We start from the raw sequence: 57671 nt of genomic DNA on the forward strand, positions 1-57671 counted from the left end.
TCCTGAGCCAGGATCAAACTCTTCTTTGTCATTTTGTTTCTATTTATTCCTATGCTCAGTATCCTTACTCTATTTCCCAGGTAATAGTTGACGGGTAAACACTAGAAAGTTGTAAGATGCCAAAACATCTATCTACTTCTGTTTCCCTTGTACTACTTTGTTGATTTTTGTCTCAATATGTCTATGACCTCTTTTGTTGTCCAAAGAGCATTACTCTTCCTGCAAAAGTGGCACAAAGTTAAGTAGAATATTCTATACCACCAAACTTCTGCAATCTTTTTCTAAACTTATGAGTATTCTCGTCGGAAGTAAAATCATAAAATAGAGATGACCACTCCTAAAAGCAGCCATCTCGAAAATGGATCTAAATCTTCCATGAAAATCATATATCCAATATGTCTTTCTCTACTTGTATTTTTCTTAGAAAAGACTTAACTCCTGGTATATGAAACACTTCCTTTTGCAAAATACTCTGCAGACACCTCAACAGTCTCCACATCTGATACAGAGTTGGTCTTGAAATGTACCTCCTTTGTACCCGGAGAAGTTACCCTAAAGATATGGTACATATTACTTCCTCTCGTAACAACTTGCACACCTTGTTGTACGGGGTAGAGTGTATTGGCTTTTATCTCTATATAGAGAGGAAAAAGGTCTGCAGGAAAATCTGATGGGATATTGAAATAGACCTTAGCTACTTTTTCCTGACCAGATGGTACGGTATTGGAAGTATTGATCTTAACAGTTCCAAAACTATACGGCATTCTCAGTACAACCCGAATAACTCTTGCAAGAAAATCCCCTTTGGAAACTATAATACGAGCTTCCCTTGGTGAAGGAGGCAACTGATTTATGGCAACTCCCCTAATCTCGCCATTATTCGTGTTAAACTGAAGAGATCCGGCAGCTAAAACTTCCTTACCGGTCTCCTGTTCTATCCGGCATGTTACTCCCTCATTATTGAAAGTAGGGTTGTTAAGATCGGGATAGTACTTCGCCCAAGTGATCAGATCTTCAGATGCTTTGGTCAAGATAATCAAGGTACGCTCAACCTCAAGTTTGCTCACTCCATCACTTATAACAGGATACTTCTCTACTGTCGGGTCAAGAGCCGTATTGTTATGAGAGGCAACCTGCAAGGCAGCAGCAAACGTGGGAGAACCTCCTTTGTGTACATTCTTGATAATAATCTTATAATGATAGTTCCTTTCTATATCATACCTTTTCTTATCGGCATCTATAAGGTCTATCTTATAATATGTAGAAGCTCCTCCCTGATATTTACCTTTTATAATAGCGGTAGTAATATCTTTGGCACGTCCGTTTTTGCGCTCAAAGAGGAAACGTTCTCCCATACCCAGATTACTTTCAACCGCAGTATTAAGAACTATATCAAGTGGTTCATTCAAAGATCCCTCTTGGAACTTAAAGGTTGTTGTATTGTATGGAGCGACTGTTCCCTTTGTAAGCGTATTATGAAGAGTGAAACCTTCAAAGACAAAGTTTGCTGCTTGATTTTCGACAGTTACTTTCGCCTGATTTCGCAATAGAGATACACTTCCTTCAAGGTTGCCGGCATCAATACCATTCGGCAACTCCTTTCTCGACCAAAAGACTCCTCTATCTGTTGTCATAAGAGCTACAACAGAGGCTTCATCATGTCCTAAGATATGAGAGTCGTCCACTGTTGCCCAATCATGATTGGCGATAAAGTGAATAGTCCTAATGTCATCAGATTTAGGCAAGAGAGCTGAGAAGCGATACCCTTCTCCGGACAGGCCTTGTAATGAAGCTACTCGACGTGCGATAAGAATACCATACTGATTAAAAACCAACAGATTCAGATTCTCAACGCCACCATTATCTCTTAGCTCCACAGACTTGAATCCGGGGATAACAGCACCAAACTCAACCAAGACATCGCCCGTATCTCCCTGTTTTTTCTCATCTGCAATGTCTGTTCCCAATCTTGAACAGCCTGCAAGAGACAACATCAAGCATCCAATAAGTGTATAAATTATCTTTTTCATAAGTGTACTCCTTATTAGTGTTATTTAATATCACGGATACAACGCACGTGAGCTCTCGTCGGGGAAGAGCCCGAGGTATTATTGTTCACAAACAGGTAAGCATCATTACCGCTGTATGAATCCCAATACCATCGCCCCGTCATCAAAAGACCTTGAAGATTTGCGGGTAGATGTTGGAGTTGTTCGATATACTTCAACTCTGCTTCAGTCGGTAATCTCCATCCTCTCTTCCTTACTCCCGCTTCACTTTCTTCCCAATATAGAGCACAGTGTCTCTTGGCATCATTATATCTTTGTGCAACTGTTGCACCAAACTGAGAAGCCATCTCAAAATTAGGAGAAACCATCTTGGCGACATCCGCATTGTCAAGAGTATTGCCATCTGAATCAACCGGAGGGAATCCCAATATCAGTTCTTCATTGCTACTCGGATATTTTGCTCCTGAAGCGGAAGTTGTTACCTTATAAGTATAGGCATTACGAAGACCATTTCCCGAATTTACCATATCACTATAAGAATTGAACTGAGAAGATTTCACACTCTTTTCATTGGTAAAATAGACCCCCGGAGTCTGCTTTATATTAACCACTTCCGTAAGTGCCCCATTTGTAACCTTGAACTCAATATCTTTAGGCACCAAGTTCACAGGTATCGGACTTGTGATGGTAATATTTCCGGTTCCCACTCCCGAAGCTACAACTACTGTCGGCATCTGTGCAGGAGTAACAGGAGTAGTAACAGGAGAGCTACCATCAGCAGGCACATAGGTATATGTAACCTTCAAGGATCCGGGCACAAGCCTGACATCGGGTTGGGAAGAATTGAAGGTTAAAACATAATCGGTGATATTTGGCATATCCACACTATTCTCGGAAACAACGAGATAGTCGGATGCTTTAACCTCAGCAAGAATAGTTCTTGTGCTCCAATCCTTAATGGTATAAAACCCGGTCAATGTTACAGGTTCTTCCTTGAGAGCACCAAGAATATTGACCGTAACCCCTACATCATAAAGCAAATTACGCTTAAAGCAAGAGTTATATACTGCTTCTTCTCCCACAAGATTCTTGGGAACCAAAGGCAAGATATATCTATATGTACGTACAGTTCCGGTCTCTTGTTTCTTTAGAGGAAGCAACAGTTCGGCATACGCTCTGCTTTCAATATTGTTTTTCCAATCTTGTTCATAAGCATAAAATGGAGCCGATGTAGTGTAGACTCCTCCCGTTAGAGCCAAATCACGTGCAGACGTCTCTTCAAACTCGGTAGGAGTATAAGTACCTCCTTCCAAAAGAGCGGACTTAGCGACAAAGTGCTTAAACTGCACCGTTCCTGTATTAGGCGTATATTCATATCCCGGAACGGAAACAGAGTTTATCTTGATCCTAATCTTGGAGGCTGCTCTCTTAAGTTTAACCAAACCCAGATCACAATCCTGATAAGTGAGCACCTTAGAGACAAAACCTTCCATCACGAAATCCGATTGAGCCACATGTCCTCCATTTGTCTTGAAGTCGGCAGCCTGAATCACCTGATTCCGAAGATCTGCAGGACCATTATTAGGCACCCCGGGTGAAATATTGCTAAGGTCCACAGAGCTATTGGCCACGATATACAGATCGTAAGAGTTTGTATTTTTGAAAAACAGATAACCGTGATTGGACGGTATCGGAATCACTACACTATTCCCCGTGATCTGCATATCCGACGGCTTGATGTGCCACTTAAGCACTCCGGCGTGATAGAGAAAAATATCCAGTCTGTTTATTGTATTTTCATTCAAAGCATCTTCTCCATCCTCTATTGTTCGAGGAGAGATATCACTGGCAGCCAACCGCAACACTAAGGAGTTCTCCCGATCCGGTTCCATCCCCTCTTCTCTTTTACAAGAAGAGAGAGATATTGCCCCTGATAGTGCAACAACACAAGCCACCATCGTCAATAAAATCTTTTTCATAAGAGTATCTCCTTTATTTACTGAACGGCATAGGAGCCTTCTTCTGCTTAATAACTATTCTGTTACCAGGTCCTATCGAGGTATTTCCCTTGAGAAGAGGAATCTCAACGTCATCCACTATGATGAACAGTTCGGTAATCCGTTCTTCAGATCCTTGAGGATTACGAGGTCTTATCCTGATAGTGTATTCCTGACCCGCATCTCCCGACGATACAGCACCGCCTTCCTCTACAAATTCAAAATCGATCGGATTGGGTAATATCGCTCTCCAAGTAGCTTCAATAGGATTCTTCAACTCAAATGTAAACTGAACCACATCGGCAGGAGATTTGACTTCGATAGTCTTCTCATTAAATGTGAGATGAGGAACTATCCTGAATACTCTCTTGAAGACAAGATCCTCTTTAATAACATTCCATGGAAGGACATCTGTACGTAGAGTCAGATTATTTGTTTCTCCAAGATTCTTTAGCTCAGCCGTCAAGTTGTATTGATGATTTCGCTTTATGGAGTAATGATGATCCGTAGCATTGGAACTTTCATCATTGACATACCCCACATATTGAGTTGGGATATTATTATAATGAGCATAAATTGCCAGGTATGTCGCCCTTGAAACAGTATCCGCAACGGAGCCAAGATTCTCAAAGACATAGGCAGCATTCTTGCTACCGCCCCAGACATCTACACCCTCGTTCGTTACGGGTATAAAACTATTATATCCGGAAATAACATCCCAAAACTGTACACTTCCTCCCGGCACACCTTCTATCAAAGGTGTGGAGCCGGTATTCCGATAGAGTTTTACTTGAAGAAGCTCTATCTCCGCTCCGGCACTTGCATTCTTCACCTTAAGGGTTACTTTCGCCACGCACCTCTTCAAGTCCACTGTCATCAGTAGCGGAGTGGATTGAGAAGGAATATTTACTGTTGCCTTGCCTACCATTGTCAAAGGGACAGGTAGGAAGGTCGTTGTTGTCAATCTAATATTATCCAGCTGATCTATCGTTTTGATAGCATCCAACTGAGCAGATATACCTGCCGGTTCATTTGCTACTACTAAGATTGTCTTCTCTCCCGTAGTACTTTTGATTCTAAAAGGATTGGAAAATGTCAGCTCTCCTGCTGAGAAAACATCAATAGACTCAACGTGAGAACCATTAAAAACATAGACTCTGACCTTATTTATGACATCGTCTCCGGAAAACAGGTTTCCGGCTCTCATTTCCGATCCCCCAAGCATGAGAGAAATTACGGCATTCTTCTCAGAGGGAATGTCGGATAACAACGCATCTTTGCAACCCGTAAGAAAGAAAGAACCAATCAGTACGAAAAGCAAACAAACCTTTTCTGTTATAACTTTCATTTCTCTTATGTTTTTAATATTCAACTTCCTGATACACCACTCCCCAAGGAGTTACCACCACCTTAACGGAAAGATCTGCATCCACGTCTATAATAATATTGAGGAGTCTTCCGAGCTGTGGAACCAAAGGAGTGCCATCGGTACCATGAGTAAATGCTTTCTTAAGTTGTCCATCCCAATACATTTCAAGAGTATATGTCTTTCCTCCTGCATTGGGGAATGTATTGAATATTGGTGTAACCCACTGACCTGCGCCATCAAAAGCAAACGTAGGTTTGTATGAGACTACACCTCCTGTAAGTTCTCCATCTGAATTGTATGTATCCGGCGACTCTTTCAATACGAAAGATACCGATGATACTACTTCGGGCGATAGCTTACGTGCCACAATGCGCACAGAAGCCACCTTATGCTTTATCACTACGGTATGAGATTTTCCGGGTTCCAAACCACCGAACTCTACCGGTACATCCAACGATCCGGAAAACAATTCTCCGGGATAACCGGCGATTCCTTGTTTACTTTTCAGTTTCACATAAAGATCCTGTTTTTGCTTCACGGTTGCCATAGCCGGAAACTCCACAGACTCATCCAGATTGCCCCACGCGGTACAAGTAAGTATCTTGGAGCCCGGAAATGGGATCTTTACATGCATAGGCTGCTTCTTTTTGACCTGCTCTTCGGTAAGCTTAAAGGCCTCCATTACCAATCCTTTCTCGTCAAACACAAACATGACGACATCCTTAACAGCACCTGATGCAGTAATATCATTACCATCCGCATCAAGAGCTTGCACCGTTAGCTGGAAGGGTCGAGGACAGTCTGAGAGATCTTCTTTAATACATGCTGAAAACAAGGTCATCATCAGCACAAATAGGAACCAGCGTTCTACTCGATATGTGTTTGCACGATTCATACTCTTGCTTTTTTTAGTTTAACAGAGAATGTGGGCAGGCAGATTGCCTGCCCACATTAGTTTTAGGTTTTACGGAAGATCTTTCCGTCTGCTGTTCGGCTCAATATGTAACGTTTTGATTAACTACATTCCATGGAGCTACTTTAACCTTAACGTCAAGAGTTGCAGGATCCGATGGTATAATGGTAGGATCATTGTTGCCTGGACGCTTGATAGTTACGTGAAGCTTATACTCTGTGTTACGTTTAACCTTTCCGTTGCCACCACTGGCATCTCCTTCATAGGAATAACCCTGCTTTGTTACATTTACCAAAATAGAGTAGTAGGTAGTTCCTTCTGCATCTGTATAAGGAGAATTTTTAACAAGCTCACCGTCAGCATCTTTAAGTAGACCCTTGATGGTCAGAACCACAGGATGAGCTGCATCCTCATTTTCATAAGTGTAGAAGTAAGCAGGAAGCTCTGGAAGCTCTTCGAATGAAGAAATCTCATCTTGCAAAGAGTTGTGCTTTTCAGAAGCAGCCGGTCCTAGATCTCCTGAGAAAGAACCCAAATCTACCCCGCTATAGAAAGGAGCAGCCGCCATGTAAAGATTATCTCCAAACAGTTTGGATTTACCACGAACGTTGAAAACAAAAACTTGTTGCGGTTCAAGAGTCCAGCCTTCGAAAGTTCCGGAAAACTCCGTCTTTGCTTCTTGCAATACTACGCGAGCAGGTACTCTGACAAGAGCAAGAGGATCTGCGGAGATTTCGTTTTCATCACCGGTCTTAGTGTATCCATAAAGATTCTTTCCTGCCTTTATGGATATCTCTTTCATTTCCGAAGTCATCAGAAGACCTCCTGCATCTTCTATAACACCTTCTTTTACTGCTTCTTTCAGCTCATCAAGCGTAAATGCTTTACCAAGACCTTCTCCTCCGGCATTTGCCACAACAGCCAATGTAGCATTTCCTGCAGAGACTTCAATTTCTTTTGCTTCCATAGCGCCTTCGACTCTCTTGTATCCTTCCAAGACTTGTCCTTTGAAAACATAGACTTCAAAGTTCTTTACAGGATCAGAATCATCGGGAGCACCGAGAGCACGTAGCGTACCGGAATTGATTTTAACAGATAGCGTTGCTTGCGCTTCTTCTTGAGGTACATTGATGTCCTCATTCTTGTTACAAGCCATAAAACCTAAAGCAATGGCTGCAACTACGAAAATTTTACTCGTTTTCATAACCAATTAGAATTAAAAATGTGGATAAATATTGTATAACAAGTTGTCAGTTCGAGAGTATATAAATACTATCGTAAATGGATATATTACATCACAAAGTTGTTAGTCCATGCCACTAAACAATGGCAGAGAGAGGGTGGGGATGTAAAAAACATCCCCGTTAAACCATTCTAAAAGTGTAATCTTACTTACTTAATGAGCTTCTTACTATTTACTATAAGAAGAAGATATAGGATAGCGACAAGCCGGTAAGCCCGAAATAGTGGTACACACCCTTTTCCATGAGAGTTCCGCACTTTACACACTTAAACTTCTCATAGTCGAAAAGGACATACCCTAAGTCCAAACCGAGCTCCACTCCACTCCGAGCACCAAATCTCCAGAGATAGTTGTACCCAACTCCAAGTCCATAGCCCATCCCTTCGTAGCGGTGATCTCTAAGATTTTTATAGAGACCGAACGGAGGTTTTACCCCACCGAAGTTGTACTGTGCTACCATTCCTTGAAGGGCAAACGAGTGTCCCGTGAAACTTCCTTGAGGCCAATATCGGACCTCAGGCTTCACCATCCAATGCTTCATTCGTTGGTTCTCTTTGCTCCAAAACCAATTGTAGCTACCTTTTATGCCAACAGAGTAACGAAGAGCAACCGCCTTCTCGACCGTAAGATTAGGAGATGCACCCAAAGCCCAGTTCGCAAGATTGGTCTTGAAAGCCCAAGATTGCGCTAAACCTCTTCCTGAAAAAGTAAGAGAAAGAGCAAGAAGCAGAAAAAACATCAAGCACTTAGTTTTCATTTTCATTCAAGTTTAAAAGCGTTCTCTCCTCCCTTAGGAGATATACATTCGTTTTTTATATAAGTTACAAGTTCTATAATCTCATCCGGACGGTACCACTATCCTATGGTACAATATTCCTTATCACAATCCGGAAGTACAACAATCCAATAATAAACCGGGATGAGGTGTTTGTTAAAGGTAACAAGCCAAAAGTCAACGTTCAAAATCTCTACCCCAAGGGTCACTTCCAATAGCAAACCTCCCGTATCTCAAATGTAAGCATCTTTTTTCAAACAAACAAAAAAAATAGCAGGAAAAAGATGCTTTTTTCACCTAAAACAAAATAAAAATAAGTTTTAGGGGAATATATTAGAGCTTTGCACCGCTGATTCTGCTCTCTTTGCGGTAGCTCGGCACTGTCTTAATTTCACGAAGATAATCTATAAGTCCCTCAGCAGTAGTCCTAAAGAGAGATTTTCCTGCATCCGAGCGTTCGTACTTATAGGTTACGTTCATGTAGCTGCTCATAACCACCTTATAGACTCTATCCATATCGAAATCGGATCCATCAGGATTAAAAATCCGTACATCCTTAACATTTCTTTCGGCATCAAGTGTATATTGCAGTTTAAGTCCGGAAGGAACCATCGGGCGTTTCTCGTCCATTTCAAAGCCCGAAAGCATCATAGCGCGTATCTCATGCCCGGTAAGATTTACCAGCACCATTTCATTTCCGAACGGGTCAAGTGTGTAGACATCCATAAGAGAGATATCCCCCTTGCTCAGATTATCCATTCGGATACTGCCAGGATTGACCAAAGCGATCTCCGCACCCGCACTCTTTCTGAAAGCGTCCGCCATAAGGTAGCCGAGCTGCTCGGATGACGTAAAGTGGTCTCCGGCTTGTGCCACAACCTCTTCCAAAGGAGAAGCAGCCAGATAGCGTGCCACCATTTCCTGAATCTCCGGTCTCACATTGCCACTCTTTCCTACCGGCAAGAGCTTCATACTCTTTTGCACCTTGCCATCGGGATGCAGAGCCATGGTGATAAGCGTAGCATATTTGAGCTTGCTTGCTGCCTGCGTGATAAGGATGTCGTTATGAACCTGCTCGGTATCTATCTTTGTATGAGAGTGCCCTCCAATGATAAGATCCACCTTTCCGGCAGGAAGATTTTTTGCCAACTCTACATCGTTTTCAAACCCATAGTGATTGAGATAGATGAGAATATCGCAGCTATCTTTCAAGAAGGTCATATCTTTCCCGACCTGCAGCGGATCTTTGAACGAAAACTCCCTTACTCTGTCCGGGTGTGTATCCGGAATGTTTCCGCTGTTGATATCCAAAATAGAGGTAAAACCGACCCTCACGCCACTCGGCATACGGAGTATCTTGTAAGCCTTGAAAGGGAAGTCGGCATGAGGCAGTACCACATTGGCGCACAAATAGTCGAAGTTGGCTCTTCGGATGAGTACCTCCAGCGGGTTATCCTTACCGTTTGTGTCGAACTCATGATTACCAACGGCAGAGAGGTCAAACTTCAAAGCATTCATCAGCTCTACCATTGGAAGCCCTTTCGGAACATACTGGTCGTTCAGAGGATTACCTGTCTGATTATCGCCACCTGAGACCAAAAGAAGCCCCGGATAGATTCCTCGCAGGCTGTCTACCATGTATGCAAAACGAGGAAAATTGGGCAGAGTGGCATGTATATCATTAACGGCAAGAATATTTACCACTTGTGATTTGGTCTCCGTCCTTGCTATCTTTTTGGAAGTACCACAACCTACCAACGAAGCTGCAAGAAGCAAAAAGGACATCGGTAGAAATAAATAGTTTCTCTTGATTGTTTTCATAGCTTGTCTCCTGTTTTTTCACTCCTGCTCAAACATTGCCATATTTTGCGCCCTCTATTTTTCTTAAAGACGCGAAGCAGGCAAAGCAAACATCCCTTTCAAACTCTTTCCCATACAGGATACTCTATTCTACAAAATGATACGCAACTTCTGCATCTGCAAAAGCACGACATCTTTTCAATGAGAGATCAAAAAGAGATTTTTTTGCCAAAGCAGGATCTTCTATTATACCTATATTTTGCAAATGTATACGACAAAGGTAAATATTTTTTAAGCACGATTCACATTAAAAAGAACAAATAAAAGTTATGACAAAATCGCCTCCTACAAATCCTATTTTCATATATCCGGCTCCGGATGAAGATGAAAAACATTGCAGACAAGCGTACTCTCTTTTTTATTCATTCCTATTATTCTTTTAAGCGCAACAGAATTATTAAATCAGGCCGATTATTTTGACACTATTTAAAACAACCATTACCCCTAAACTCTAAACAAGCATATCCTTTCGGCTTAACCTATTTAACTTCTTAATAAATACGTTTATAGTTCTCTTTTGAGACATTTATCCGACCCTATTAGCGTTTTAACATTGTATTATAACACTTGCAAACAACATCTTATTAAATGTCTTCAAACTTCAACAGCTGTTTTTTTGCAAGAACTTTGAGCTAAAATCCTCTACCACTATTCTCTTATATCTTAAATCAAAAAAAATTACAACAAGCAAAACAGATTAGGTATTGGACTTTTATTTTTTTTATCTACCTTTGCGAGCAATTAGGACAAACAAGAAATAAAAACAACGAAATGAACAAGAATATGTACATGATGGCTATGATGATGCAAATGAGGTTTGCATCGGTTGTCTTGTACGCATAAGTTCCGAAATATACTTTGCAATATATAGACAGACCGCTGCAATCTTAAGACTGCAGCGGTCTTTTTTTGTACAATATCACAATTATATAATAACCCTAAAAACTTTAAGATCATGGCTACAAAAGCAACAACACAAGCACTACACGCCGCCTACGAACCCTCGGCAAACAACGGCTCAACGGCTATCCCTCTCTATCAGGCTACCGCTTACACATTTGAAAGCAGCGACCACGCCGCAGGCGTATTCGACCTGCAAAAACCGGGATACATATATACTCGTCTCAACAATCCTACCACAGATGTTCTGGAACAACGCATCGCTGCTCTCGATGGAGGTATAGGAGCCATAGCCACAGCAAGTGGAATGAGCGCCATTACCACTACTCTTCTCACACTTCTTAAAAGTGGAGACCATATTGTTGCTTCGTCCAGCATCTACGGTGGCACCTATAACCTGCTCAGCGTTACACTCCCCCGCCTGGGTATCGAAACCACTTTTGTAGACCCCGAAAACCCTAAAGCTTTCGAGGAAGCCATACAACTCAATACGAAGATTGTCTATACGGAATCTTTGGGTAACCCAAAATTGGACTTCGTAGACATAAAAGAAGTAGCAAACATAGCGCACTCGCATGGTCTTCCACTTGTTGTGGACAACACTCTTACCCCTATTCTCTTCAAGCCCATAGAGCATGGAGCAGATATCGTGATCTACTCTCTTACGAAGTTTTTCTGTGGCAACGGCACAGCAATGGGCGGTGCAGTGGTAGATGCGGGAAGATTCGACTGGAGCAATGGTAACTTCCCGGACTTTACCGAACCAAGTCCCGGATACCATGGACTTATCTATAGCAAAGTGTTCAAAGAGGCTGCATTCATCGTGCGTGCAAGGGTGGAAGGGCTCAGAGACTTCGGTAGCTGTATCAGCCCAACCAACAGCTTTATCATACTACAAGGGTTGGAAACACTATCCCTGAGACTCAATCAGGCATGTAAAAACGCCCTTGAGATCGCAGAATGGCTAAAAGAGCATCCTTTGGTAGAGTGGGTACACTATCCGGGACTTGCTTCCGACAAGCATCATGAGATATGCGCGCGCTACCTGAATGGAGGTTTTGGCAGTCTTGTTACGTTCGGACCAAAGGGTGGATACGATGCTGCCAAGTGCGTAGTGGATAACACAAAGATCTTCCGTATCGTAGCAAATCTCGGAGACACGAAGTCGCTTATCATTCATCCAAGCAGCACGACACACCGTCAGCTAAAAGAGGATCAGCAACTAAGTGCCGGAGTAACTCCTGATCTTATTCGTCTCTCTATCGGACTCGAAGATGTAGAAGATCTTAAAGCCGATCTTCATAATGCACTAACTCAATCTACACAGAAATGCTAAAGGAAATAGTCATAAAAGATTTCCGTTCGGAGAAAGGGGTGGAGCACTCTGACATAACTCTAAGCTACGAACTGGCAGGACCTTCACTTGGTTCGGCTCCTATCGTTGTAGTGAATCACGCTCTGACCGGAAACTCTTCCGTCACGGGAGAAAAAGGGTGGTGGAACAAGCTGATAAGTGATGAGGGAGGTATTCCTCTCTCTCACTACACCATTATTTCCTTTAATATCCCCGGTAATGGATACGATGGAAGAGAGAGCACAGACCCTGAAAGTTTTTCCCTTAAAGACATTGCCGCCTTGTTCATAAAAGGTATAGAGTCTCTTGGCATCACGGAAGTCTATTGTATCATAGGCGCTTCGATGGGAGGTTCACTCACGTGGCAGATGGCGCATTTACGCCCTCAGCTGGCAAAAAAGATATTCCCTATCGCTTGCGATTATCGGGCTTCGGACTGGCTTCTGACTCAGACACTGATACAAAAACAGATACTTGCCAACTCTTCAGACCCTTTACGAGATGCCCGCATACACGCTATGTCTTGCTATCGGACACCTCAATCGCTCAATGTTCGCTTCAATAGCACACAGGAAGAGCAGGAACAACTCTACGATGTAGAGAGATGGTTGCTCTATCATGGCGATACTCTGAAAAAGCGCTTTAAGCTTTCCGCTTATAAGGTAATGACGCATCTCACCTACTCTATCGCTGTTTGCAAGACAGCTTTAGAGCTTGCACAGATCCATTCGGATATTCACATGGTATCCATAGACAGCGATCTGCTCTTCACGCACGACCGTGCAGTGGATACTTATAACGAACTATCGGATATAAAAAACAATATCACGCTCGACACCATAAACTCCATACATGGGCACGATGCATTCTTAATGGAGTATGAACAGCTGAACCGTATTGTCAAACCTTACTTTCCCACATTGTAATGAAGATATTAAAATTCGGAGGCAAATCTCTTGACAACGGGCTTGGAATAGCCAAAGTATTAGAGATCATCACAGACAACCATAAGCAGGAACTCTCCCCCGTCGTGGTGGTATCTGCTCGAGGTGGAAGCACAGATACCCTTCTTGCTCTTATAGATAAAGCCCGAAAAGGAGAACCATTCAAGGAGGAGTTGTCTCTTTTCTGGGAACATCAGACAGAGTGTTCGGAGATAAAGTTTGAACAAGAGCAGGAACAGCTCCTAAGACTACTCACCGGAATTTCTCTCGTAGGCGAGTGCAGTCTGAAGCTGGAAGACGAAATCGTAAGCTACGGAGAGCTACTATCGGCCAAGTTTGTCGCTAATGCGCTGGAGCGACAGGGGTATAAAGCTGCGGCTATAGACTCCGGAGACTTTTTTGTAACGGATTCACACTTTGGCTCAGCCTCCGTTCACATAGAAGAGTCAAGAGAGAAATGTCTCCGGCTGTTCGGTCAGTTGCCTTCGTCTTGCATACCTATCGTTACGGGATTTATTGCACGGGACAGAGAGGGAGTCCGTACCACACTCGGAAGAAATGGCAGCAACTATAGTGCAGCTCTCCTTGCCAATTTTTTGGATGCGGAAATCATGGAAAACTTCACCCATGTAGACGGTATCTATACAGCCAATCCGTCCGTAGTTCCGGAAGCTCGAAAGATGGACGAGCTCTCTTACTCCGATGCGGCGGAGCTATCTCAGTTCGGAGCGGAAATTCTTCACATTAAAACCATAGAGCCTTTGCAGGATAAAAATATCCCATTGAGGGTGCTCAACACTTTCGGATACGGCTCCGGGCAGAACGGGACTCTCATCACATCCACTCCGAAAGCAAAGTCGGTACGAGCCTTGGCATCTCTTTCACAAAAGGCACTGATCCACTTCGAAGGACGCAATATGCTTGGGCGTTCAGGAATAGATGCTCGAATCTTTGGCGCATTCAAGAGTGCGGATGTCAGTGTCAGCCTTGTCTCCCAAGGCTCCACAGAGCGTGGTATAGCCATAGTGGTAAACGAAGTGGATGCCGATAAAGCGGTGGAAGCCCTGCACCAAGAGTTTCGCCAAGACCTTTTGGAAGGGAAGACCACCAAGATCTACGCAGAAAAAGGGCTTGCCATCGTTGCCATCATCGGTCTCAATCTGGCTGAATTTGACCGTCCGTACAGAGCGTTGGTACGCAACCGCATTCTACCTGTCCTGCTTAACAACGCCGTTCCGGACAATACTCTCTGTCTGCTTGTCCGAGGAGAAGAGGAGCGCATCAAGGCTCTCAACGTGATTCATGGAGAGATGTTCGAGCGTCCCAAGCGTGTCCACCTTGCCATTATCGGGCATGGCACGGTGGGAGGTGCTCTTATAGAGCAGATCATACACCAGCATACACAGCTGAAAGAGCAGAAAAACATAGACCTCCGAATATTTGCCATTGCCAACTCTCGGCAGTTGCTTCTCTCTCATACAGGCATCGGAAAGGGGTGGCAAGAGGAGTTGAAACAGTCGGCATCCGTAAGCAGTCTGGCAGAGACCATCGTCGAGTATGGGCAGAAGTTCGCTTTGGAGAATATGATTTTGGTGGATAACACCTCTTCCGAAGCCATCGCTGCGAAATATCCATACTTTGCAAGCAACGGCTTCGACATTGTCTCTTCCAACAAGAAATCGAATATAGCACCTTACGCAGACTATATCCACCTGAGAGAGACACTCAAGAAACACAGACGAAGCTACCGCTACGAAACCAATGTTGGTGCCGGTCTTCCTCTGATAGATAACCTCAAACTGCTCCATTTGGCAGGCGAACGCATTACACGCATTCACGGACTTTTCTCGGGAAGTTTGAGTTACATTTTCAATACGCTTACCGAAGAGCCTTCTCGCTCTTTCCGTGAAATCGTAGAGGAGTCTGCCCAAAGAGGACTCACCGAACCCGATCCTCGTGAAGATCTTAGCGGAGAAGATGTGGCAAGAAAGGTTCTGATTTTGGTGCGAGAACTGGATGTGGCGGCAGAGCTTTCGGATGTAAACTGGAAAAATCCTGTACCCAAACAGCTGAGAAAACTCTCTTTGGATCAGTTCTGGACGCGATTCGGAGAACTGGAGAAAGAGATAGAAGAGCTTCGGGGAAGCTGCTCTCCGGACGAAGTTCTCAGATATGTGGGAGACATCGTTTGGGACAATACAAAGCAGGAAGCCACTCTTACCGCAGCTCTTAAGCGTGTATCCCAAAACTCTCCTTTGGGTAGAGTGAGCGGCGCAGACAGCTGTTTTGAAATCTATACCGAAAGCTACGGTAGCAGACCTATTGTAATACAGGGAGCGGGAGCCGGTGCCGTGGTAACGGCAAGAGGTGTGTTTGGCGACCTCTTAAGGCTGGCAGAGGGCTACGAAAGTTAGACCGCTCTCTCCTTTAGACGAATGGTAGCAAGTGCGATACGGATAAGAGTTGGGATGTATCCTTTTTCTGTCCGGATCGCACTTCTTTTACAGATGAAATCATCTCCTCTTCCCCTCCCGGTATGCTTTCTCTTTTTCTTGTGGAGTGCATGATTCATAATCATGATGTCCCGAGTTCCGGTTTCGGTATGCTTGTTTTTTCTCTGTTCTAAAGCTGTTCAGAGTTTACGTTATTCACTTTTATATCTTACACTAAACCTATTCACTTCTTTAAGCCAAGCTTCAACTTCTGAAAATCGAACCTTGACTGCTCCAAAGCGAACCACAACTTCCACTCCTCGAACCCTGATTTTGAAATCTTATAAGGTGCGGGAAGTTTTCTAAAAGTGTTCGACAGATTTTTTATCCACGCTAATGAACATTTCTATTCTTGACCTAAGCGAATGCTCTCCGGCTTATCCGAATGAAGGAATCCGATGAACGACAATCTTTAACCCTCAGACGGAGAAAAAAGAGACAAGGAAGAGCAGAGCCAATCGGAGGTAAAATAGCAAAGGAAGAGGTAACATTTTTTCTTGGAGCTATTGCAGGATTAAAAAAAATGCCTAAATTTGCATCGTCTAAGAGATAAGACAAACACTCTTCCTTAGCTCAGTCGGTTAGAGCATCTGACTGTTAATCAGAGGGTCCTTGGTTCAAGTCCAAGAGGAAGAGCAGAAAGCACACAGCGAAAACCTCTCTATCCGGAAACAGATAGGGAGGTTTTTCTTTTTCCAAACAAGAGCACAATCTATACTAAACAGCAAACGAAGATAAAACAACACGAGGTTGCCTCTATTCGGGACAACCTCGTGCTTTTTATTTTTGGTTTTATCATTCCACTTTACTCACTCCAATTTTTCCTTGCACACTCTATAAAGGTGAAAGGAACATCTCCCGGCTCTCCTGTTTCATGATTAAAGCCGTAAAAGTTTATGGTCAGCACTTCGCTCTCTTCACCATTGCCCAAGTCGTAGGTCTCGATATACCATTTGCGTCTAAGTAGCCAGCTGTACTCATCATCTATTTGGGAAGGCATCTCATCGAACTCTATTCTGAGCTTATAGCCCTGCACTATTCCCTCAAAAGAGACTTGCCAAGCCTCACCACCGGCAGGAGCAAACTTGAAAATTCCCTTTACGGCACCATTGGAAGCAATGTCCATCTCTATCGTGGTGATATCTTCTCCCTCATCGCTATTGGTAAAACAACGCTTACCCACAGGCAGAAGCAATGGCTGAGGCTCCGGTTTGATATACTTGCAACTCATCTCGTCTATGACAAACTTATCTCCCTGCTCTATAAGTCGGACTGTGGAGAGTATGGGACCTCTCCATTCGTACTCGACAGTAACGTTGTAGCGAAGATCTCCCAAGGGTACCACTTTGACGTTTTCGACAGGTTCCATATCGTCATCCCCTGCTCCGAACAATCCTATTGCATCTTCTTTCGCAGGATAGATACCGCTCCACTTCTCTTTATAGTGCGCTTTGGCTTGTTCGAGCTCAGCATCGCTCATCTCGTTTCCCGAGCGAGTGTCGTAGAGCATATATGCTTCTTGGAAAAATTCATGCAGGCGAGGCGTAAAATCATTCTCATTGGAAGGTTGCGAAAATTTGCCATCTTCGGAGCCGGCAAAAAGGCTGAGAATCCAACGACCGCCGTTATCGAGCGATTCGTAGTCTGTTGTTTGATCGTTGTTTTCTGTGGAGGATTTGCCCGAACTGCTGCAAGAGAAAGATGCAAGGCAGATCGCCACCAAAAGGAGTAGATGTTTCATACTATTGATACGTTTTAGATAGATACTTGTGTATCTTTTTGGAATTTTATTCTACCGATCTTCACTTCACCGTCAAGAGAGAAACGAAAAAGAAAAACTATTTTGAGGAGGGCTCCAACAGGTTATTATCCCTCGCCCATGATACCGTAGCTGCAAGACCTTTTTCGAGATCATATTCGGGTGTGAAGCCTAAGCGAAAAATCGGGGAAGCATCACATCGCCAGTTGCGTTGGGCAAAGATAGTGTATTTGTCTCTATTGAGAGGTGTGAGAGAACCGGTCAGATTGCCCCAAAGTTGCCCCACGGCACAGCCGATATAAACCAATGGCAAAGGGAGGGCAAGCTTTAATACAAACTTCTTTCCCAATGTTTTCTGAATGAGTCTGCCGAACTCTTTGTCGGTATAACTGCGTCCGTCCGAAACAATGTACTTCTCCCCCTCCGCCTCCGGAGCTTCTGCTGCAATGAATGTGGCACGGGCAAGATCGGAAGCGAATACAAACGTCAGAGTCTGAGAAGATATTCCGGAGCGGACATACAGCCCCTTGGAGACGCTCTTGATAGCCATAAGGTAGTCTTGGTCATACGGTCCGTAAACACCCGTAGGCTGTATAATGGTATAAGGAAGTCCGCCGGAGTGGAGATATTGTTCGGCAAGAAGTTTGCTCTTTCCGTACTCTGTTCCAGGATTGCAGGGGTCGAAAGAGCGAAGAGGCTCGGTATCACTCGGAGGCGGACCATAGCTTCCCATACTACTCATAAGGACAAAACGTTCGGGCGGACACTTTGCCTGCCGGAGTTGAGCCACGAAAAGAGCCGTCTGTTCGCTATTGATGCGATAAAACTCTTCTGTTTGCTTCACCTTCGTTACCCCTGCATTGTGAATAACCAAGTGCCATGCAGGCTCGCCTTGAGGAGCTAAGCTGTCTGCAAGATGAGCGATGTGCGTCGGGGAAGTATAGTCCAACTCCACAAAGTGAATCTTAGGACTGTTCAGGCGAGAGCGGTTACTGCTCTTTCGGACAGCCGCCCACACTTCGTATCCAAGCCGGAGCGCCTCTTCCACCAAATAGCCTCCGATGAATCCGGTTGCGCCTGTTATGAGGACTCTTTTTCCGTTCATATCACAAAAAAGTCCGCAGTACTTTGAGGAAATCTCTGTACTTGCGGACTTGTATCATACCACTCAAGAGGTAAAAACTACTTGAGCAAACGGGTTAGTCTATATTGTCAAGCTCTCCTTTAACGTACTGCTCCATAGCGGCAACACTCATTCCCATGGAAGAGAATCCGCCATCGTGGAAGAGGTTTTGCATGGTAACCTTCTTGCTCAGATCGGAGAACATCAGCACGCAATAGTCTGCACACTCATCGGCATTGGCATTACCGAGAGGAGACAGCTTCTCTGCGAAGTGGCGGAGATTGTACATACCATCTACGCCACTACCGGCTGTGGTTACGGTTGGAGACTGCGAAATGGTATTGACACGCACTCCCTTGTCTCTACCATAGATATGACCGAAACTTCTGGTGATGCTCTCCAACAAGCTCTTAGCATCTGCCATGTCGTTGTATCCGCAGAAAGTGCGTTGAGCAGCTACGTAAGTAAGAGCAAGGATACTGCCTCCCTCTGCCACTGCATCCATCTTTTTTGCCACCTGCATCATCTTATGGAAAGAGATAGCCGAGATGTCCAAAGTCTTTTCAAGGAATCCGTAGTCAAGGTCATCGTACTCGCGTTTCTTGCGAACGTTCGGACTCATTCCTATGGAGTGAAGAACGAAATCTATCTTACCGCCCAACGCTTCCATACTTTCTTGAAAAACTTTTTCCAAATCTTCAAGAGAAGTAGCATCGGCAGGGATAACTTTTGCTCCGGTCTCTTCTGCCAAAGCATTCAACTCGCCCAAGCGAAGTGCCATAGGGGTATTGGTAAGTGTGATGGTAGCACCTTCCTGTACAACTCTCTGTGCTACTTTCCAAGCTATAGATTGTTCGTTGAGAGCACCGAATATGATTCCTCTCTTACCTTTTAATAGTCCGTATGCCATGATAATTCTGTTTTTTTTGATGTTAAAGCTGAACAAAGATACTAATATCCCCTTAATATTACACACAATAAGAGGATAAGTGCAATTTTACACCTATCCTCTCACTGCCGTTATCCCCCTAAGGGAACTGTATTATAATGTATACTTATTCGTTATCGAGCAAGATCTCCAACAACTGAACGGCTGCCTTAGCCACGGAAGTACCGGGACCGAAAATAGCGGCAACGCCTGCCTTGTAAAGGAAATCGTAGTCTTGAGCAGGGATAACACCTCCGGCAATCACGATGATATCTTCACGGCCGAGCTTTTTCAACTCTTCGATAACCTGAGGAACAAGAGTCTTATGACCTGCTGCCAAGGAAGAGACACCCATGATATGCACATCGTTCTCCACGGCTTGGCGTGCAGCTTCTGCCGGAGTCTGGAACAATGGTCCCATATCCACGTCAAAACCACAGTCTGCATACCCTGTCGCCACAACTTTAGCCCCGCGGTCATGACCGTCTTGACCCATTTTGGCTATCATGATACGAGGTTGACGTCCCTCTTTCTTCGCAAATTCTTCGGCAAGCTGACAAGCTTTAACGAAATCTGCATCCTTATTTGTTTCTGCTGAGTACACCCCTGAAATAGTTCTAATGATTGCTTTGTATCTTCCCACTTCACACTCACAGGCATCGGAGATTTCACCTAATGTTGCACGGACAGAAGCCGCTTTCACTGCAAGATCAAGGAGATTACCCTCTTTGGTTTTAACGCAATGAGTGATGGCTAAAAGGGCTTTTTGTACCTCCTCTTCGTTACGTTTCTCTTTGAGTTGAGAGATACGATCGATCTGTTGAGTACGAACAGCGGTATTGTCTACCTCCAGAATTTCGATAGGATCTTCCTTTTCAAGTCTGTACTTGTTCACCCCAACGATAACCTGATTATTGCTATCAATGCGAGCCTGAGTACGTGCCGCAGCTTCTTCGATACGCAGTTTAGGCAAACCGGTCTCTATCGCTTTTGCCATACCACCCATCTGTTCGATCTCCTGGATATGCGCCCACGCTTTGTGAACAAGCTCGTTGGTCAAGCTCTCTACATAGTAGGAACCCGCCCAAGGGTCTATCTCCTTACAGATCATTGTTTCCTCTTGGATGTAGATCTGAGTGTTACGAGCGATACGTGCGGAGAAGTCTGTCGGGAGAGCGATAGCTTCATCGAGCGCATTGGTATGCAGAGATTGGGTATGTCCCAAAGCTGCCGCCATCGCCTCTATACAGGTACGTCCGACATTATTGAACGGATCCTGCTCTGTAAGAGACCACCCTGAAGTTTGAGAGTGAGTACGCAAAGCAAGAGACTTAGGATTTTTAGCTCCGAAGTCGTTCAGGATCTTAGCCCAAAGCATACGACCGGCTCTCATCTTGGCAATCTCCATGAAGTGATTCATACCTATCGCCCAGAAGAAAGACAGACGGGGAGCAAACTTATCCACATCAATACCTGCGTTGATACCGGCACGCAGATACTCCATACCGTCAGAGAGTGTATATGCCAACTCTATATCTGCCGTTGCACCGGCTTCCTGCATGTGGTATCCGGAGATAGAGATAGAGTTGAACTTCGGCATATTTTGAGACGTATATTCAAATATGTCCGCAATGATACGCATCGAGAATTCAGGCGGATAGATATAAGTATTACGCACCATGAACTCTTTCAATATATCATTCTGGATAGTACCTGCCATCTCTTCCAATAAAGCTCCCTGCTCAAGACCGGCATTGATATAGAATGCCATTACCGGAAGCACTGCTCCGTTCATTGTCATGGAGACAGACATCTTGTTCAACGGAATACCATCAAAGAGCACCTTCATATCTTCAAGCGAGCAGATAGATACACCGGCTTTACCAACATCGCCTACAACACGCTCATGGGTAGCATCGTAACCGCGGTGAGTAGCCAAGTCGAACGCTACGGAAAGACCTTTCTGACCGGATGCAAGGTTACGGCGATAGAAAGCATTGGACTCTTCCGCTGTGGAAAACCCGGCATACTGACGGATGGTCCATGGTCTCATGGCGTACATACCGCTATAAGGTCCGCGAAGATATGGAGGAAGTCCGGAAGCATAAGAGAGATGCTCCATGCCCTCAAGGTCTTCTTTTGTATATACAGACTTTACATGGATATGTTCCGGAGTCTCCCAGTCTGCTGTGATATTATTTCTCTTAACATAGTCGGCAATGGAAGATGTACCCCATTGACCTTCATTTATATTGATACTTCTATAATCTGGTTTCATATCTAATATTCTAAAAGTGAGTTTTGGGGTCTGTTATTTCTTCTCTTGAATACCGAGCAGCTTATGGAATCCTTGCAGTGTTTCCAACACATTAACCTTAACGTGGATAAAGTGTTCGACGCCTTTTTCCTTCAACTCTTCCATACAAGCCGGAGCTCCTGCCACCACAAAAGGCACTCTGCCTGCGATAGCCTCATACGCCTGAGGAGCATACTCTGCATACTCATCGTCGCTGGAGCAGAGCACTATCACGTCTGCCTTGGCTGCCATGGCTGCATCCACGCCCTCTTGAACGGTGTTGAAGCCCAGGTTGTCCTTCACTTCGTATCCTGCCACGGCAAAGAAGTTGCTGGAGAACTGGCTTCGAGCAAGTCTCATGGCAAGGTTACCTATTGTAAGCATGAAGACCAACGGACGCTTCGGAGCCTCTTCCGTTGCCAAACGAAGCAGTTCAAAGTCCGAACCTCCGCGACGATAATCCAGTGCGGTAATGGTTGCATGCTTTTCGCAACCGCAAGCCACGGCATCCGGTTTGGTGATTTTATCTTTTGCCATCTCGGAGAAGTTGGGGAAGATATTTGTTCCCAACAGACTTTCTCTGCGAGTAGCCACATCTTTATGACGCTTTTGGTTGCTTTCGTTCACGGCTGCCTGTATCGCTCCTTCGTTTGCAGCTTTTGCAAAACCGCCGAGATCTTCTTCGACATGCAGGAACAACTTCCACGCTTGCTCTGCAATAGCAGATGTAAGATGCTCTATATAGTACGATCCCGCACCCGGATCCACCACTCTGTCGAAGTGGCACTCCTCCTTGAGAAGAAGCTGTTGGTTGCGAGCGATACGTTCGCTAAACTCATCGCTTTCCTTATAGACGGCATCGAATGGCAATACGGTAAGAGAGTGCACACCTGCAAGTGTAGCAGACATCGCTTCCGTTTGCGTGCGAAGCATATTCACGTATGCGTCGTAGATGGACATATTCCAAGACGATGTCTCGGCGTGTACCACTGCTTTGGCTGCATCGCCTTTGCAATCTTCGCCATGCGTTCCGACTATCTCAGCCCAAAGCCAACGAAGAGCGCGGAACTTTGCAAGCTCCATGAAGTAGTTTGTTCCCACTCCCATATCGAAGCGGATGCGAGGAGCTATTTCGGCGGCAGACCCACAACCTTCTGCCACAAAAGTATCCAGGATGGTAGTGGCTGCACTGAGAGCGAAGCCGAGTTCCTGATACACGAAAGCACCTGCGTTTGCCAAAGAGATACCGGCAACATCCAGCACAGTAAACTTCTTAAGCTCGTAAGCAGAGCACAAAAGCTCTTTACCGATCATGATCCACTCATCGGTCACGACGCCTTTGCTCAACTGTTTCTTGAATACATCAAAATGGAAAGAGCCGGGACACGCTGCAAGATCGACACCTTTCTCACGATAGATCTCTACAATGATCTTAGCCACGGCTACTATTCTGGTACGGCAGCTCAGATAGTTAAGCTCCACTTTTTCCACATCTATACCATCCAAAAGAGTAGTCAGATGCTGTTTGCTTGCCATCTCCTTGCTCACCTTGAGTCCGAAAGAGGTGATGCCTTTGCCCAAAAGCTCTTTCATCTTGGCATTGGCTTCCTCTGCGTTGGTCACGTTGATATCCTGACGGACATACCAGGAGTTGCACACCTTTGTACCTCTAACGTAGGGAAATTCACCGGGTAGCGCATCCGTTGTTTTGAGATGGGCTATATCTTCCGCCCTGTAAAAGGGGTTTACATTGAAGCCTTCGTTGGTTCTCCATACGAGCTTCTTATCAAAAGGAGCCCCTTTAAGATCGGCTTCAATCTTCTGCATCCACTCCTGAGTAGAGATCTCAGGGAATTGTGAAAACAGCTTTTCTTTAGTCTGATTCATAATCGTTACTTATTTGTTCTACTTCTGTTTTTATCCGTTATTATTGAATACATAAAATAATCGCTATTCCGCTTGCAAAGTAAGCAAAATAACTTGAAAAAGAAGCCTTTTCTCTCTTTACTCGATACCGAACAGCGCATATTTTATGACGTGTTTCTCCTACCATGCTACCCTCTACAAGAAGAATATTGGCGGCAATACACGATGAGTCTTCGGCATTCTACCCTCCTTTAGACGGAACTACAACATGGTTTACAAATATACGAAAAAGAGATCGTTGCATGATAACATTTTGCTCTCAATATCCTCTTTTATCATCTGCCGCCGGACAGACTTTCCAATGAAGCAAAGAAGAAAAAGTGCTTAACGCTTCTGCAAAATCGCCTAAACACGTATAAAAACAGCGTTAAAGCCATTAACTTCTCCAAGTCGAGGCTTGAATCTTACAACTCAAGGCTTGACTTCCACAAATCGAACCCCGATTTCCAAAAATAGAGCTTTGACTTCCGGCTCTTAACCCGTTTGGAGCAACTTCCAAACGCGATAAACAAAACTTCTAAACCTGTTCACGAGAAAACCTCCACGGCACCAAAAGAAGAGAGAAAAAGCAAACCGGATCTGCCACATACAATCTCTGCTTTTTTACTAATTTCGCATACAGACGGATATTCAGCATCCGAACCGAGCCAAAAACAACCGATACAAAGCACGGCCATGGAAGATAAAAAAGCCAAAATCGCATTCTTTACCCTCTTTGGGGTTATCCTGCCATTGGGAGCAGTATGGGCTCCTTTTCTGGTCAAGACAACGGAGCACAGCGACAGAAAATTTCGCATGAGACTGGTAAGTGTAGAGATTATTGTGGCGATAGTCGCACTTTCTCTCAGCACTGCTGAATGGATCAAGCAGATAGAACGCATCATGAATGGAGCCGGTGAGATCGACACCCAAAAGCTCTCCGTGATGCTCTTATACCCGCTGCTTGTGCTCTGCATCGGTTTGGGCGTAGGCTTTTACCGGCTGTACAAAAGGTAGGCTTCAGACTCATCCTCATCTTTTTGCGTTACAGCAACCGGTCTTCGGGTGATATATGCACTGGAAGTATTGTTCCTCTTTTTTTACAAGAGGAACACCTTACTTGCCGTTCAGCGATATATCAAACGAAATACACCTGAAGATCAGTTTCTTTGGACACATTCTGACGCTCCGTACCCGGACAAAAAAGAAAGGGGCGACAGCTTATCGCTATCACCCCAAACGGTTGGGCGGACTGCCCCGACCCTACCGACTTATCATTATGAAAGAGTTACTTTTTTTCGGATCAATACCTCATTTCGTGGTTTTCGGGATAGAGATCAGAACGCAATCTTGTTCCAAGGACTATCGGGCTTGGAGCAAAGCTCTGTCGCATACAGGCGGATCAAAGAGCTATCGGCATTTATTCCGCCCCATAAGTATCGACCTACGACATAACTTTCGGCTAAAGCCTTCCAAGAGTCAAGTTTCTCATGAGCAAGTCGGTCTGCATCTTGCAGATATTTCCAAGCTGTCTCTTCATCTATATACCCGGCATCATAACAGGCACGAGCTATAAACGAGAGCCGTCCGACGTCCCAACCGCCTACGCCTATTCGTTCCAAATCTTCGATACCCGTAATGGTTCCCTCTTTTTTCATGGCCTCTACGGATCCGGACAGATTATTCAAGAAATGCACAGCGCGCTCTATCTCTTCCTCTTCCTCGAAATGAGCAAGAATAACATCCCCTTTAGCCTGATCATCGGGTTGCTTCATGGCTTCCAAGACATAAGGGAAGAAGTAACGATGCCCTTTGTCTCGTAAACCGTCAAGTGTTTCCAAAGCATCTTCGGTGCATCGAATATCCCACCATTCGTCGAGGATCATGCTGCGTTGCTTGCTGTCGATATGCAGTTTAAGAGAGTCGAGCCGTGCATTCTGCTGCGAGGAAAAGATAGCTCCAAGCAGTATATGACGTTGCTTTTCGGTGCTTAGAGGATTATTGGAAGTAACATCGAATTTTCCCGAGATGGCACGGAAAATATTGGCAAACATTCGTCGTCTGCTTACAAAGAAATAACCCACGAATACGATTCCGATCAAGATCAGAACATACGTTGTGTAGTTGGGAGATGCCGGGCTTTCCACAGGAAAGGTTTCACCTATTCCGGACGGAATGGTATCGCTCTGAGCGAGCGCTTGAAGAGATAATAATAAAGGTTTCATCTGACAATGCTCTAAAATTAGTTTTATACTATACGTTGTTAACTATTCATGTCCATAGTTCCGGACAGTGAAACTATCCGACCCAAATTTAAGAAAAAGATTTCTTTTTTGGAATAAGAAAAAGGCGATAACTATTCGCCACCGCCTCTCCGAGGGTTGAGCGGATTGCCCCGAACAACCAAAATCGTCCCCAAAAAGAGTTTTATTTATGGTGTAAATGTAAGGATTTTTTCAAATGGCAGGCATAAGTTCCGGATAAAAACGATCCTCATAAACACAAGAACGCTCCGAAGCATCTGTCTCGGAGCGTTCTTGTGTGTTCTGCATTGTGTTCAAAACTTTTTTAATACCGACAAGCAGTATCATTCTGTGGAGATGGAGGGATTTGAACCCTCGTCCAAACACGGAACTAATTTGCTTTCTACACGTTTAGCTTCACTTCTATTGTCGGCGTCGGAAGTATGGATGAAGCTACCTCTTCCGTGCTTAGCCTCTAAAATGTCTCCCTTACAGCAAGGCGATGCAAAGGATAACCCCGATATACCGGCACTACCATGATCGGACCACTTCGGGATAAGAGTATCCGGGTAGTGTCTCGTCCCCGCAGCTTGCAGGGATAAAGCGTTAACTTACTGTACTTCGGTTACGCAGCAAGAGCGTAATTATTTGCGCCATTTAAAAGGTCTGAAGTCTGAGATTAAAGTGCCAGGCTACAATGCACTACGTGCTTACAAACCACCTCTACGCGCTGTCAAAACCAGTCATCCCCGTATTGGTCTATTTGTATAGTGGCACAAAGTTAGTCATTTCGCCCCAAATGGCAATTTCTATTGCCCACTCTCTCGCATTGCCAATAGAGATAAAAGAAATACTTTTGCAAAAGCAATACTTACTTATGATAGTAAAACCATGAGCCAATCACTATTCGGGAAAATCTGTGGTACGCTTTTCATCGTTCTTTTTGCCACGATCTTCTCTCATTCAGAAGCACAGACAGAGCCGGCTGCTTCTGCTGTTTCCATCTCCGGAGTCATTAAAGACAAAAGGAGCAACAAGGGTATTCCCCACGCGACACTCTATATCAAAGAGCTTCAAAGCGGTGTCATCGCAAACGAGAGCGGACACTTCAAACTGCATCTCAAGCCCGGCACATACGCTTTAATCGTCAAGTCGTTAAGCTATAAACCGCTTCACACCTCTCTTTCCATCCATGAGGGAGAGAACGAGAGTGCAGAGTTTGCGCTCGAACCGGCAACATACAACATTGCCGACGTGGTCGTAAAGCGCGATAAACGAGCCGAAGACCCTGCCTATGCCATCATGCGCAAAGTGATGAGCCGTACTCCGATATATGAGAAGATAGTCAAAAGCTCTGTCTCACACACCTATACCAAAGGAAGTATGAAGCTTGAAGACCTTCCCTTCTTCCTTAAAAATGTCAAGGATGAAGGCGTGGCGATGAAAGAGTACATCGGTAAAAGATTCGTCGTAGAGGGAGAACTCGAAACCACCTACACCTCTCCGAACAGCTACAAATACCATACGTTGGCGATGCGATCCTCCATTCCGGAGAAGCTGACCAAGTCCAGCGCAGCTGCCGTACCTACCATAAACTCCATGATGAGCAATATATATGGAGCCAACATAGGCTTGGGGAACAACGGTTCGATACCAAGTCCGATCCGCCTGAACGGGTTGCGCCTCTACTCTTACAAGCTGAAGAGTGCCACCACAGAGGGTCAAGAAACCATCTATCACATATCTTATGGCAGCAGAGAAGATGGAACCACGAAGGGAGAGCTATCCATATCGGACAAGACATGGGCGCCCACACATCTCACTGCCCACGTATCCCTTGCAGGGACAATGCGACAGACGCTCAACGTAACACTCAATCCCATTCAGGATGGTCTGCTTCTGCCCACCTCTTATGCCTTGAACATGTATCTGAATATGCTGGGTATCAAGATGGATTTTACCCTTTTCTCCGCCACTTCATACAAGGAAGTGGTGCTGGACGGCTCCATAGACAAGATCAAGGAAGCCAGACTCTCCGAAGAGGAGAAGAGTATGCCGGATGATGCAATCTTCTTACCTCAAAAGCGCGGACAGAAAAGAAAAATAGAGAAAAGCATTGCCGCACTGGAGCATAAGATGGACACACTTGGTCTGAATGTCAAAGACCCATACCTCATCCCCGAAATCAAGAGAACAATAAAGGTATCGTCCGACTCTCTTGCACTCCAAAGAGATTCTCTCTACTGGCAGGAGATCTCCACGCAACCCCTGTCCGCAGAAGAGAAAGAGAGCTATGCAAAACGAGACTCACTGGCCAAAGTCTTTGAGAAAAAGCGTGCATTGGCTCCCAAGAAAGAGGGTGAGCGCACCGGCGCAGACCCTTTGGATATTCTGTTTTGGGGATATGACCATATCTCCAAGAACAAAAAATGGGTAGTGGGAATCAACGGACTTTTAGGAATGACCCTGAACAACTACCGGTACACAGACGGCTTCTGGCTCGGCCCGACACTCTTCTTGCGCTACAACAACCGCAGCAAGGAAAACCCTTTACGGCTCGACATCAAGCCAAGCCTGTACTACACCACTCATCGAAAAGAGTTGTACTGGCGTGTGGAATCTTATCTGGAGTATGCCGGAATGCGTAGAGGACTCCTCACACTAAAGGCTGGACATCACAGTGATGATATTAGCGGACAGCAGCTCGGCCTACTCACCAATCTCAACAACGCCTTCTTCACCCTCTATGATGGCCGTTACACCAACATGCTGTACGATAGAAGCTACATACGTGTACAGAATAAGATAGACCTCTTCAATGGTGTAAAGCTCTCTTTGGGAGCAGAACACCGAAGAAGCCAACAGCTTCCGGACAAGCGGATATGGGGGGTTGTAAAACCGGGGCAAGAGAGTTTCGTCAACTTCATGAATGCGGAAACGCACTACCCTTACCCCAACTATTACAGCATGGAGAAGCACCGCTCCAACACGATAGACGTCGCCCTCTCTTTCAACACATCGCCCTATTACAGAGTGATAAACGGAAGAAAAGAGGTGGTGAACGAGATCAACATGGATAAGATCCTCTCCGACAACTTCTCCATACAGCAAAGTGAAGACGGCACAAAGCGTGTGGTTACACTCTCTACCGGGAGTAGCAGTGCGCCCGTTTCAGCAAGTTGGACTGCAAGAAATCCGCTCTTCTTCTCCTTGAGATACAAGCAGGCAATCCCCTCTCCGGGTAGCAACGACAGCGACTTCAGCTTCGTCTCCGGCTATGTAAAGGGACTCTATCACATCACGCGCAGCTATCCCATACTTTATGAGGCAGAGGTGGGCTACTATCCACATCTGAAGCGTATGTATGCAGATGACAGAAACTATCTCAAGTACGAAAATACCTCTTTCGTATCTCCTCAAGACTTCCTCTTCCATACGATGCCGCCTTACACCTATGCCGGCAAGCTGTACGGCAAAGCCCAAATATCCGCACCTCTGCCACGCATACTCGGCAATCTGTTTGGGAAGCGGAAATATCTGACACAGGAGAGGCTGCTGTTGAAGTCTTATTGGGACAAAGCTCTGCCGGAAAAGCCATTTTTTGAAGCCGGCTACAACCTTTTGCTGTTAGGCGGATTCAATATCGGTGTCTACTATGGAGGGTACAACTTCCGGGAAAATCCGGGAGTCGCCATAAGGTTCATTTGGAGCCTCTAAACGAAGGCGGTTTTGAGGGTGTACTTTTATATAAAAACGGATTTGGAGTGCGCCCTCAAAACAGACCCTCTCGTCCTGTCAGTTTTTCAGCCTCCGCTTGAACAAAATCCATAATACACTATCAATCAAACGGATATAAATATCTCGAATTTGCGTCCGACTCTCCTCTTGGTCGGTTTTATCGCTTGATTTTGCGTTAATAAGTATAAAATCTAAGCCGTTCCATTGTGAATAATTATTAATAGAGAAATAGTACCAAAAAGCACCTTTTTGGCTCAAAAATCCATAAAACACTCTATACCAACGCAGTAACCAAAAATTCTAAACACGTTAATTGAATTCGGTAAACGTATTAAATGAAATCGGTAAATACGTTTATTGATTTCGTTGAATACTTTAAGCCGACAGAATATACTGCTTTAGCGTTTTGAGTAAACCTGTATCGAAAATGGTGTTAATAAAACAGCCCGGATTTAACAATTCGGTCATGCTCCGGAAACGACCTTTCCGATCAAAATAGAGAGCTCGAAAAAAGTGAGCATTTTTCGGGATGGAATATATAAAAATGACGCTCTGAAAATCGCCTCAAAAACCGAAAAACGGATACGGCAAACAGGGTCAAGGGGGAGCTTCTCTGTTCAGAGGTCTCAATATAATTTGTATCTTTGTATGCTACGAGATACAGCTCTCTTGTCGCGAAGAAAGATTGAACAAATAAAAGATATATAGATCAGAGGATGAAGCATATCCGCAACTTTTGCATCATAGCCCATATTGACCACGGGAAAAGTACACTGGCAGACCGTCTGTTGGAGTTTACCAATACACTCGACAAGAGTAGTATCACTTCGCAGGTGTTGGATAACATGGACTTGGAAAAAGAGCGTGGGATAACCATTAAAAGCCATGCCATACAGATGAACTACGTTCACAACGGCACGGAATACACCCTCAACCTGATAGATACTCCGGGACACGTGGACTTCTCATACGAGGTCTCCCGTTCCATTGCTGCCTGTGAAGGTGCTCTGCTTATCGTGGATGCCGCTCAAGGTATTCAGGCTCAAACCATATCCAATCTGTATATGGCATTGGAGCACGATCTGGTCATCATCCCGGTTTTGAACAAGATAGACTTGCCAAGTGCGCTTCCGGAAGAGGTGTCGGACGATATTGTGGCTCTTCTCGGCTGCGATCGTTCCGAAATCCTGAGAGCAAGCGGAAAGACCGGAGAAGGCATCGAAGATCTCCTCAATGCCATTGTGGAGCGTGTGCCTGCACCTACGGGCAGTCCGGATGGTCCGCTTCAGTGTCTCATCTTCGACAGTGTGTTCAATCCGTTCAGAGGTATCATCGCCTACTTTAAGGTCTGCAACGGTGTCATCCGAAAAGGCGACCTCGTGAAGTTTGTCGCCACCGGGAAGGAGTACGATGCCGATGAGGTGGGTATCTTGAAGCTGGATATGGTGCCACGTCAGGAGATTCGCACCGGCGATGTAGGCTATATCATCTCCGGGATCAAAAGCTCCAAAGAGGTCAAGGTGGGAGATACCATCACTCACGTGAAAGGCGGCGCACAGGAAGCTATTGCCGGTTTCGAGGAAGTGAAACCAATGGTCTTTGCCGGAGTTTACCCGATAGAGGCGGAGGATTTTGAGAATTTACGCGCCTCTTTGGAGAAGCTTCAGCTCAACGACGCATCACTCACATTCCAACCGGAAAGCTCGGCTGCGCTGGGCTTTGGATTCCGTTGCGGATTTTTGGGACTGCTTCACATGGAGATCATACAAGAGCGTCTCGACAGGGAGTATAACATGAGCGTCATCACCACAGTGCCTAACGTGTCGTACATTGTACACGATAAGAAAGGAAAGGTAACGGAGGTACACAACCCTTCGGGGCTGCCCGACCCGGCATTCATAGACTATATCGAAGAGCCTTATATCAGAGCATCCGTCATCACGGATGTGGCTTACATCGGACCTATAATGACTCTCTGCCTTGGCAAAAGAGGTATATTGGTACGGCAAGACTATATCTGGGGCAATCGGATAGAGATCATCTTCGACATGCCTCTGGGTGAGATCGTGATAGACTTCTATGACAAGCTCAAGAGTGTGTCTAAAGGATACGCTTCCTTCGACTATCATATCCACGATTACCGGGAATCGAAGCTGGTAAAACTGGATATACGACTCAACGGAGAGCCGGTGGATGCCCTCTCTACACTGACTCACGCAAGCAACAGTGAGGCATTCGGTCGTCGTATGTGCGAGAAGCTGAAAGAGCTTATCCCAAGACATCAATTCGACATTGCCGTTCAGGCAGCAATCGGAGCAAAGATCATTGCTCGCGAAACCATCAAAGCCGTCCGAAAAGACGTAACGGCAAAGTGTTACGGAGGAGACATCTCGCGTAAGAGAAAGCTACTGGAAAAACAGAAGGAAGGTAAGAAGCGCATGAAGCAGATAGGTTCGGTGGAAGTGCCACAAAAGGCATTCCTTGCCGTTTTGAAGCTGGACAGCTAATCTCCCATCCTTTCAAACGACAGAACGATCAACAGGTAAGATATGGACTCTTCCACAACACAAACACAAGCATCCGGGCATAGAGGCAGAAAATCCCCTAATGTCCTCTTGCCGGCAGCGATGAAACCGCCACAAAATCTACAAGCGGAGCAGGTCGTATTAGGGGCTCTTCTTCTGGAGAAAGATGCTTACACAGAGGTGGGAGAGCTGCTTCGTCCCGAAAGTTTCTACGATCCGCAGCATCGGGTCATCTTTGAAGCGATAAGGGATCTCATACTTGAGCAGAAGCCTGCCGATGTTATCACCGTCATCCGAAAGCTGAGAGAGAAAAAACAGCTGGAGGCTGCCGGTGGAGACCACTATGTAACGCTTCTGAGTACACAGGTAACGAGTACGGCGCACTTGGAGACTCACGCCCGGATAATGCACGAACATGCAATCCAGCGAGAACTGATCGGATTTTCCAACGAAGTGATCAAGTATGCCTATGATGACAGTATAGACGTCAAGGATACCATGCAGATGGCGGAGAGCCGACTGTTTGAGATCACCCAGCAAAACGATAAAAACGAAGTGGTACCCGTAAGCTCCGTCTTGCAGGATGCCATGAGACAGATAGAGGCTGCATATATCAGGAAAGACGGTATAAGCGGTCTCAACTCCGGATTTACAGATATAGACGCCCTCACATCGGGTTGGCAAAACTCCGATCTTGTGATCATCGCAGCTCGTCCGGCTATGGGGAAGACAGCCTTTGTGCTTTCCATGGCAAAGTCTATGGCTATGGACTTCAACCTTCCGGTAGCCATATTCTCCCTCGAAATGAGTAAAGTGCAGCTGCTGAACCGTCTTATCGTGAATCATTGTGAGATAGAAAACGAAAAGATCAAGCGTGGAGACCTTTCTGCTGACGAGTGGCGCATATTGACGGAACGCGTCAGCGACCTCTATCAGGCACCTCTCTATCTGGACGACACCGCAGGTCTTTCTGTCTTCGACCTCCGTTCCAAAGCAAGAAGACTTGTACGGGAGCATGATGTGAGGATGATCATCATAGACTATCTTCAGCTCATGACCGCAAGCGGAATGAAGAGCAACGCAAACCGGGAACAGGAAGTGAGTATGATCTCTCGCTCTTTGAAGCACCTTGCAAAGGAGTTGAATATCCCCATTATTGCTCTTTCTCAGCTCAACCGGGGGGTAGAAAGCAGAACGGGAGAGGCTAAAAGACCTCAACTTTCAGACCTTCGGGAGTCGGGAGCAATAGAGCAGGATGCGGATATGGTCTGCTTCATCCACCGTCCGGAGTACTACAAGATCTTCGAAAGTGAGGATGGAAAGATAGATTACAGAGGCATGGCAGAGTTCATCATAGCAAAACACCGTAACGGTCCTACGGATATCGTGCTGCTACGTTTCAGAGGCGAACTTCTGAAATTCTGTAACGGACACGATCTCGATATTCACCGCAACAGTTCGATGAGAACGGTACAAAGCGGTATGAACAATCACAACAGAAGGGAAGAAGAAGATCTTCCTCCACATTAAAAGATGTCCGGCAATGAAGAGATTCTTTTACCTTATTTATCTTATCATAATAGCCCTTCCTCTATTTGCTGTTACAACGATCTTATGTGCCATCTTTGCAGGAGTAGGATCTGCATTCATCAATGAGCGGATATTCAGCTACTATCCGGGGCGTATCTGGTCGCGTATAGCTTTGGCTCTATTCCTCTGTCCTATAGAGGTGCATGGAAAAGAAAATATCCCAAAGGACAGAGCAACAATAGTGATATCGAACCATCAGAGTTCTTTGGATATCTATATGCTCTATGGTTACATGGGAATCCCTTTCAAGTGGGTACTGAAAGGAGCCCTAAGGAAAGTGCCGTTTGTGGGATGGGCTTGCGAAAAAAGCGGATTCATCTTTGTGGATAACAGTAGTGCAAGAGCCGCAGCTCTTACGATAAAACAGGCAGAGGAGGCAATAGAGAAAGGCTATTCGATATTCATCTTTCCGGAAGGCTCTCGTACCAATAATGGGGTACTGCAACGCTTCAAAAGAGGTGCATTCAAGATAGCTCTCGACACGCAGGCTACGATTCTGCCGGTGGCAATCAAGGGTGCTTATGAGGCTCTTCCCAAGAATTCGCTGTTTGTAAAACCTCGTCGACTTGTCTTGGAGATAGGTCGCCCGTTTGAATCCTCTGCTTTTGAGCAGTCGCCGAGAGGACTGATAGAGCTGACCCAAAAGGGAGAGAATGAAGTACGAACACTCATAGGGTAAAAGGCATGAGATCCAAAAAGAGATTCTATTATATCATTTGTAATCCGGCTTCCGGCAAAAAGAGGGACAAGGATGATGTACTCGCTTCTCTTGAAAAAGCGATTAAAGAGAAGAAGGGCAGATACGAATCTCATAAAACAAACCATAGAGGACATGGTGCCGAACTATCTAAAGATGCCGTAGAAAAGAGAGCAGACATCGTGGTGGTTATTGGTGGAGACGGGACTGTAAACGAAGTGGCAAAGTCGCTTGTAGGAACAAACACTATTTTAGGTATCATTCCGATGGGTAGCGGAAACGGTCTGGCAAGAGAGTTGGGCATTTCACAAAATCCGGAAGAAGCAATCGCCACCCTTTTGGAGCACAAATGCCTCCGCATGGATGCGTGTACGGTGAATGACGAATACTTTTTCTGTACATGCGGTGTTGGCTTTGACGCCGAAGTCTCTGCCCGCTTCAGTGAACGCACTCAACGAGGTCCGGCAGGATATGTACAAGAGGTAATAGATACGTTCTTCAAGCATGAACCTCTTCGATGCGAGATAGATGTAGACGGGAAAAAGAGTACAAACTCTCTTTTCCTACTAACCTGCGCCAATGCTTCCCAATACGGCAACAATGCGTATATCGCTCCTCAGGCAGACATAACGGATGGAATTATTGATGTAACCATGATCGAGGAGTTTTCCTTAGTACACTCGGGACAGATTGCATACCAGCTTTTCTCCAAAGGCTTGGACAAAAATCCATACACCAAACAACTTCGTGGCAAACGTATAGAAATAAAACTCAAAGATCCGGTTCATTTCCATGTGGATGGAGACCCTAAACCCAAAACCGATCATCTCCTCATAGAAATGAAGCCACAGGCTCTGAATGTCATACATGGGCAGTATGACAAAAGAGAACAGACGATATTGGATATATTCTTTACCCATACGAATAACTATTTGGAGTGGAAAGATGGAATACTTGAAGAGGTTGTCTCCACACTGAAAGGGATAGGAAAGAAAAAAGACGAGAACAAAGACGAGGACAAACCGAAAGAGATAAAAGGATGAGCGTGACGCCCCATTTGCAGGAACAGACTCCGGAAACAGTTCTTAGAGAACAGTTTGGACTCTCTGAATTTAGACCGCTTCAGAGAGAAGCGATAGAGGCTGTTCTTAACGGGCAAGATACTTTTGTACTGCTGCCGACAGGCGGAGGGAAAAGTCTTTGCTTTCAAATACCTGCACTTATTCTGCCCAAGTGTACAATAGTGGTATCTCCTCTGATCTCCCTGATGAGCGACCAGGTCAAAGCTATTTCTCATAAATCTTCAGACCTCACAGCTGCCACTCTCAACAGCAGCATGAAAGAGTCCGAACGGAGAAACGTTTTGGAGCAACTCTATTTCGGAAAACTCAAACTCCTTTACCTTGCTCCGGAAACACTTCTCAGCCCACTCGGACTACAGCTTCTCCAAGAGAAATATATATCTCTTATTGCCATAGATGAAGCACACTGCATATCCCAATGGGGGCATGACTTCCGTCCGGAATACGGCAAGCTCTCCATCGTAAGGCAATATCTGCCGAATACTCCCATCATAGCACTTACCGCAACAGCGGATGAGACAACCAGGAAAGATATTATAGAGAGATTGGATCTCCGTAATCCGACGGAGCTGATTGGAGATTTTGATCGCCCCAATCTTACTCTGACCGTCCGGAGAGGATATAAAAAGGAAGAGAAGATACGTGCTATACAACAACACATAGAAGCAAACGAAAGAGGATCAACCGGAATCATTTACTGCACTAAGCGAGACGATACGGAAGCACTTGCGAGCAGACTCAACAAGATGGGTTTTCGGGCGATGCCTTACCATGCCGGACTTCCTGCACGATCTCGTGATCTGGTTCATCAGATGTTTGTCGGAGATCAGATAGACGTTATCTGCGCCACTGTCGCATTCGGTATGGGCATAGACAAGTCCAATGTCAGATGGGTCATTCACTACAATATGCCTCGCAACATAGAGAGTTATTACCAAGAGATAGGCAGGGCAGGAAGAGACGGGAAACCGGCTTCCACGATCCTCTTTTACTCTTACGGAGATATTTTCATACTGGATAAGCTGTTGGAAGAAGGGGGACGCACAGAGTTGAATCAGCAGAAGATGGAATACATGAAAAGATTCTGCGAAAGCTCTATCTGTCGAAGGAGAATATTGCTAAGCTACTTTGGGCAAGAAGCTCATCACAACTGTGGCAACTGCGATGTATGCCTCTCTCCTCAAACAGATCTGTTCGATGCCACGATTATTCTTCAGAAAGCTCTCAGCACAATCATTCGTGCCGGAGAGAAAATCAGTATAGACACAACCGTGGAAATCCTTCGAGGATCAAGAAGATACGAGATCCTAAACAGAGGTTATCACCATCTATCGACTTACGGCATAGGGTTAGACCTTTCTTATAGAGAGTGGAAAGACTATATCTTTCAAATGGTACAGCTCGGTCTCTTACGTATAGACTACTCTCAAGGATACAGTTTACAGGTAACTCCATCCGGTCGTATTGCTTTGCGAGGAGAAGAACCCACCATGCTGCATCGCGTAGAAGTTCACCCTTTTACCACGACCAAAAAGAGTTCCAATCAAAGAAAGACAAGGAAATGAAACGCATAGGGCTACTGTCCGATACCCATTACACTTGGGACGAAAGGTATAGAGAACACTTCTCCGGTTGTGATGAAATATGGCACGCAGGAGATATAGGAGATATAGAGATCTCTGATAAACTCTCGGAGATAGCACCTTTACGCGCTGTGTTGGGCAATATCGACGGGGGAAAGTTGAAGGGAGAATTTCCTCTCGTACAAGAGTTCACCATGGAGAGCATTCCGGTTCTCATCACTCATATTGGAGGTTATCCCGGAAAGTATGCCCCAACCATTGCGACCACCATACGCAGAAAAGGGATAAAGCTATTCGTTTGCGGACACTCTCATATCCTGCGTATCATGTACGATCACTCCTTAGACTGTCTGGTGGTAAACCCCGGAGCTGCCGGCACGTATGGGCAACAGACAGTTAGGACATTGGTTCGCTTTACAATGGATAACGGAATAATATCCGATATGGAAATAATAGAACTTGGCTCGTGAAACTTTTACAACAAATAGCCGATCACTTTGTCTCGGCACATCGTTCGGATTTATACCGCTACACATTCATCTTTCCCAACAGACGTAGCGGAGTGTTTTTTCGGCACTACATACGCCAACACGCCACGGCGGATCTGCCTATACTCTCTCCTGAAATAGTTACTCTCGAAGAGTTTTTAGGTAAGATGAGCAAGAGTACCAATGCCGACCCTGTCCTCCTTGCATACCGACTCTACATCTGTTATCTGCAACTCTGCCAGAAGCTACCGGGAGAAAATGAAGAAGATGAGAGCCTTTCCACTCGAAACTTCGATGCTTTCTACTCTCTCTCCTCTCTTATTCTCAGCGATTTTAACGATATAGACAAACACTTGATAGATGCCGGGGCTCTGTTCCGAAACCTGAGAGATCTCAAAGAATTAGAGGGCGACACTTCCTATCTATCCGAAGAGCAGAGAGAAGCATTGAAGCCATTTCTCCACAGTTTGCCGGAATCCGGACAGAGTGATGTCTATCATCGTCGTTTTCTACTCTTTTGGGAGAGAGTCTGCAAGCTCTATTTCAAGTTCAGAGAAGAGCTGCAAGACGAAAATCTTGCCTATGAAGGCATGGCGTTACGGGCATTATTGGAACAGCTCCAAGCCGATCCCACTCCCCTCTCTTCCTCTAAAACGACCTTCGTATTCGTGGGGCTGAATGCTCTTACACCAGTCGAACAGCGGCTCTTATCTCTCTTCAAAGAGCACGCATCCACCATCTTCTATTGGGATTACCGTTTCGAAGCACTTCTTCCCAACGGCAAAGCGCTCTACTTCAAAGAGCAAAATCTGAAACTCTTTCCCTCTCCGTCACCGGGAGATACGGACTATATAGAGTATAAGATCAAGCAGACCGTTCCGGAAGTGTCTGTTTACAGCGTTCCTTCAAGTGTTGCCCAAAGCAGGGTGATAGGACAGCTTTTGGAGCAAAACCCATCACTCTCATCCGGAGATCAGCTTCATACCGCCATTGTTCTACCCAACGAGTCGCTCCTGCTACCTTTACTCAACAACATTCCATCCTCTGTTCCGGAGTTGAATATAACGATGGGGTACCCTGTCAAAGGCTCATCGTACATCGGTTATATAGAGACTCTTATCCGGATGCACCTGAGAGCAAAACGAAACGAAGCCGGGACAGTAGAATATCACCATACGGATGTCGAACGTGTGCTATCCAACTACATCGTCTCCGATATCATAGGAGAAGCCTCCGCAGCCATACTCAAGACTATGGAGAGAGAGCGCATATTTTACATTCCATCCGATCAGCTTCTCAACCCTGCCGGTTTCCTTTCCAAATCGAAACACTCTCACTCTTTCACAGCAACGGAAACACAGTTTTTCAAACGGATCTTTCTACCACTCTCTGCGGATGACGGCTCTGCTCTTCTACCCTATCTGAAGAGCATCTTGCGGCTCATTGCAGACGTCAGATACAAAAAGCCTGAAGAGAGTGAAGAGTGGAGATCCGAAGAGTATAAGCTCAAAGCCGAGAAAGAAGCAGTCGAGCGCACCAATGCAGAGTTTTATGTCGTTCCGCATCTGCTAAAGATCGTGAAGACGCAAGAGCAGCTTTTTGAAGACCTGCTCCGTCTGCACCGCTCCCAGACCCTCTCCACTCTGCCTCCTTTTACGCTCAAAACTGTGGCTTCGATGATGCTGACCATATTCAAATCGCAGTCCATTCCTTTCGAGGGAGAGCCTCTTCACGGACTCCAAATCATGGGAGTGCTCGAAACAAGAGGACTCGACTTCGATACCCTCTATATTCCCGATGCGCAAGAAGGACTTCTACCGCCCAGGAGAAGCATATCCGGCATTATCCCCATGACGCTTCGAGTCGGGTTCCAATTGCCTACTTACGAATGGCACGAGCAGGTCAGAGCCTACCACTTCTATCGTCTCATCTCATCGGCAGAGAGGATCGTCTTCACCTACGATACCCGAAAGGGAAAAGGCTCATTGGGAGAAGTCTCTCGTTTTATCCGCCAGCTCGACTTCATTCATGGCATAAAAGTCTCCTACAAGAGTGCTCACTATCCTCTCATCATGGATAAAAATCCGGATCTGAATAAGGAGATAGACAGAAAGCTGGTACGGAAGTTCATTGCCGAAATCACGGATCCCGAAAGTGGTAAATATCTCTCCGCTTCTTCCATAAAGAGGTATCTCTCCTGCCCCAGACAGTTTTATTACACCTATATATATGGGATAAAAGAGGAGACCTGTTTCAAAGAACTTCTCGACCCTGCCCTTATAGGAAGCATCATACACAGGAGTATGAACAACCTCTATCGGAAGTTCCTTTCTCCTTCGGGTGCTCCCGGACTCATCTCTAAAGCGCAGCTCAAGTCGTGGCTGGAAGAAGAAGAGCATCATGTGATAAGCGAGCTTCGCAGCTCCTACAACTATTATATGTCCGGCTCAAGCGGTGTTCCCAATGATCCGAAAGGGTTCAACACCGCACTCTTCGCCAATGCTTGTGATCAGGTCTTTAAGATTATCCGCACCGATCTGGAGCAAGAGGAGACTCCATACTACTTCATCGCAGGAGAGAAGGAGTATAAGCTCCCTCTTCCGGTAGGTAACGGAGAGGAGGTCAACTTTACGATGACCATAGACCGACTCGATACGGACACCAGGATACTGCGGATTGTGGATTATAAAAGCGGTAGAGACGAAACCACTCTTCCCCAAGAGTTATCCATGGAAAAGCTCCCCTCTTTCAAGAAGCTCGCCATTGTCCAGCTTCTTCTGTACTGTGAGGCACTTCTCTCTGCTCCGTCCGATAGCGAAGCCGGTATGTTGAACTCCCGATATGAAGGTGTCTGTCCGATGATTCTCAAGACCTACGATGCCACTCCGATCAACTACTTCCAATTCTCCAAAAAGAAAGGAGCAAAGAAAGAGACGGATGCAGACGAGATAAGAGACTACGCAAAAGACTACCGGGAGACTTTTCTCCCCTTCATGCAAGAGCTTTTGACCGAAATCATCAACCCGGACAATCCCTATACTCCCAACACCAAATCCTGTACCAAATGCCACATGAGCGAAAGCTGTTGGGCAAATAAGTTCGGCATACAAGAGGAAGAAGATGACACGGAAGAGGAGATACAGGAAGAGTAACACTTACTAACACCATAAACAACCATGACAACAGAACAGCAACAGACAGATAAAATACTCCACTATACCACGCTGAGGGAGATCCCTTATGCAACAGGTCTTGCCCTGCAAGAGCAGTTGTTCAACGAAGCCCTCCTTAGAAAAAGAGAGTTGGAACCGGCTCGCCATGCCCTCATAAGCCTGACACACACTCCCGTCATCACGATGGGAAAGCACGCAGACCCTCACAATATCCTCTTCTCAAAGGATGTTCTCACCGAAAGAGGCGTAGAACTCCACCACACCTCCAGAGGCGGAGATGTTACTTACCATGGTCCGGGACAGCTTACGGTCTATCCCATCATAGACCTTGAAGATCTCGGCATCGGGGTAAAGAAGTATGTCTGGAGTCTGGAAGAGGCTGTCATGAAGCTCCTTGCCGAATATGGTTTCAGGAATACCACTCGGATCGAAGGCGCATCCGGTGTATGGGTTCCCGGAGAACGCAGCTACGACAAAGTGTGTGCCGTGGGCATCTACTGCTCGAAGTACATCACCATGCACGGCTTGGCGCTCAATGTCGATCTCGATACCTCTATCTATAACCTGATCAACCCCTGCGGATTTACCGATAAGGGTGTTACCACCATGGAGCGTCTGGTCTCCTCTTCTCTTCCTCCCATGGAAGACATAGAGAGAAGACTCATAGAACTGCTTGCGCAAGAGTGGGGCATATCTCGCATAGAGCTTGCAACGTTCTAATCTCATCCCGATGTACACAAAAGCCGAATTAGCTGCTCTCAAAACCGAATTCTGGAACGCTTTTGCCCGATATGCGTCGGTACAACCCTCGCTGCGTGGCAGAAAAAAGCTCTGGATACTGCACCACACCAAAGTGAAAGGCGTTGCACTGAAATTTATAGTGGAACGTCGGCACGTGGCAGTGGTCATAGAGCTGAGCCACAACGCTCATCACGAAAGAGCCGAAATGCTTGAGCGCATCGTGCCATACATGGATACGCTCCAACGAGACATAGATCTGCCCCTTGAGACCCGGACGGAGACCACCACCGAAGTGGGTAAGTGTGTAACGCAGATCGGCATCTACAAGGAGGGTGCATTCGACTATCATGTACCGCAACAGTGGGGAGACTACTTCTCTTTCATGGCAAAGTATATGTATCTTCTCGAACGCAATTTTTTGGAGATAAAACCATACATCTCCTTTGAGGTATAAATATAAAACAGAAAGACTCTTTTCTAACAAAAGCGACAGCCTTAGGGCTGTCGCTTTTATATAAAAACGGATGCGGCTCTCCCCTGTTTTTCATCGCTTCTTTTCCTCCCTTTTTGAGAGTATTTTCACCTATCGGCTCTGAAATATCTCTATAACCTTCTCATAAACAACAGGATATAAAACCAACCCATCCTTGAAAAAATTTTCCTCTCGATCGAATCCATGGGCCTTTTTCGAGTTAATAACCCTAAAATTTAACACCCCTGACTGTAAACAATTCCAAATAAAGAAATCCTCCTGAAAATGCACTTTTTATGGAGAAAACCGATAAAACACTAATATTCAGACTATTAACATAAATTTCTAAACACGTTAATTGAATCCGGTAAACGTATTAAATGAAATCGGTAAACGTGTTCATTGAAAAATTAAACACGTTAAGCCGAAACAATATGCTAGTTTACCGTTTTTGATGAACAGGTATCGGAATTTGTGTTAATAAATCGGGGCTGATTTAACAATTCGGTCATGCTCTGAAAACACCACCTCTGACCAAAATAGAGAGAGCAAAAAAAGGGAGTATTTTTCGGGATGGAATATATAAAAATCCGGACTCATCCGAAGCGATTTTTACGGCTCTCAAAACAGAGTTTTTATCTATTCTTTTGCTTATTCCTTTCAAATTTTCTTACTTTGTGCCACCGAAAAGCGATATTCTCACGAAGAGTAGCTTTCGGCACCATATAAACAGAGAAAAACATGAAAGGAAAGTATATCGGCTTGATAGCATGCGTGTGCATACTATCGGCATTTGCAGCCCTGTCTTCGAGTGCACAACCCGGACAAAAGAGGTCGGAAAAGTATTTCAGTGTAGCGTTCTACAATCTGGAAAATCTCTTTGACACCATCAATCAGCCCAAGGTGAACGATGAGGAGTTCACTCCAAAAGGCAAGAACAAGTGGGACACCAAAAAGTATCAACACAAGTTGCACAACATGTCAAAAGCCATATCTCTCATAGGAGGTATGGGCGGTCCGGATATTCTCGGTTTAGCCGAAATAGAAAACAGGTATGTACTGGAAGATCTTGTCAAAATGCCGGCGATAGCGGATAAGGGCTACGACATCATACATTACGAATCGCCCGATCCCAGAGGCATAGACTGCGCTCTGCTCTACCGTAAAGAGATGTTTGAAGTGGTAAGCTCAGGCATCAAGCCGGTAGTGATCCCAAACGAAGAACATATTAAGACAAGAGACCTCCTACACGTAGAGATGCGCCACGAAGGCGAGACATTTCACTTTATCGTAGGACACTGGCCATCCCGTTTCGGGGGTGAACAGATCTCCCTAAAGCGAAGAATGGCTGCCGCCGTTACGATGAGACAGATGAGCGACTCCATTGTGGCTTGCTCTCCGGAGGCTAAGGTGGTTCTGATGGGCGACTTCAACGATGATCCCGTAAGCCCAAGTATCGTAAACGGACTACGGGCACTACCGTCTGCAGACCTGCTCAAAGAGCCGTCCGACCTGCTCTCTCCCATGCACGCTCTATATGCAGACGGTTACGGGACTCTGGCTCATCAGGATGCCTGGAACCTGTTCGACATGTTGATGATCAATAAAAATGCGGTCTTCGGAACAGCTTCAAACCCCGACGGATTTACCGTTTATGCAGATCCGGATAAGGGATACAGGGCATTTATTGTCAATTCTTCTCTTCTCACAGAGCCTGACGGTCAGTACAAGGGTTACCCTTCTCGTACATTTGTGGCAGGGGAATACAGAGGAGGATATGCGGATCACTTCCCAGTCTATCTCTACTTCGTAAAAGGGAGAAAGGATAGATAGGAAGTTCTTATCAGAAACGTTTCAGCAGAAAAGAGGGCGAAACGCTGATGTAAACGCCCAAATGATGACTCGTGAGCGAGGAGGCTTGTGAATGTATCCATAGCGAGACCTCCGCCCCAAAGGTGTATAAGTTGCGCTCCACTATCTTATAAGAAGCTCCTATCTGCCCGAAAGCAAAGCTCCTATCGGCATTATAAAATGCGCCGTGCCTGTCTATGCTCTGCACAAAAGGCGATCCCAACACACCCAAAAAGCCTTTCCCATACCAGAGAGAGCCGAAGAGCTGAACGCTTTCAGACTCCAACGTCATCTTCCCATAAGCTCCCCAACCTTTGTCGGAAGCGAAGTGTCCGCCTCGTTGAGAGTATCCGAGCAGATACGCTTCGGATTTAAGCGTGTACCTGTTACGGATGAGTCCGGGTATCGTATGCACTGCTCCCACTGCGGCATTGACCCAAGTGTGAACGGTATCGGGATGTATGTCATTGAGTTTTCCGCCCCGATGATGAGCGATAAACTGTAAGGAGAGATCGAGAGCCTGCTTGCTCTCCGTGTGAGCCGTGAAAAGCCTCTGTCTCAGATTGGCTCCTGCGACAAACGCTTCGGGGTGAGTGGCGTGTTTGAATATGAAGCTCTGCCAGTCTATCCAGAGATCGAAATATCTTCGAGGCGTATCGTAACGGAGCTGGAAGCCGTTCTCGGAGTCGGATGTGAGGTTCAGCTCCGAATGGAAAAGAGGTTCGATGAGCCTGTGTCTGCCTAAACCCTCCAGTCTGCCCAGTATGATCAGCCACTCTTTGCTCGGAGCCATTGCGGCTCTAAAGCGTGGTTTTATCCGAAAACGTGTGTACGGGTTTTCATCTTTCCAATATGGGAGGTCGTTGTAAGCGATGGCAGCCGGGTATCTGGACGCTCCAAAGAAGTAGAGATTTTCCGCTCCCAGAGAGAGGCGGACAGGGATAACGCTCTTGAGGTCGTAGATCAGATCGAATGCCGCACGGTATCCGGGAAGCGTGTAGTCTGCTATAATGCTGTTGGCATACTCGTTGTTTCTGAAAAATGCTTCTGCTTCGACATCGAGAGAAAGCTCTCCACGCTTCATCTCCATAGCCGATAAGACCGGACGCTCGGCTCTGTAAAAGTTTTGAGCATACATCTTGGCAGAAAAAAAGAGCAGTGCCAAAGCGAAAAGAGTAGTCTGTATCGGTTTCATGCGATATACGAAAAATCGGTTTAAGGAGAGAGAAAAGAGTTCAGACAGAAGAGCGATGAACATTGCCCTCATCGTCCATCAGCAATATATGAAAAGCTCCATGCGTAAACAGAGACGAGCAGTGCAGACGGCACAAAGAGATCAGTCTGTCGAAAAATAGACGCTCCTCTGCCGGGACGATCTCCCAAAGCTGGCGCGCCAAAGTGATCTCTCCGATCTGCCGGATGGTATCCGAAGAGCATCCCGACTCCTTTGCCACTTCCTGCAAAAAGGTTTTGTTCATCACGCCTTTCTTACTGTGAGTATCCAGAGCACCTTCGGCCAGCTTGACAGCCTTACCTATCATCACGCAGAGCGTAACCTGCTCGAATGCCAAGTCCTCTGCAATCTTCAGCGTTTCACCTATAAAGTTGCCATACTGTACGAATGCTTGAGGGAGGAAGTCGGGATAGAGTGCTTTAAGATACCTTTCGCTCTTTGCTCCGGAGTTGATCACAAGATGCGTTACACCTACTGCTTTGGAGACCTGAGCCTCTCTCTTGATAGAGGCTATAAACGCTTCCGTGGAGAAAGGTTTCACTATACCGGACGAGCCGAGTATGGATATTCCGCCCTCTATACCGAGACGAGGGTTGAAGGTCTTGCCTGCCGTCTCTCGTCCTTTAGGTACCGAGACTCTGATGTTGATGCCCATATCCGGGTGGTAGCCGTAATGGTCGAGCGTGCGCAACACCTCTGCCGTCATCATCTTTCGAGGAGTGGCATTCACGGCAGGCCCTCCGATCTCAAGCCCCAAACCCGGAAGCGTAACCACGCCGACACCTTCGCCATTTAGAAATCTCACTTCTCCCTTCGGCACATCCCTGCTCCACGAAACAGACGAACAGATCTCCAGACCATCGGTAATATCGGGGTCGTCTCCTGCCTGCTTTATCACACAACAGATGATACCGCCATCGCTCTCCACACCGGTAGATGCAATGGGGAGAGTTACCGGCTCTCCGTTGGGCAGTAAAATCTCACTTGTCTCCTGCTCTTCGCCTGTAAGAAGCGTTGTGATGGCTGCTTTCGTGGCAGCCGTAGCGCATGAGCCTGTGGTGAATCCGGTTTTTTGAGGGAAAAATGAAGGTAGAAGAGCTTCGATCTTCTTTCTCAGTCCGTGAGGTCCATAGACTGTCTCCGTAGGATTATAGGGCAGAGGCGGACGGCGTATCACCAACACCGGTATTCCCATGCGTAGTGCCACACTCACCTTATCGGCAAAACCTCCGCTCTCACCGCTCTCTTTGGTGATGATTGCCTGCGGCTGCACTTTCTTGAAAAGAGCTTCATCGTCCTGCTCATCGTCATAGAAGACAATCTGTTCGAGTGGAAAGTCGTTTGCCTTGACACTCTCCAGCGACTCCTCTCTCCGCATTATCCGGAAAACGCAAGTGTGTTTCGTCCAATAATCTTTCAGCTTTGCTATCGTATTGACGCCCGTAAGAGCAAGCAGCGAAGTGATGTCCTGCTCGAAAAGATAGGCAATGGCATCCTGATAACTATCGAACGGAATGATGCGTGAATCCACTTGCGGAAACGAACGTTCCATACGAATGGTCGAAATATCCGGCAACAGCTCTGCCGTCCTGCCGATATTGGCATGGACATTCAAGGCAAAAGGATGAGCCGCATCTATGATAAGAGCCACACCGTTATCCCTGCAAAAACGGGGCATACTCTCTTCATCCAATCCGCCCGTAAGGCGTATGCCGTGAGCGCATTCCACTTCGCCCGAACGGTTTTTCGTGGAGTAGAAGTAAGGTTTTGCGGCTTCGTCGCACACCTTGGCGGCTATCTTGCCTTCCGTTGTCCCTCCTATTACAAGTATTGCAGGTTCACTCATTGCGAAGGATCAGGATAGAAAAGTAAGGCACTTCCCTTTCGGCTATGATGCTCTTATCTGTCGTGTAGTACTCTTTGCCCGATACCCCGACATTCTCAAAGTAGTGCCACGAGAGATCGGGACGGTTTTGCAGCAGAGTCTGAAGCGTCTGTTGCTGCTGGGAGACCTTCATCAGCACCACGGTTTTATGCTCCGAGAGATCTTTCTCTATCTGTTCCGGTGTAACATTGGAAGGATAAACGGAGAGTGGTTCATCCTGCTTCACGATATGAATACCTGCCAAAGAGCCGCAAGCAATAAAGGCAGGGACACCGGCGGTATGCGTTGCGGACAAGCCGTGATGCTCCAATAGAATATCGGATATATAGTGTACGGAGGAGTAGAAACAGGAGTCCCCCTCCGCCACGAATGCGGTTCGGAGACCTTTCTGAACGGCTTGGAATATCTCCCCGGCAACCTCTGCGTAAGCAGCCATAGCCTTCGAGCGGTCTTTGCTCATGGGTACATGAAACAGTCTCATCTTGCTCTCCTCTATGCCGACAGCGAGCATGATGTCTCTTGCACGTGAAGCGACGGAACTCTCTCTTATGGTAGCCGGACAGAAGATAACGTCTGCCTCCTGAAGTATCCTCAAAGCTCCGAGCGTGAGAAGGTTGGGATCTCCCGGACCTAACGAGACGCACTGAGGAGCGTATGCCGTTGTTTTTGTCATGGATAAGTGATAGTCTGTTTTCCGTGTAAAGGTACGGAAATATTTCAATGGGGCTGTTCTGCCCTCTGCCCGCGACAAAGCCCTCCTCTTGGTCGTTCTATTTTTGCTTTTAATCTGTTCACAAAAAGAGTTTAACCCGTTCAAAAGTGGAAGTAAACCTGTAAAGATTTAAGATTCAAGGCTCGATTAGTGGCAACCAAGACTTGAAAAGTGGCAATCAAGCCTTGCCATGCAGTTTTCAAGCCTTGATTTCCTCTTCCGAACAGGTTTAGAAAAAGAAATTAAAGTGAATAACCCGATTTTCAAATGGCTTTATCAAAACTCTTGATCCTGAAACGGGAAAGAGGGAAGGAGATTCCTCTGCAAAAGATGCGGGGATATAGAAGGTAAAACAAAAGCCCGATGAAATTGATTTCACCGGGCTTTTAATATGATGTATAATCTAAGATTATTCTTCGTTACCGCCTAACATCTTTTCGCGAAGAGCTGCGAGCTCTTCAAGATCACCAAGAGTAGATTTTTCTACTGTGGTAGCTGTAGCTGTGAATGCAGGTGCTTGTTCTGCCTTCTTAGCTTCACGGCGTTCCTTAGATGCTTCTTGACGAGCCTTCTTTTGCTCATCTTCAAAGATACGGCTGTGAGAAAGGAAGATGCGACGAGCGTCCTTGTTGAACTCGATAACCTTGAATGGAAGTTTCTCGTCCACTTGAGCTTGTGTACCATCTTCTTTTACAAGATGCTTTGGAGTAGCAAAACCTTCTACACCATATTGTAGAGCCACTACCGCACCCTTCTCTATCATTTCTGTGATTACGCCTTCGTGGATAGAACCGACAGTGAATACTGTATCGAATACATCCCATGGGTTCTCTTCCAATTGCTTGTGACCAAGGCTGAGACGGCGGTTTTCCTTGTCGATTTCAAGTACTTTCACTTCGATAGGAGCACCGATCTGAGTAAATTCGCTTGGGTGTTTGATCTTCTTTGTCCAAGATAGATCGGAGATGTGGATAAGACCATCTACACCGTTTTCAAACTCAACAAATACGCCGAAGTTGGTAAAGTTGCGAACCTTGGCTGTATGTTGTGAGCCTACAGGGAATTTCTCTTCGATGTCAGCCCATGGATCCGGCTTAAGTTGCTTGATACCAAGAGACATCTTACGTTCTTCACGGTCGAGAGTAAGGACTACGGCTTCGATCTCATCGCCTACTTTCAAGAACTCTTGTGCGCTGCGCAAGTGTTGTGTCCAAGACATTTCAGATACGTGAACAAGACCTTCCACGCCCGGAGCTATTTCTACAAATGCACCGTAATCTGCCATCACAACCACTTTACCCTTAACCTTGTCGCCCACTTGCAAGTTTGCATCAAGGTTATCCCATGGATGTGGAGTAAGTTGCTTAAGACCAAGTGCGATACGTTTCTTTTCATCGTCGAAGTCGAGGATAACCACGTTGATCTTTTGATCAAGTTGTACCACTTCTTCAGGATGGTTTACACGACCCCAAGAAAGGTCTGTGATATGTACTAAACCATCTACACCGCCAAGGTCGATAAATGCACCGTATGTGGTGATATTCTTAACCACACCTTCGAGAATCTGACCTTTTTCAAGCGTAGATATGATTGCTTTCTTCTGTTGTTCGAGTTCTGCTTCGATAAGAGCCTTGTGAGAAACCACAACGTTCTTGAACTCTTGATTGATCTTCACGATCTTGAACTCCATTGTTTTGCCTACGTAAACATCGAAATCGCGGATCGGCTTCACGTCTATTTGAGATCCCGGCAAGAAAGATTCGATACCGAAGATTTCTACGATCATACCACCACGAGTACGAGACATTACATAACCCTTCACAATTTCGTCGTTCTCCAAAGCTTTGTTCACACGCTCCCAAGAACGTACTGCGCAAGCTTTCTTGTGTGAAAGTACAAGCTGCCCTTTCTTGTCTTCTTGGCTTTCGATAAGGACTTCTACTTCGTCGCCCTCTTTTAGGTCCGGATTGTAACGGAACTCTGCATAAGGCACCACGCCTTCGCTCTTGTAGCCGATATTCACGACTACTTCTCTTTTGTTGATAGAGCTTACACGACCTACCACAATCTCTTGCTCCTTAACGGCGCTAAGGGTGTTGTCGTAAGCTTTTTCAACTTCTTCTTTTGGTTGTTCGGAAATAATTGAGCCTTCCTCGAATTGTTCCCAGTTGAAGTCCTCTAAGGGCTTCACGTCTTTGTAAGATTTGTTCATTAACTAAAAATTAAAATTAAGCTTTAGTGAGTTGGACATTATGTTGATTATCCGTGCCACTCAGCACGGCTGCAAAGGTATAGATTTTTTCTGATATAACAATCTATTTCCTGTTTATTCTTAGGGAGTTATGTGCGAATGTAAAAAAAGGGTCGGGAGAGGCTGTTTTTCTTTCCATTTAAGCGAAAAAAATGTATTTTTGTATCACATCAAAACAGACCTCTCATGGAGAATAAAAACATAACCGTAGCGGTAATAGACTTCGGCTCCTCCTCTATAAAAGGGGCTATCGCAACCAAGCGTTTTGAAGGAGGAGCATACACCATAAATATCTTAGCCAATGCAGAAGAACCCACCGATGGCTGCATTCTTCGCGGAACAATATTCAACCTCGAAACCACAGCGCTGAAAGTCCAGTCTCTTCTCAATACGCTCGAACGCCTTACAGGAAAAAAGGTCTCGCGAGTGTACGCCGGGATAGGAGGACAAAGCCTTAGAACGGCACAACATTTGGAGTCGCTCACGTTCGATTCGCCTCACGAAATCACGGATGAAGATGTCGAACAGCTTCGCCAACAAGCCTCCTCTTTCGAGCTTACCGGGTACGAGCTTCTCATGATAGAGTCTCCGGAGTATTATGTCAACAGCCAATACACATCCGATCCGGTCGGAGTGCAGGCGATGAAGCTGGATGCCCGTTTCCGTCTTCTGCTTGCCAAACCGCAAAAGAAGCACAACCTCATATCGGTGCTCACCAATAAACTCCCTTATGAGATCTGTAACATCGAAATCTCACCGCTTATACTCTCCGACATCTTCCTGACAAACGACAACAAGAAGCTGGGTTGCGTGCTCATCGATCTCGGTGGAGGCAGCACCACAATCTGCGTATACAAGAACGGATTGCTGCAAGGCGTCAGAGTGATACCGCTTGGAGGTCAAAACATAACACAAGACATCACTTCGCTACACATCACTCCGTCAGAGGCAGAGAGGGTCAAATGCTCCGTGGGAACGTGCCAACCGGTTTATGGAGATAAGACTTTCGTAGAGGTCAATACACGAGACAAGCTCTCCACCAAGCAGATCAGCAAGTACGAGATAGACAAATACATCGAAGCGCGTACACAGGAGATCGTGGACAACATCCGGCATCATCTTTGGGAGATGATCAATAAAGGTGAGATCGGAGGCGATATAATCATCACGGGAGGAGCTTCCCAGCTTACCGGGATCACTAAGATGCTATCCGATGCACTGGGTGCAAACGTCCACGAAGCCTCTACCTTGAGCCAACATCTCCAGGTAAGCCCTGCCAACAGAGCCTATATCGCAAAGCCTCATCTGCATCTGCTCTATGCTCTTATCAGTAAAGCGTACGAAGAGTGTATAGAGCCACGCCCCGTGGCAAAGCCGACAGAGATAAAAGAGGTAGCGGTAGAGCCGCAGGGAACACAGGGAAAAGAAGAGCCGGAAGAGAGCTACGCCACAGAGACGACACCGCAAGCTCAGAAGATAGAGTTCGACGAACCGATAGAAGAGATAGAACCGGAGCCGGAGCCGACAAGAGACACCACCTCCTCCGCACAGAAGCAGAAGAAGAAAGGAGGCTTTATGGGTTGGGCAAAGAGCTTTATGGACATCATAACACCTCCGGACGAAACCGAAAATTAATGTATTAGAAGATTATAGCTTATGACAACTACAGATAATCTACTCGATATAAACGGAGACACCATTTCCAATACCTCCCCCATCATAAAGGTGATAGGTGTGGGAGGAGGCGGTGGAAATGCCGTCAATCACATGTATAAAGAGGGCATAGAGCACATCACCTATCTTCTATGTAATACAGACCGGCAACACCTCCAACGCTGTAGCATCCCACACAAACTCTGTATAGGAGAAAATCGGACGCGCGGACTTGGAGCCGGAGATAAGCCAGAAGTGGCAAAAGAAGCCGCAGAAGAGAGCGAAGAAGAGATTCGCAGAGCTCTCAATGACGGCACTCGCATGGCATTTATTACTGCCGGGATGGGTGGCGGAACAGGTACAGGAGCTGCTCCCGTCGTGGCTCGCATCGCCAAAGAGATGGGTATCCTCACCGTGGGGATCGTTACCATTCCGTTCCTTTTTGAGGGACAAGAGAAGATCCTGAAAGCGTTAGACGGACTTGACGAGATGAGTAAAAACATAGACGCGATGCTGGTCATCAACAACGAGCTACTCCGTTTCGTCTACTCCGATCTCAATATCATGAATGCCTTGGATAAGGCTGATGATACGCTCACAATAGCCACACGCTCCATTTCGGACGTCATCACTCGCGACGACATCGTCAATCTCGACTTTGCGGATATTCATACAACGCTCAGCAATGGCGGCGTTGCCATCGTGAGTCATGGGTATGGTTCCGGTAAAAATGCAGTGATAGAGGCGATAGACTCCGCTTTGAACTCTCCTCTCCTCAACTCTGCGAATGTTGCCGAAGCAGGTCGAATCCTTCTGCATGTCTCTTTCTCCAAAGAGAGTGCACCGCAGATGGATGCCATCCAAGAGCAGATAGGAGAGTTTACGGGAAGGCTCAAAGGACGCTACGGATGGATATGGGGCTACGGCTTGGACGAGTCTCTCGGAGACAAGGTCAAGGTTATCATCCTTGCCTCAGGCTTTAGCCTCAAAGATGCGAAGCCGAACATCACGAACGAAAAAGACCTCAACCGCATCCGCGAGTACTACAAGCAGGCGATGGGAGACAGCATTGTTCTGGCGAGCAAGCCGAAGTCTGTCATCTTTGAAGAGGAAGAGCTGGACAACGATATCTTCATCTCCTTTATCCAAGACACTCCGACTCTGCGCCGTGTAGACTCTATGATCGAGCGTTTTCGCACTCCGAAAGAGGGAGCAACGGCAGGTCAGCCATCCGATGGAGGCATAAAGGAGGGAGAGACAGCAGCTTCCGGCTCTGCATCATCCGCATCCGGCACTTCGGACAAAGGGCAAACGGAAGAGAACAAAGAGCACGACAACGATCGTGAGTGGGATTCGGATGTCATCACATTCGGAAAGAAGTAAACCCACACCCCGGTACAACGAAACAATTAACACATACATATAATATATATAAGAGATATATGAGCCTATTCGACACCATAAGCGATGGCATCAAATCCGCCATGCTTGCTAAAGATAAAGTACGCCTTGAAGCACTCAGAGCCGTCAAGAAAGAGTTTTTGGAAGCAAAAACCGCCAAAGGTTCGGACGGTGAACTGACAGACGAAGCTGCCACCAAAATCGTGGCAAAGCTTGCAAAACAACGCACCGAAAGTGCAGAGATCTACCGCACACAAGGCAGAGAAGATCTCGCACAAGAGGAAGAAGCACAGCTTGCAGTACTGCAAGAGTTTCTCCCCAAGCAGCTCTCCATGGAGGAGATAGAGGCACACGTAAAAGCCCTCATAGCCGAGCTCGGAGTGGCAGACATGAAAGGCATGGGACGTGTCATGGGTGAAGCGTCCAAACGACTCGCCGGACAAGTGGATGGAAAGGTTCTTTCCGAAGTGGTAAAGAAGCTCCTCTCCTAAACAACGCACTCTTGCCGTTTCGGGAGAAAAGGCTCCCCATATACGGTGCGATGCTTCACACAATCGAAGCAAAACAGACGTTCCAAATGCCGAAAGGCAACATCCTATAACGGGCTATCCGATCACACTCTCGGATAGCCCGTTTTTTATCTGAAATCAACCACAAAAAAGCGAGCTTCCCGAAGCGCGTTTTTATATATTCCATACCGAAAAATGCCTACTTTTTTCGGTCTCTCTATTTTGATCGGAGGTGGTGTTTCCGGAGGGGTGCCGAATTTGTTAAATCACCCCGTTTTATTAACACAAATTCCGAGACCTGTTTACCCAAAACGGTAAACGAGCATATTCTTTCGGCTTAACGTGTTTAATTTTTCAATGAACACGTTTACCGATTTCATTTAATACGTTTACCGGATTCAATTAAAGTGTTCAGCCAAAACAGACAAAGCACTAAATATCAAACCATTAAGTATTTTTGGCCTAAAATGACCACGAAAAGGCAAATTTCTTTATTAGGAAACATTCACAAATATAGGCATTAAAATTCACACCTATTAACGCGAAAAAGCCCTATCAAACGGACTGAGAAAAAATTTTTTCCAAATTCGCGATTTCGTCATATCAATTTGAAGACAAAAGAGTTACCTCAAAACGACTTCCTCAAAAATGGAAAATTCACCTCAAAATTCCACCTGAGAAGCCCTCAAAACTGCTCTCCATTTTTATATAAAAAGTACCGACTTATTTATCTTACATTTCAAAAGCATATTATCACTATTAGAGAAAGAAATGAAGTATTTTCTTATCCTCTAAATCTATCACTTGTTTTATACAGAAAAAACCACTACTTTTGAAAAACAAGTAAAAAATTAAGTTTTTAACACCACGCAAAACTTATTTCGTAGGAAGACATTATTTACAGACACTTAACTATAAAGAAAATAAGATAGTTCAACTAAACACAGATGGCTAAACAATTATGTAAAACATCAATATAAACCAAGAGTATAATTATATTTAACCACAAACTTTTTATTATGAGCACAATAAAGTTAAATTATTTAAAATGCATTATACCAGAAGACTATGGAAAAGATGGAGACGAACCATCATTGAAAATTGTTATTGACGGCAGAGATCCTTTTAGAATTCGTGTTGCAAAAAATATTAAAAAGGGGGAGACTATCTGGCTAAACGACAAATTCGATTTTGAGAGCTACATTCAAATAGAAGTTTGGGATCTGGACAAAGGAACATGGTATGATGGACACGATTACATTAATAAGGTCAAGATAACTCCATACGCCAATTCAGGAGAATCGACATGTACACTGAGTGGAGATGGGGCAAAATATGAACTTTCATTTACATTGGAGACTCCTTTTTCAGAGTCAAGCGAGAGCTCCGAAAAGAGAATAAAAAAGATCCTTGAACATTTTGCAAATAAACCTGAAATGTCCAGTCGCGTATGGAGGCACTACAGCAGAAAGCAAATCTACTTGGAACTAAAAGCAAGGTTTTTTCGCAGTGAGATATCTCAGGATGAATATAAGATATTATCAACGTGGGACTCCTCAACAAAAATTCTTCAAAGATTCTACCCTTATCAGGGAAAAACTGCACTTTGCGGACCCGCCGCCATCGCTTATGACCTTTTTAAGTCAGATCCCATAACTTATCTCACTGCTATCATTTCTCTTTATGAAGCAGGAGAATGTCCTGTGAAAGGATTGTACCTGCGTCCAAGTGCAAAATTAAAAAGAAGTAAAAGGGAAACATTACCTGCAATTGACTGGATGCTTTTAGCTTCGATGCGAGAAATGAGAAATAAGTTGCTCAAGGAATTGCACGAGACTTCCGACTGGAGGGCTTGCTATACTCCTCCCAGGGACATAGTATACTGGTTAAAGCGAATATACCCGGGTGAACACATACGGCAAAGACTGAGCGTTGGACGGATAGAATCAGCAAAGACTCATAAAAGAGCAATTTTAGAGGCATTCCGAAAAAGAAAGAGATCTTTCTTTCTCATAGATGCTAAAATGATCACTGGTAGTTCTAATCTGTTATCCTTATCCAGGTTTCATTGGATTGTCATTGAGCCAGGAAGTGTTAAGTGGGCCGAAGATAAGAAGTCGGTAAAGGTTACTTTTTTTACTTGGGGATATGAATCGGAGAAGGAAATAAGTATGAAAAAACTTATTGAGCACTTATATGTTATAGTAATGAGAGATTAGATTTCACCCAAAGCTATGAATTTGAGTGATATTATTCATAGACTCACAAATTTCTTTGAAGTCTGATAAACACGACAAAAAAGGCTGTAATGAAGGTTTGCCCTTTCATCACAGCCTTTTATCTATTCTAATGGTCGGAACGGGAGATTATAGTTTTCCACTCTTCGCTTCTTCGATCATCTTTGCATTAGGGAGGATAAACACCTCTACACGACGGTTTTGAGCGCGACCTTCCACTGTGCTGTTATCGGCAATCGGTTGAGTCAGTCCTACTCCGTAAGAGTTGATACGACCGGAAGCGATACCCTGAGACACCAAATAGTTGAACACGCTTAGTGCACGCTTTTCGGAAAGTTTCTGATTATACTCCGCTCTACCTGTATTATCGGTATGTCCCACAATACGTATATCGGTATCGGGGTGCTCTTTCATGTTGGCAGCAAAACGGGCAAGGGCAGTCTTGGAAGCAGCGTTAAGAGTGCTGGAGTTGGTAGGAAACAGAATGCCGCTATCGAATGTAACGCGGATCGCTTCCCCGTTGTTCACGGTCTCTACCTTTGCTTCGGGTATCACCTGTTCCAACTCTTTCTTTTGCTTATCCATCTGCTTGCCGATAAGTCCACCCGCAACACCTCCGACGACAGCACCGATAATGGCACCTACACCCGTGTTACCGGCAACTTTACCAATGCCTGCTCCAACAGCTGCACCGGCTCCGGAGCCAATTCCTGTACCTTTTACCATGTTATTTGCGCCACAACCGCTAAACATCAGAGCCGTAGCAAGGCAGGATACGCCTACAATAGATTTCAGATTTTTCATGCTTTATATTCTCTTTTAGGATTATCAAATACCGAAGAGATGGCTCTTCGGGGCTTTTTTTCTTCTATCTGTTACTCCTCGTCTTCGAGTGTATCCCGATAATCATCGTCCAAAGCCAAAAACTCTTTAAATGATTCGGGAGAGAGGGAGAAGTCTTCAAAGTCGTCCCTCTTTATGTTTTTAACAACAAAATCGTACAACTCCGTATTCTTCAAAGAGAGAATATCCTCCAGCGCTTCAAGATCCGGATCCTCCTCGTCAAAGTAACCGCGAGACTCCAAAAACTCATCCACCAAATCGGTAAGATAGATGATCTTGTCATCATCCAACTGTCGCAACTCCTCGGAAGTGGCATGGGTCAAGATGTAATTGACCATTTCGTCGTCATCGTATGTCTTCATATTTTACTCGTATTGGGATGGTTGTCTCTCGTTATTTACGATATTTTGTACAAGACAAAGGTAAAAATATTTTTCCGACTACTGCACTTTATACCATTCAGAGTAAAGATTTTGACCTGCTTTAGGGGTATCGTGATACGATTACAGGGATCTCTTTTCATCAAAAAACAGATCTGCTCAAGCCATTATTGGGCATCGTTAAGATCTCTTAGGATAATAAGCGTTTTCACCCCTCTCTTTTGAATGGTATTTAGTGTTTATTCGGTGTTGAACTCTGCTGATAAATAGCTATATTTGTGGTTCAGATAAAAGAAAAGTTTATCCCGATACCGTATACAGAACAGATGGAAGTAAAGAACGCAAGAAAAATCAAGAAGGCACTGATATCGGTGTATCACAAGGATCACTTGGATGTCATTCTCTCCAAGCTGAACGCTCTCGATATAGAGATCGTCTCCACAGGAGGAACGGAGGAGTATATCAAACGTTTGGGCTATTCCTGCACTCCGGTGGAAGAGTTGACCAACTACCCCT

Annotated in this window: 40 protein-coding genes, 1 tRNA gene and 1 other RNA gene (1 of these 42 running past the window's edge); 21 read left to right on the top strand and 21 right to left on the bottom strand. The window is 45.5% G+C overall.

From position 1 onward, the window contains the following. Positions 1-431: 431 nt before the first annotated feature. The 7 genes from HQ39_RS03780 to HQ39_RS03810 form a co-directional block, all read right to left on the bottom strand. Entirely contained in the window at positions 432-2030 is a 1599-nt protein-coding gene (locus tag HQ39_RS03780; RefSeq protein ID WP_152565496.1) for a FimB/Mfa2 family fimbrial subunit, read from the bottom strand. A 20-nt stretch (positions 2031-2050) separates the two neighbouring features. Continuing rightward, on the bottom strand, positions 2051-3988 hold the full coding sequence (locus tag HQ39_RS03785) for a hypothetical protein (RefSeq protein WP_152565497.1): 1938 nt from the start codon (positions 3986-3988) through the stop codon (positions 2051-2053). A gap of 13 nt (positions 3989-4001) precedes the next feature. Further along, entirely contained in the window at positions 4002-5354 is a 1353-nt protein-coding gene (locus HQ39_RS03790; protein WP_036863928.1) for a fimbrial protein, read from the bottom strand. Between the two features lie 13 nt (positions 5355-5367). Next, positions 5368-6270, bottom strand: coding sequence for a FimB/Mfa2 family fimbrial subunit (locus HQ39_RS03795; protein WP_036863929.1), 903 nt, complete (start codon positions 6268-6270; stop codon positions 5368-5370). Positions 6271-6370: 100 nt separating this feature from the next. Beyond that, entirely contained in the window at positions 6371-7492 is a 1122-nt protein-coding gene (locus HQ39_RS03800; RefSeq protein WP_036863931.1) for a fimbrial protein, read from the bottom strand. Between the two features lie 214 nt (positions 7493-7706). Next, positions 7707-8288 carry a DUF3575 domain-containing protein gene (locus HQ39_RS03805; protein ID WP_160216106.1) on the bottom strand — a complete coding sequence of 194 codons (582 nt, stop codon included), beginning with the start codon at positions 8286-8288 and terminating at the stop codon, positions 7707-7709. 351 nt (positions 8289-8639) lie between these two features. Then, positions 8640-10127 carry a bifunctional metallophosphatase/5'-nucleotidase gene (locus HQ39_RS03810; protein WP_081964569.1) on the bottom strand — a complete coding sequence of 496 codons (1488 nt, stop codon included), beginning with the start codon at positions 10125-10127 and terminating at the stop codon, positions 8640-8642. Between the two features lie 994 nt (positions 10128-11121). Here HQ39_RS03810 and HQ39_RS03815 point away from each other — a divergent pair. From HQ39_RS03815 to HQ39_RS03825, 3 genes are read left to right on the top strand one after another with little or no spacing between them, the layout of a single operon-like run. Beyond that, positions 11122-12402 carry an O-acetylhomoserine aminocarboxypropyltransferase/cysteine synthase family protein gene (locus HQ39_RS03815; protein ID WP_036863937.1) on the top strand — a complete coding sequence of 427 codons (1281 nt, stop codon included), beginning with the start codon at positions 11122-11124 and terminating at the stop codon, positions 12400-12402. Beyond that, positions 12396-13346, top strand: a complete 951-nt coding sequence (locus HQ39_RS03820) for an alpha/beta fold hydrolase (RefSeq protein ID WP_036863940.1) — start codon at positions 12396-12398, stop codon at positions 13344-13346. Before HQ39_RS03815 ends, HQ39_RS03820 begins: the two co-directional genes overlap by 7 nt. Then, the gene (locus HQ39_RS03825) at positions 13346-15778 is read left to right on the top strand and encodes an aspartate kinase (RefSeq protein ID WP_036863943.1); all 2433 of its coding nucleotides are present in this window, start codon (positions 13346-13348) and stop codon (positions 15776-15778) included. The genes HQ39_RS03820 and HQ39_RS03825 overlap by 1 nt, the downstream gene beginning before the upstream one ends. Here the strand turns inward: HQ39_RS03825 and HQ39_RS09585 are convergent. Then, complete coding sequence (locus HQ39_RS09585) at positions 15775-15942, bottom strand: hypothetical protein (RefSeq protein ID WP_160216107.1); 168 nt, start codon at positions 15940-15942, stop codon at positions 15775-15777. The genes HQ39_RS03825 and HQ39_RS09585 overlap by 4 nt on opposite strands. 476 nt (positions 15943-16418) lie before the next feature. On the opposite strand from HQ39_RS09585, the gene HQ39_RS03830 reads away from it, so the two are divergent. Then, positions 16419-16492, top strand: a tRNA-Asn gene (locus HQ39_RS03830). A gap of 169 nt (positions 16493-16661) precedes the next feature. On the opposite strand, the gene HQ39_RS03835 is transcribed toward HQ39_RS03830, so the two are convergent. The 5 genes from HQ39_RS03835 to mutA form a co-directional block, all read right to left on the bottom strand. Further along, positions 16662-17597 (bottom strand): hypothetical protein, encoded by a 936-nt coding sequence (locus HQ39_RS03835; protein ID WP_036863945.1) that lies wholly within the window; start codon positions 17595-17597, stop codon positions 16662-16664. A 97-nt stretch (positions 17598-17694) separates the two neighbouring features. Then, positions 17695-18720, bottom strand: coding sequence for an NAD-dependent epimerase/dehydratase family protein (locus HQ39_RS03840; protein ID WP_036863948.1), 1026 nt, complete (start codon positions 18718-18720; stop codon positions 17695-17697). A 94-nt stretch (positions 18721-18814) separates the two neighbouring features. Continuing rightward, on the bottom strand, positions 18815-19648 hold the full coding sequence (locus HQ39_RS03845; protein WP_036791713.1) for an enoyl-ACP reductase: 834 nt from the start codon (positions 19646-19648) through the stop codon (positions 18815-18817). Between the two features lie 145 nt (positions 19649-19793). Continuing rightward, entirely contained in the window at positions 19794-21944 is a 2151-nt protein-coding gene (gene scpA, locus HQ39_RS03850; protein WP_036863952.1) for a methylmalonyl-CoA mutase, read from the bottom strand. 33 nt (positions 21945-21977) lie between these two features. Beyond that, complete coding sequence (gene mutA, locus HQ39_RS03855) at positions 21978-23849, bottom strand: methylmalonyl-CoA mutase small subunit (RefSeq protein WP_036863954.1); 1872 nt, start codon at positions 23847-23849, stop codon at positions 21978-21980. Positions 23850-24563: 714 nt separating this feature from the next. On the opposite strand from mutA, the gene HQ39_RS03860 reads away from it, so the two are divergent. Then, positions 24564-24884 (top strand): hypothetical protein, encoded by a 321-nt coding sequence (locus tag HQ39_RS03860; RefSeq protein ID WP_036863956.1) that lies wholly within the window; start codon positions 24564-24566, stop codon positions 24882-24884. A 320-nt stretch (positions 24885-25204) separates the two neighbouring features. Here HQ39_RS03860 and HQ39_RS03865 read toward each other — a convergent pair whose 3' ends face one another. Both HQ39_RS03865 and ssrA read right to left on the bottom strand, forming a co-directional pair. Further along, entirely contained in the window at positions 25205-26092 is an 888-nt protein-coding gene (locus tag HQ39_RS03865) for a DUF1266 domain-containing protein (RefSeq protein ID WP_052079420.1), read from the bottom strand. A 367-nt stretch (positions 26093-26459) separates the two neighbouring features. Next, positions 26460-26861: a transfer-messenger RNA gene (gene ssrA / locus HQ39_RS09395) on the bottom strand. Positions 26862-27001: 140 nt separating this feature from the next. Here ssrA and HQ39_RS03875 point away from each other — a divergent pair. From HQ39_RS03875 to HQ39_RS03925, 11 genes are all read left to right on the top strand, one after another. Then, a complete protein-coding gene (locus tag HQ39_RS03875) occupies positions 27002-29827 on the top strand; it encodes a DUF5686 and carboxypeptidase-like regulatory domain-containing protein (RefSeq protein WP_036863959.1) in 2826 nt (941 codons plus the stop codon). Positions 29828-30564: 737 nt separating this feature from the next. Continuing rightward, positions 30565-32355 (top strand): translation elongation factor 4, encoded by a 1791-nt coding sequence (gene lepA, locus HQ39_RS03880; RefSeq protein ID WP_036791694.1) that lies wholly within the window; start codon positions 30565-30567, stop codon positions 32353-32355. 120 nt (positions 32356-32475) lie between these two features. Beyond that, positions 32476-33903 carry a replicative DNA helicase gene (gene dnaB / locus HQ39_RS03885; protein ID WP_162472795.1) on the top strand — a complete coding sequence of 476 codons (1428 nt, stop codon included), beginning with the start codon at positions 32476-32478 and terminating at the stop codon, positions 33901-33903. A gap of 13 nt (positions 33904-33916) precedes the next feature. Then, positions 33917-34642: a lysophospholipid acyltransferase family protein gene (locus HQ39_RS03890; RefSeq protein WP_036863962.1), complete on the top strand. Its 726-nt coding sequence runs from the start codon at positions 33917-33919 to the stop codon at positions 34640-34642. 5 nt (positions 34643-34647) lie between these two features. Beyond that, positions 34648-35703, top strand: coding sequence for a diacylglycerol/lipid kinase family protein (locus HQ39_RS03895; protein ID WP_052079422.1), 1056 nt, complete (start codon positions 34648-34650; stop codon positions 35701-35703). Then, complete coding sequence (locus HQ39_RS03900) at positions 35700-37307, top strand: RecQ family ATP-dependent DNA helicase (protein ID WP_081965375.1); 1608 nt, start codon at positions 35700-35702, stop codon at positions 37305-37307. Before HQ39_RS03895 ends, HQ39_RS03900 begins: the two co-directional genes overlap by 4 nt. Continuing rightward, positions 37304-37795, top strand: a complete 492-nt coding sequence (locus HQ39_RS03905) for a metallophosphoesterase family protein (protein ID WP_036863965.1) — start codon at positions 37304-37306, stop codon at positions 37793-37795. The genes HQ39_RS03900 and HQ39_RS03905 overlap by 4 nt, the downstream gene beginning before the upstream one ends. Next, the gene (locus tag HQ39_RS03910; protein ID WP_036863967.1) at positions 37792-40965 is read left to right on the top strand and encodes a PD-(D/E)XK nuclease family protein; all 3174 of its coding nucleotides are present in this window, start codon (positions 37792-37794) and stop codon (positions 40963-40965) included. Before HQ39_RS03905 ends, HQ39_RS03910 begins: the two co-directional genes overlap by 4 nt. Positions 40966-40989: 24 nt before the next feature. Further along, a complete protein-coding gene (gene lipB / locus HQ39_RS03915) occupies positions 40990-41706 on the top strand; it encodes a lipoyl(octanoyl) transferase LipB (protein ID WP_052079423.1) in 717 nt (238 codons plus the stop codon). After that, complete coding sequence (locus HQ39_RS03920; RefSeq protein WP_152566967.1) at positions 41693-42181, top strand: DUF4268 domain-containing protein; 489 nt, start codon at positions 41693-41695, stop codon at positions 42179-42181. The genes lipB and HQ39_RS03920 overlap by 14 nt, the downstream gene beginning before the upstream one ends. Positions 42182-42940: 759 nt before the next feature. Beyond that, positions 42941-44032 carry a hypothetical protein gene (locus tag HQ39_RS03925; RefSeq protein ID WP_036863969.1) on the top strand — a complete coding sequence of 364 codons (1092 nt, stop codon included), beginning with the start codon at positions 42941-42943 and terminating at the stop codon, positions 44030-44032. 10 nt (positions 44033-44042) lie between these two features. On the opposite strand, the gene HQ39_RS03930 is transcribed toward HQ39_RS03925, so the two are convergent. From HQ39_RS03930 to rpsA, 4 genes are all read right to left on the bottom strand, one after another. Then, on the bottom strand, positions 44043-45245 hold the full coding sequence (locus HQ39_RS03930; protein ID WP_052079424.1) for a hypothetical protein: 1203 nt from the start codon (positions 45243-45245) through the stop codon (positions 44043-44045). Between the two features lie 40 nt (positions 45246-45285). Then, complete coding sequence (gene cbiD, locus HQ39_RS03935) at positions 45286-47130, bottom strand: cobalt-precorrin-5B (C(1))-methyltransferase CbiD (protein WP_036863970.1); 1845 nt, start codon at positions 47128-47130, stop codon at positions 45286-45288. Next, on the bottom strand, positions 47123-47842 hold the full coding sequence (gene cobI, locus HQ39_RS03940) for a precorrin-2 C(20)-methyltransferase (RefSeq protein WP_036863973.1): 720 nt from the start codon (positions 47840-47842) through the stop codon (positions 47123-47125). Before cobI ends, cbiD begins: the two co-directional genes overlap by 8 nt. Positions 47843-48290: 448 nt before the next feature. Then, complete coding sequence (rpsA, locus tag HQ39_RS03945; RefSeq protein ID WP_036791675.1) at positions 48291-50093, bottom strand: 30S ribosomal protein S1; 1803 nt, start codon at positions 50091-50093, stop codon at positions 48291-48293. 225 nt (positions 50094-50318) lie between these two features. On the opposite strand from rpsA, the gene ftsA reads away from it, so the two are divergent. The 4 genes from ftsA to HQ39_RS03965 all read left to right on the top strand — a co-directional run bounded on the left by ftsA (position 50319) and on the right by HQ39_RS03965 (position 55914). Next, positions 50319-51767: a cell division protein FtsA gene (gene ftsA, locus HQ39_RS03950; protein ID WP_036863976.1), complete on the top strand. Its 1449-nt coding sequence runs from the start codon at positions 50319-50321 to the stop codon at positions 51765-51767. A gap of 21 nt (positions 51768-51788) precedes the next feature. Beyond that, the gene (ftsZ, locus tag HQ39_RS03955) at positions 51789-53168 is read left to right on the top strand and encodes a cell division protein FtsZ (protein ID WP_052079425.1); all 1380 of its coding nucleotides are present in this window, start codon (positions 51789-51791) and stop codon (positions 53166-53168) included. Between the two features lie 59 nt (positions 53169-53227). Continuing rightward, positions 53228-53677 (top strand): GatB/YqeY domain-containing protein, encoded by a 450-nt coding sequence (locus tag HQ39_RS03960; protein ID WP_036863980.1) that lies wholly within the window; start codon positions 53228-53230, stop codon positions 53675-53677. A 1037-nt stretch (positions 53678-54714) separates the two neighbouring features. Continuing rightward, entirely contained in the window at positions 54715-55914 is a 1200-nt protein-coding gene (locus HQ39_RS03965; RefSeq protein WP_036863983.1) for a hypothetical protein, read from the top strand. A 147-nt stretch (positions 55915-56061) separates the two neighbouring features. On the opposite strand, the gene HQ39_RS03970 is transcribed toward HQ39_RS03965, so the two are convergent. Together HQ39_RS03970 and HQ39_RS09180 are read right to left on the bottom strand one after the other, a co-directional pair. Next, on the bottom strand, positions 56062-56736 hold the full coding sequence (locus HQ39_RS03970) for an OmpA family protein (protein WP_036863986.1): 675 nt from the start codon (positions 56734-56736) through the stop codon (positions 56062-56064). 71 nt (positions 56737-56807) lie between these two features. After that, positions 56808-57137, bottom strand: a complete 330-nt coding sequence (locus tag HQ39_RS09180) for a hypothetical protein (RefSeq protein WP_052079426.1) — start codon at positions 57135-57137, stop codon at positions 56808-56810. Between the two features lie 344 nt (positions 57138-57481). Here HQ39_RS09180 and purH point away from each other — a divergent pair, with 344 nt between their 5' ends. Continuing rightward, positions 57482-57671, top strand: partial view of a bifunctional phosphoribosylaminoimidazolecarboxamide formyltransferase/IMP cyclohydrolase gene (gene purH, locus HQ39_RS03980; RefSeq protein ID WP_036863989.1) — the 5' portion only. The gene runs 1322 nt beyond the window's last position; 190 of the gene's 1512 nt are visible here — the first part of the coding sequence; it begins with the start codon at positions 57482-57484; its stop codon lies off the right edge, out of view.

The sequence above is a fragment of the Porphyromonas sp. COT-108 OH2963 genome (genome assembly GCF_000768895.1).
In the GTDB taxonomy this organism is placed as follows: domain Bacteria; phylum Bacteroidota; class Bacteroidia; order Bacteroidales; family Porphyromonadaceae; genus Porphyromonas_A; species Porphyromonas_A canoris.

Coding starts and splice junctions, on each gene's coding strand:
- HQ39_RS03905 (WP_036863965.1), top strand. CDS start 37,304: ATGAAACGCATAGGGCTACTGTCCGATACCCATTACACTTGGGACGAA.
- ftsZ (WP_052079425.1), top strand. CDS start 51,789: ATGACAACTACAGATAATCTACTCGATATAAACGGAGACACCATTTCC.
- HQ39_RS03795 (WP_036863929.1), bottom strand. CDS start 6,270: ATGAATCGTGCAAACACATATCGAGTAGAACGCTGGTTCCTATTTGTG.
- HQ39_RS03805 (WP_160216106.1), bottom strand. CDS start 8,288: ATGAAAACTAAGTGCTTGATGTTTTTTCTGCTTCTTGCTCTTTCTCTT.
- ftsA (WP_036863976.1), top strand. CDS start 50,319: ATGGAGAATAAAAACATAACCGTAGCGGTAATAGACTTCGGCTCCTCC.
- HQ39_RS03785 (WP_152565497.1), bottom strand. CDS start 3,988: ATGAAAAAGATTTTATTGACGATGGTGGCTTGTGTTGTTGCACTATCA.
- HQ39_RS03965 (WP_036863983.1), top strand. CDS start 54,715: ATGAGCACAATAAAGTTAAATTATTTAAAATGCATTATACCAGAAGAC.
- cbiD (WP_036863970.1), bottom strand. CDS start 47,130: ATGAGTGAACCTGCAATACTTGTAATAGGAGGGACAACGGAAGGCAAG.
- HQ39_RS09585 (WP_160216107.1), bottom strand. CDS start 15,942: ATGATTATGAATCATGCACTCCACAAGAAAAAGAGAAAGCATACCGGG.
- HQ39_RS03840 (WP_036863948.1), bottom strand. CDS start 18,720: ATGAACGGAAAAAGAGTCCTCATAACAGGCGCAACCGGATTCATCGGA.
- HQ39_RS09180 (WP_052079426.1), bottom strand. CDS start 57,137: ATGAAGACATACGATGACGACGAAATGGTCAATTACATCTTGACCCAT.
- HQ39_RS03845 (WP_036791713.1), bottom strand. CDS start 19,648: ATGGCATACGGACTATTAAAAGGTAAGAGAGGAATCATATTCGGTGCT.
- scpA (WP_036863952.1), bottom strand. CDS start 21,944: ATGAAACCAGATTATAGAAGTATCAATATAAATGAAGGTCAATGGGGT.
- mutA (WP_036863954.1), bottom strand. CDS start 23,849: ATGAATCAGACTAAAGAAAAGCTGTTTTCACAATTCCCTGAGATCTCT.
- lipB (WP_052079423.1), top strand. CDS start 40,990: ATGACAACAGAACAGCAACAGACAGATAAAATACTCCACTATACCACG.
- HQ39_RS03925 (WP_036863969.1), top strand. CDS start 42,941: ATGAAAGGAAAGTATATCGGCTTGATAGCATGCGTGTGCATACTATCG.
- HQ39_RS03875 (WP_036863959.1), top strand. CDS start 27,002: ATGAGCCAATCACTATTCGGGAAAATCTGTGGTACGCTTTTCATCGTT.
- HQ39_RS03960 (WP_036863980.1), top strand. CDS start 53,228: ATGAGCCTATTCGACACCATAAGCGATGGCATCAAATCCGCCATGCTT.
- HQ39_RS03790 (WP_036863928.1), bottom strand. CDS start 5,354: ATGAAAGTTATAACAGAAAAGGTTTGTTTGCTTTTCGTACTGATTGGT.
- HQ39_RS03865 (WP_052079420.1), bottom strand. CDS start 26,092: ATGAAACCTTTATTATTATCTCTTCAAGCGCTCGCTCAGAGCGATACC.
- rpsA (WP_036791675.1), bottom strand. CDS start 50,093: ATGAACAAATCTTACAAAGACGTGAAGCCCTTAGAGGACTTCAACTGG.
- HQ39_RS03820 (WP_036863940.1), top strand. CDS start 12,396: ATGCTAAAGGAAATAGTCATAAAAGATTTCCGTTCGGAGAAAGGGGTG.
- HQ39_RS03890 (WP_036863962.1), top strand. CDS start 33,917: ATGAAGAGATTCTTTTACCTTATTTATCTTATCATAATAGCCCTTCCT.
- lepA (WP_036791694.1), top strand. CDS start 30,565: ATGAAGCATATCCGCAACTTTTGCATCATAGCCCATATTGACCACGGG.
- cobI (WP_036863973.1), bottom strand. CDS start 47,842: ATGACAAAAACAACGGCATACGCTCCTCAGTGCGTCTCGTTAGGTCCG.
- HQ39_RS03800 (WP_036863931.1), bottom strand. CDS start 7,492: ATGAAAACGAGTAAAATTTTCGTAGTTGCAGCCATTGCTTTAGGTTTT.
- HQ39_RS03825 (WP_036863943.1), top strand. CDS start 13,346: ATGAAGATATTAAAATTCGGAGGCAAATCTCTTGACAACGGGCTTGGA.
- dnaB (WP_162472795.1), top strand. CDS start 32,476: ATGAAACCGCCACAAAATCTACAAGCGGAGCAGGTCGTATTAGGGGCT.
- HQ39_RS03930 (WP_052079424.1), bottom strand. CDS start 45,245: ATGAAACCGATACAGACTACTCTTTTCGCTTTGGCACTGCTCTTTTTT.
- HQ39_RS03780 (WP_152565496.1), bottom strand. CDS start 2,030: ATGAAAAAGATAATTTATACACTTATTGGATGCTTGATGTTGTCTCTT.
- HQ39_RS03815 (WP_036863937.1), top strand. CDS start 11,122: ATGGCTACAAAAGCAACAACACAAGCACTACACGCCGCCTACGAACCC.
- HQ39_RS03810 (WP_081964569.1), bottom strand. CDS start 10,127: ATGAAAACAATCAAGAGAAACTATTTATTTCTACCGATGTCCTTTTTG.
- HQ39_RS03835 (WP_036863945.1), bottom strand. CDS start 17,597: ATGAAACATCTACTCCTTTTGGTGGCGATCTGCCTTGCATCTTTCTCT.
- HQ39_RS03860 (WP_036863956.1), top strand. CDS start 24,564: ATGGAAGATAAAAAAGCCAAAATCGCATTCTTTACCCTCTTTGGGGTT.
- HQ39_RS03970 (WP_036863986.1), bottom strand. CDS start 56,736: ATGAAAAATCTGAAATCTATTGTAGGCGTATCCTGCCTTGCTACGGCT.
- HQ39_RS03900 (WP_081965375.1), top strand. CDS start 35,700: ATGAGCGTGACGCCCCATTTGCAGGAACAGACTCCGGAAACAGTTCTT.
- HQ39_RS03895 (WP_052079422.1), top strand. CDS start 34,648: ATGAGATCCAAAAAGAGATTCTATTATATCATTTGTAATCCGGCTTCC.